The 55,324-nt window shown below is 66.8% G+C and carries 54 protein-coding genes (2 of these 54 cut by a window edge); 32 read left to right on the forward strand and 22 right to left on the reverse strand.

All coding sequences use genetic code 11. The annotated features are described in order from the left end of the window. Together ACNQPB_RS05230 and ACNQPB_RS05235 are read right to left on the reverse strand one after the other, a co-directional pair. A protein-coding gene (locus ACNQPB_RS05230; RefSeq protein WP_498749671.1) for an FAD-binding monooxygenase crosses the window boundary here: on the reverse strand, nt 1–437 show its start. 1,453 nt of this gene lie to the left of the window's left edge; only the first 437 of its 1,890 coding nucleotides appear in the window; the start codon lies at nt 435–437; its stop codon lies off the left edge, out of view. 299 nt (nt 438–736) lie between these two features. Further along, nucleotides 737–1,387 (reverse strand): DUF6226 family protein, encoded by a 651-nt coding sequence (locus ACNQPB_RS05235; protein WP_498749673.1) that lies wholly within the window; start codon nt 1,385–1,387, stop codon nt 737–739. 419 nt (nt 1,388–1,806) lie between these two features. On the opposite strand from ACNQPB_RS05235, the gene ACNQPB_RS05240 reads away from it, so the two are divergent. From ACNQPB_RS05240 to ACNQPB_RS05270, 7 genes are all read left to right on the forward strand, one after another. Further along, nucleotides 1,807–2,535 carry an IclR family transcriptional regulator gene (locus ACNQPB_RS05240; protein ID WP_498749675.1) on the forward strand — a complete coding sequence of 243 codons (729 nt, stop codon included), beginning with the start codon at nt 1,807–1,809 and terminating at the stop codon, nt 2,533–2,535. 139 nt (nt 2,536–2,674) lie between these two features. Next, nucleotides 2,675–4,159 carry a fumarylacetoacetate hydrolase family protein gene (locus ACNQPB_RS05245; protein WP_498749676.1) on the forward strand — a complete coding sequence of 495 codons (1,485 nt, stop codon included), beginning with the start codon at nt 2,675–2,677 and terminating at the stop codon, nt 4,157–4,159. Then, nucleotides 4,152–4,808 carry a GntR family transcriptional regulator gene (locus ACNQPB_RS05250; protein WP_498749678.1) on the forward strand — a complete coding sequence of 219 codons (657 nt, stop codon included), beginning with the start codon at nt 4,152–4,154 and terminating at the stop codon, nt 4,806–4,808. The genes ACNQPB_RS05245 and ACNQPB_RS05250 overlap by 8 nt, the downstream gene beginning before the upstream one ends. A gap of 14 nt (nt 4,809–4,822) precedes the next feature. Further along, nucleotides 4,823–6,337: a 5-carboxymethyl-2-hydroxymuconate semialdehyde dehydrogenase gene (gene hpaE / locus ACNQPB_RS05255; RefSeq protein WP_498749680.1), complete on the forward strand. Its 1,515-nt coding sequence runs from the start codon at nt 4,823–4,825 to the stop codon at nt 6,335–6,337. Between the two features lie 37 nt (nt 6,338–6,374). After that, nucleotides 6,375–7,466, forward strand: coding sequence for a 3,4-dihydroxyphenylacetate 2,3-dioxygenase (gene hpaD / locus ACNQPB_RS05260; RefSeq protein ID WP_498749681.1), 1,092 nt, complete (start codon nt 6,375–6,377; stop codon nt 7,464–7,466). Nucleotides 7,467–7,527: 61 nt separating this feature from the next. After that, on the forward strand, nt 7,528–8,313 hold the full coding sequence (gene hpaH, locus ACNQPB_RS05265; protein ID WP_498749683.1) for a 2-oxo-hept-4-ene-1,7-dioate hydratase: 786 nt from the start codon (nt 7,528–7,530) through the stop codon (nt 8,311–8,313). Continuing rightward, nucleotides 8,298–9,107 carry an HpcH/HpaI aldolase family protein gene (locus ACNQPB_RS05270; RefSeq protein ID WP_498749685.1) on the forward strand — a complete coding sequence of 270 codons (810 nt, stop codon included), beginning with the start codon at nt 8,298–8,300 and terminating at the stop codon, nt 9,105–9,107. Before hpaH ends, ACNQPB_RS05270 begins: the two co-directional genes overlap by 16 nt. Before the next feature lie 7 nt (nt 9,108–9,114). Here ACNQPB_RS05270 and ACNQPB_RS05275 read toward each other — a convergent pair whose 3' ends face one another. From ACNQPB_RS05275 to ACNQPB_RS05290, 4 genes are all read right to left on the reverse strand, one after another. Further along, a complete protein-coding gene (locus ACNQPB_RS05275; protein ID WP_498749687.1) occupies nt 9,115–10,545 on the reverse strand; it encodes a TrkH family potassium uptake protein in 1,431 nt (476 codons plus the stop codon). A 107-nt stretch (nt 10,546–10,652) separates the two neighbouring features. After that, nucleotides 10,653–11,012, reverse strand: a complete 360-nt coding sequence (locus ACNQPB_RS05280) for a nuclear transport factor 2 family protein (RefSeq protein ID WP_498749688.1) — start codon at nt 11,010–11,012, stop codon at nt 10,653–10,655. Between the two features lie 56 nt (nt 11,013–11,068). Continuing rightward, the gene (locus ACNQPB_RS05285; protein WP_498749690.1) at nt 11,069–11,932 is read right to left on the reverse strand and encodes a hypothetical protein; all 864 of its coding nucleotides are present in this window, start codon (nt 11,930–11,932) and stop codon (nt 11,069–11,071) included. Nucleotides 11,933–11,982: 50 nt separating this feature from the next. Then, complete coding sequence (locus ACNQPB_RS05290) at nt 11,983–12,417, reverse strand: acyl-CoA thioesterase (protein ID WP_498749692.1); 435 nt, start codon at nt 12,415–12,417, stop codon at nt 11,983–11,985. A 184-nt stretch (nt 12,418–12,601) separates the two neighbouring features. On the opposite strand from ACNQPB_RS05290, the gene ACNQPB_RS05295 reads away from it, so the two are divergent. After that, a complete protein-coding gene (locus tag ACNQPB_RS05295; RefSeq protein ID WP_498749694.1) occupies nt 12,602–13,459 on the forward strand; it encodes a cytochrome c oxidase assembly protein in 858 nt (285 codons plus the stop codon). A 67-nt stretch (nt 13,460–13,526) separates the two neighbouring features. Here the strand turns inward: ACNQPB_RS05295 and ACNQPB_RS05300 are convergent, their stop codons facing one another. From ACNQPB_RS05300 to purB, 3 genes are all read right to left on the reverse strand, one after another. Continuing rightward, nucleotides 13,527–14,030, reverse strand: coding sequence for a GNAT family N-acetyltransferase (locus ACNQPB_RS05300; RefSeq protein WP_498749695.1), 504 nt, complete (start codon nt 14,028–14,030; stop codon nt 13,527–13,529). A gap of 175 nt (nt 14,031–14,205) precedes the next feature. Then, nucleotides 14,206–14,862 (reverse strand): histidine phosphatase family protein, encoded by a 657-nt coding sequence (locus ACNQPB_RS05305; protein ID WP_498749697.1) that lies wholly within the window; start codon nt 14,860–14,862, stop codon nt 14,206–14,208. Between the two features lie 190 nt (nt 14,863–15,052). Continuing rightward, nucleotides 15,053–16,492 (reverse strand): adenylosuccinate lyase, encoded by a 1,440-nt coding sequence (gene purB, locus ACNQPB_RS05310; RefSeq protein ID WP_498749698.1) that lies wholly within the window; start codon nt 16,490–16,492, stop codon nt 15,053–15,055. Nucleotides 16,493–17,012: 520 nt separating this feature from the next. Between purB and ACNQPB_RS05315 the strand changes: the two genes are divergently transcribed. Beyond that, on the forward strand, nt 17,013–18,437 hold the full coding sequence (locus ACNQPB_RS05315) for an alpha/beta hydrolase family protein (protein ID WP_498749700.1): 1,425 nt from the start codon (nt 17,013–17,015) through the stop codon (nt 18,435–18,437). 7 nt (nt 18,438–18,444) lie between these two features. Here ACNQPB_RS05315 and ACNQPB_RS05320 read toward each other — a convergent pair whose 3' ends face one another. Next, entirely contained in the window at nt 18,445–18,873 is a 429-nt protein-coding gene (locus ACNQPB_RS05320) for a phage holin family protein (protein WP_498749702.1), read from the reverse strand. Between the two features lie 75 nt (nt 18,874–18,948). On the opposite strand from ACNQPB_RS05320, the gene ACNQPB_RS05325 reads away from it, so the two are divergent. The 4 genes from ACNQPB_RS05325 to ACNQPB_RS05340 all read left to right on the forward strand — a co-directional run bounded on the left by ACNQPB_RS05325 (nt 18,949) and on the right by ACNQPB_RS05340 (nt 23,965). After that, on the forward strand, nt 18,949–20,067 hold the full coding sequence (locus ACNQPB_RS05325; RefSeq protein WP_498749703.1) for a histidinol-phosphate transaminase: 1,119 nt from the start codon (nt 18,949–18,951) through the stop codon (nt 20,065–20,067). A 144-nt stretch (nt 20,068–20,211) separates the two neighbouring features. Next, nucleotides 20,212–21,408, forward strand: a complete 1,197-nt coding sequence (gene pdhA, locus ACNQPB_RS05330; protein WP_498749705.1) for a pyruvate dehydrogenase (acetyl-transferring) E1 component subunit alpha — start codon at nt 20,212–20,214, stop codon at nt 21,406–21,408. Continuing rightward, nucleotides 21,408–22,388, forward strand: coding sequence for an alpha-ketoacid dehydrogenase subunit beta (locus tag ACNQPB_RS05335; protein WP_498749707.1), 981 nt, complete (start codon nt 21,408–21,410; stop codon nt 22,386–22,388). The genes pdhA and ACNQPB_RS05335 overlap by 1 nt, the downstream gene beginning before the upstream one ends. 53 nt (nt 22,389–22,441) lie before the next feature. Then, nucleotides 22,442–23,965, forward strand: coding sequence for a dihydrolipoamide acetyltransferase family protein (locus ACNQPB_RS05340; RefSeq protein ID WP_498749709.1), 1,524 nt, complete (start codon nt 22,442–22,444; stop codon nt 23,963–23,965). Nucleotides 23,966–24,108: 143 nt separating this feature from the next. Here ACNQPB_RS05340 and ACNQPB_RS05345 read toward each other — a convergent pair whose 3' ends face one another. The 3 genes from ACNQPB_RS05345 to ACNQPB_RS05355 form a co-directional block, all read right to left on the reverse strand. Next, nucleotides 24,109–24,447, reverse strand: coding sequence for a hypothetical protein (locus tag ACNQPB_RS05345; RefSeq protein ID WP_498749710.1), 339 nt, complete (start codon nt 24,445–24,447; stop codon nt 24,109–24,111). Between the two features lie 245 nt (nt 24,448–24,692). Continuing rightward, on the reverse strand, nt 24,693–25,124 hold the full coding sequence (locus tag ACNQPB_RS05350) for a universal stress protein (RefSeq protein WP_498749712.1): 432 nt from the start codon (nt 25,122–25,124) through the stop codon (nt 24,693–24,695). Then, entirely contained in the window at nt 25,121–26,431 is a 1,311-nt protein-coding gene (locus ACNQPB_RS05355; protein WP_498749714.1) for an aminotransferase-like domain-containing protein, read from the reverse strand. Before ACNQPB_RS05355 ends, ACNQPB_RS05350 begins: the two co-directional genes overlap by 4 nt. A gap of 253 nt (nt 26,432–26,684) precedes the next feature. Between ACNQPB_RS05355 and ACNQPB_RS05360 the strand changes: the two genes are divergently transcribed. Both ACNQPB_RS05360 and ACNQPB_RS05365 read left to right on the forward strand, forming a co-directional pair. Next, nucleotides 26,685–27,698, forward strand: a complete 1,014-nt coding sequence (locus tag ACNQPB_RS05360) for a hypothetical protein (protein WP_498749715.1) — start codon at nt 26,685–26,687, stop codon at nt 27,696–27,698. Next, complete coding sequence (locus ACNQPB_RS05365) at nt 27,695–28,234, forward strand: hypothetical protein (protein ID WP_498749717.1); 540 nt, start codon at nt 27,695–27,697, stop codon at nt 28,232–28,234. Before ACNQPB_RS05360 ends, ACNQPB_RS05365 begins: the two co-directional genes overlap by 4 nt. Nucleotides 28,235–28,283: 49 nt before the next feature. On the opposite strand, the gene ACNQPB_RS05370 is transcribed toward ACNQPB_RS05365, so the two are convergent. The 4 genes from ACNQPB_RS05370 to ACNQPB_RS05385 form a co-directional block, all read right to left on the reverse strand. After that, a complete protein-coding gene (locus ACNQPB_RS05370) occupies nt 28,284–29,147 on the reverse strand; it encodes a GerMN domain-containing protein (protein ID WP_498749719.1) in 864 nt (287 codons plus the stop codon). Between the two features lie 363 nt (nt 29,148–29,510). Then, nucleotides 29,511–31,217, reverse strand: a complete 1,707-nt coding sequence (locus ACNQPB_RS05375) for a phospholipase C (protein ID WP_498749721.1) — start codon at nt 31,215–31,217, stop codon at nt 29,511–29,513. 100 nt (nt 31,218–31,317) lie between these two features. Then, nucleotides 31,318–34,215 (reverse strand): alkaline phosphatase family protein, encoded by a 2,898-nt coding sequence (locus ACNQPB_RS05380; RefSeq protein ID WP_498749723.1) that lies wholly within the window; start codon nt 34,213–34,215, stop codon nt 31,318–31,320. Nucleotides 34,216–34,393: 178 nt separating this feature from the next. After that, complete coding sequence (locus ACNQPB_RS05385) at nt 34,394–34,957, reverse strand: NAD(P)H-dependent oxidoreductase (RefSeq protein WP_498749725.1); 564 nt, start codon at nt 34,955–34,957, stop codon at nt 34,394–34,396. Nucleotides 34,958–35,083: 126 nt separating this feature from the next. Here ACNQPB_RS05385 and ACNQPB_RS05390 point away from each other — a divergent pair, with 126 nt between their 5' ends. The 5 genes from ACNQPB_RS05390 to ACNQPB_RS05410 all read left to right on the forward strand — a co-directional run bounded on the left by ACNQPB_RS05390 (nt 35,084) and on the right by ACNQPB_RS05410 (nt 39,265). Continuing rightward, nucleotides 35,084–35,704, forward strand: coding sequence for a TetR/AcrR family transcriptional regulator (locus tag ACNQPB_RS05390; protein WP_498749727.1), 621 nt, complete (start codon nt 35,084–35,086; stop codon nt 35,702–35,704). 305 nt (nt 35,705–36,009) lie between these two features. Further along, nucleotides 36,010–37,068 carry a Gfo/Idh/MocA family protein gene (locus ACNQPB_RS05395; protein WP_498749729.1) on the forward strand — a complete coding sequence of 353 codons (1,059 nt, stop codon included), beginning with the start codon at nt 36,010–36,012 and terminating at the stop codon, nt 37,066–37,068. A gap of 136 nt (nt 37,069–37,204) precedes the next feature. Beyond that, nucleotides 37,205–37,888, forward strand: a complete 684-nt coding sequence (locus ACNQPB_RS05400) for a hypothetical protein (RefSeq protein WP_498749730.1) — start codon at nt 37,205–37,207, stop codon at nt 37,886–37,888. Nucleotides 37,889–38,021: 133 nt separating this feature from the next. Then, nucleotides 38,022–38,573 carry an RNA polymerase sigma factor gene (locus ACNQPB_RS05405; RefSeq protein WP_498749732.1) on the forward strand — a complete coding sequence of 184 codons (552 nt, stop codon included), beginning with the start codon at nt 38,022–38,024 and terminating at the stop codon, nt 38,571–38,573. Continuing rightward, on the forward strand, nt 38,570–39,265 hold the full coding sequence (locus ACNQPB_RS05410; RefSeq protein WP_498749734.1) for a hypothetical protein: 696 nt from the start codon (nt 38,570–38,572) through the stop codon (nt 39,263–39,265). The genes ACNQPB_RS05405 and ACNQPB_RS05410 overlap by 4 nt, the downstream gene beginning before the upstream one ends. 87 nt (nt 39,266–39,352) lie before the next feature. On the opposite strand, the gene ald is transcribed toward ACNQPB_RS05410, so the two are convergent. Next, the gene (gene ald / locus ACNQPB_RS05415; RefSeq protein ID WP_498749736.1) at nt 39,353–40,471 is read right to left on the reverse strand and encodes an alanine dehydrogenase; all 1,119 of its coding nucleotides are present in this window, start codon (nt 40,469–40,471) and stop codon (nt 39,353–39,355) included. A 333-nt stretch (nt 40,472–40,804) separates the two neighbouring features. On the opposite strand from ald, the gene ACNQPB_RS05420 reads away from it, so the two are divergent. From ACNQPB_RS05420 to ACNQPB_RS05435, 4 genes are read left to right on the forward strand one after another with little or no spacing between them, the layout of a single operon-like run. Beyond that, a complete protein-coding gene (locus ACNQPB_RS05420; protein WP_498749738.1) occupies nt 40,805–42,181 on the forward strand; it encodes a cation:dicarboxylate symporter family transporter in 1,377 nt (458 codons plus the stop codon). Between the two features lie 10 nt (nt 42,182–42,191). Further along, on the forward strand, nt 42,192–42,365 hold the full coding sequence (locus ACNQPB_RS05425) for a hypothetical protein (RefSeq protein ID WP_498749739.1): 174 nt from the start codon (nt 42,192–42,194) through the stop codon (nt 42,363–42,365). 27 nt (nt 42,366–42,392) lie between these two features. After that, nucleotides 42,393–43,037: a class I SAM-dependent methyltransferase gene (locus ACNQPB_RS05430; RefSeq protein ID WP_498749740.1), complete on the forward strand. Its 645-nt coding sequence runs from the start codon at nt 42,393–42,395 to the stop codon at nt 43,035–43,037. A gap of 34 nt (nt 43,038–43,071) precedes the next feature. Beyond that, on the forward strand, nt 43,072–44,286 hold the full coding sequence (locus tag ACNQPB_RS05435) for a helix-turn-helix domain-containing protein (protein ID WP_498749742.1): 1,215 nt from the start codon (nt 43,072–43,074) through the stop codon (nt 44,284–44,286). A 37-nt stretch (nt 44,287–44,323) separates the two neighbouring features. Here the strand turns inward: ACNQPB_RS05435 and ACNQPB_RS05440 are convergent, their stop codons facing one another. The 4 genes from ACNQPB_RS05440 to ACNQPB_RS05455 all read right to left on the reverse strand — a co-directional run bounded on the left by ACNQPB_RS05440 (nt 44,324) and on the right by ACNQPB_RS05455 (nt 45,943). Beyond that, nucleotides 44,324–44,545: a hypothetical protein gene (locus tag ACNQPB_RS05440; protein WP_498749743.1), complete on the reverse strand. Its 222-nt coding sequence runs from the start codon at nt 44,543–44,545 to the stop codon at nt 44,324–44,326. A 95-nt stretch (nt 44,546–44,640) separates the two neighbouring features. Next, complete coding sequence (locus ACNQPB_RS05445; RefSeq protein ID WP_498749745.1) at nt 44,641–45,060, reverse strand: helix-turn-helix domain-containing protein; 420 nt, start codon at nt 45,058–45,060, stop codon at nt 44,641–44,643. A gap of 137 nt (nt 45,061–45,197) precedes the next feature. Next, on the reverse strand, nt 45,198–45,503 hold the full coding sequence (locus tag ACNQPB_RS05450; protein WP_498749747.1) for a winged helix-turn-helix domain-containing protein: 306 nt from the start codon (nt 45,501–45,503) through the stop codon (nt 45,198–45,200). Continuing rightward, nucleotides 45,500–45,943, reverse strand: coding sequence for a hypothetical protein (locus ACNQPB_RS05455; RefSeq protein ID WP_498749749.1), 444 nt, complete (start codon nt 45,941–45,943; stop codon nt 45,500–45,502). Before ACNQPB_RS05455 ends, ACNQPB_RS05450 begins: the two co-directional genes overlap by 4 nt. 342 nt (nt 45,944–46,285) lie before the next feature. On the opposite strand from ACNQPB_RS05455, the gene ACNQPB_RS05460 reads away from it, so the two are divergent. The 8 genes from ACNQPB_RS05460 to ACNQPB_RS05495 form a co-directional block, all read left to right on the forward strand. Then, nucleotides 46,286–47,392 (forward strand): LacI family DNA-binding transcriptional regulator, encoded by a 1,107-nt coding sequence (locus ACNQPB_RS05460; protein ID WP_498749750.1) that lies wholly within the window; start codon nt 46,286–46,288, stop codon nt 47,390–47,392. 67 nt (nt 47,393–47,459) lie between these two features. Continuing rightward, a complete protein-coding gene (locus ACNQPB_RS05465; RefSeq protein WP_498749752.1) occupies nt 47,460–49,139 on the forward strand; it encodes an ABC transporter substrate-binding protein in 1,680 nt (559 codons plus the stop codon). A 301-nt stretch (nt 49,140–49,440) separates the two neighbouring features. Continuing rightward, nucleotides 49,441–50,418, forward strand: coding sequence for an ABC transporter permease (locus tag ACNQPB_RS05470; RefSeq protein ID WP_498749754.1), 978 nt, complete (start codon nt 49,441–49,443; stop codon nt 50,416–50,418). 9 nt (nt 50,419–50,427) lie between these two features. Next, on the forward strand, nt 50,428–51,426 hold the full coding sequence (locus ACNQPB_RS05475) for an ABC transporter permease (RefSeq protein ID WP_498749756.1): 999 nt from the start codon (nt 50,428–50,430) through the stop codon (nt 51,424–51,426). Beyond that, complete coding sequence (locus ACNQPB_RS05480) at nt 51,423–52,367, forward strand: ABC transporter ATP-binding protein (RefSeq protein ID WP_498749757.1); 945 nt, start codon at nt 51,423–51,425, stop codon at nt 52,365–52,367. The genes ACNQPB_RS05475 and ACNQPB_RS05480 overlap by 4 nt, the downstream gene beginning before the upstream one ends. Beyond that, the gene (locus tag ACNQPB_RS05485; protein WP_498749759.1) at nt 52,364–53,416 is read left to right on the forward strand and encodes an ATP-binding cassette domain-containing protein; all 1,053 of its coding nucleotides are present in this window, start codon (nt 52,364–52,366) and stop codon (nt 53,414–53,416) included. The genes ACNQPB_RS05480 and ACNQPB_RS05485 overlap by 4 nt, the downstream gene beginning before the upstream one ends. Next, a complete protein-coding gene (locus ACNQPB_RS05490; protein WP_498749760.1) occupies nt 53,417–54,970 on the forward strand; it encodes a glycoside hydrolase family 32 protein in 1,554 nt (517 codons plus the stop codon). It begins immediately after the preceding gene. Between the two features lie 122 nt (nt 54,971–55,092). Continuing rightward, nucleotides 55,093–55,324, forward strand: partial view of a hypothetical protein gene (locus ACNQPB_RS05495; RefSeq protein ID WP_498749762.1) — the 5' portion only. Its footprint extends 2 nt past the window's final position; the window shows 232 of its 234 coding nt (coding positions 1–232); it begins with the start codon at nt 55,093–55,095; its stop codon straddles the right edge of the window (only 1 of its three bases is visible, at nt 55,324).

Genomic DNA, 55,324 nt, shown 5'->3' on the forward strand with positions numbered 1-55,324 from the left:
TAGTCCAGCACGCGGGCTTGGTTCACGATCAGGTGGGGGAACTCGCTGATGCCCGTGGGATCGTCGACGGCGCGGGCGGCCCGGTGGATGCGCGACGGGTCCGCGGGGTCCGGCTTCCAGAAGGCCATCTCGGTGATGTGGTACGCCTCGGCGGTGATCCGCTCGGCGAAGCCGAAGGCCTGGAAGGTTTCGACGCTGCGGGCCTGGATGCCGTCGGCCTGGCCGATTGCCAGGCGACCGGGGCGGCGTTCGATGACCCGGGTGGTGACATCGGGGAACTGGGAGAGTTGGGCCGCGGTGAGCATGCCGGCCGGGCCGGTGCCCACGATCAGCACGTCAACCTCGTCGGGGAGTTCTTCGGGGCGGTTCAGTCCGACGCCGGCGGCCGGCTGGACCCGCGGGTCGCCTGATACGTATCCGTGGTGGTGGAACTGCACGGGAGGTCCTCACTTCTTTGTGGATTGTTCTAATATAGAACACGTAGTTCTTTATTTGAACTCGAATCTTGCTGAAGACTGTACCGCGGTGTGACTTGGCTGACAAGATGCGGGGATTTTGGTGGTGCTGCCGGTGCGTTTCGCCGGCGCGCGGACATTCTGCTGGATCACCCGGGAGCATGCCCGGGGATGCGCCGGGTCCGTGCGGATTTTCAGGGCTTGGCACCTTTGCCGCCGGAGGTGATCCAGCAGAATGTCGTGCGAGCCTTCCGGCCGCTCCGTGGTTTCCGTCCGCGGCCCTAGCGGGTACGCAACGGCCAGGGTGCCCAGCCGTCGGGGAGGCGGGCAAGCCGCGCCCGGGCGTTTTCGAGGCGGTCCTTCGGTATTGCCCCAACGGCGCCGCTACCTCCCATGGAGCCGCCCCCGAACTCCAGTCGCATGCCGGCATTGCCGTTGTGCCCCAGCCATTCGCTGTAACCGCCGGAGGTGACGCCGTGGATGATGCGCTCCAGCTCATCGGCGCAGCGCTCCGCGGTTTCGTCGCAGGCGTCGCAGCCGCACGCAGGGAAGATGAAGTCATGCAGTGCTCCCGCGTGGACGGCGAGTCCTGGGAAGTCCGTGAAGACAAAGGTCAGCGGTGCAGCATCGGGAGCGCGGGGAATGACGCGGATGGCGCGCACGGTTGAGATGCCCTGCCGCACGAGGTCCCCGGCGTGTTCCAGGGCGGAATCGACGTCGGCGTCGAACGTCCGGGCGAGGTAATCGATCAGGGCATCGGCCACCATATGCAGGGCAGCGAACCTTTCCGGGTGGCTGACCCTGCTGTAAGCGTCCTGCGGTGGTCCGTCACCCTCCCAGCGCTCGCCGTAAGGGATGGGCGCGCCGTCGTCGTCAAGGAAGACCGCGGCCGGCAGCGGTGGCCGGACGAATTCCCAATGCCGTTCCCCCATGGGCCACAGCCTAGCCCCGGGCGAGCGAGGTCGCGCCGTATCCGGGGCCGGAGTTCGCGGACATTCTGCTGGATCACCGCGGACCATCCCCGTGCCTGCCCCCGCGGATTGGCGGGGTTCCGGGTCCGGCGCAGCGGAGGTGATCCAGCAGAATGTCACGCTGGGAGCGTTCAGCTCCTGGGGCCACCCAGCCACCGCGGCGCCTAGGATGGTGTGGCAAGCAGGAGCCGGAGCAGCCGGTACCGGACCGGCGCGAAGCGGGAGCATGGATGGCAGCGGGACCAAGCACAGCGGGGCCAAGTACTGCGGGGCCAAGCACTGCGGGGCCAAGCACTGCGCAACAAGGGACCGCGCCGGAAGAAGGCGTCGGCGATGAGGAGCAGGCTTCCGGGGAGCCTTTTGACCTGACCAATAAGTCGGTGGTCAAGGCTACGGTGCTGCTCAGCGAACTTGGCCGGCACCGCCAGGGAATCACTGCCACGGAAATTGCCCACGCGGTAGGCATGACGCGCCCCACGGCCTTCCGGCTGTTGCTCAGCCTTGAGCAGAACGGCTTCGTAGCGCGTGTGGACAACCGTTACATGCTTGGCTGGCAGATGGCCCGCCTCGGCCGCCTCGCCGACCCCTACACGGGAGTCGTCGCCAGGATCCAGCCGATCCTGAACGAGTACGCCGCGAAATTCAACGAGACCACCGCGTTTGCGATGGTCACCGGTGCGGCGTCCTATGACGTCATCGCCGAAGCGTCGTCGTCGCGTTTCCTCAACGCCAGCCACCTGTACGTGGGCAAGAGTTACCCCTTGCACGCCAGCGCCACCGGAAAGCTCCTCCTTGCCGAACTCAGCGATGAGGAGGCGGGCGCAGCGCTTCCGCCGCGGCTGGAATCGTTCACACCGAGCACCATCACGCGCCGGGACGCCTTCTTCAAGGAACTGCAGAAGATCCGCGAGCAGGGTTTCGCGACCCTCGACAACGAGCTCGAAGTGGGTCTCTTCGTGGTTGCGTGCCCTGTCCGGGACAGCGCCGGAAGCCTCTTGGGTGTGGTGACCATCGACGGCCCCACGGAGCGGCTCAAGCAGTTCGACCTTCAGGACACGGTGGAGAAGTTGAACCGTGCCGGGGACGCGATCGCCAAGGTGCTGTTGTAGCGCTTGTTTAGCGGACGGACCGGCGTCCGGCGCTCTGGGGAATCCGAGGGAGGGGTTGACGCAGCTCACATCCCGCGGCATAGTTTTCGTATACGATTTCGTACTTGATGGACATCAGATGACGAGGAGACCTGCGTCAATGGAGAACCTGCCGATCGAAGAACTCAGCCCGGAGCTGTTGGCCCGGACGCGCAAGGTGATCGCCGTCCACATTAACTACCCCAGCCGCGCAGCGCAGCGTGGCCGCACCCCGGAGCAGCCTTCGTACTTCCTCAAGCCGTCGTCCTCGCTCGCCCTCGGATCCACGGAAATGCCCAGCACCGTGGAGCGCCCGGCCGGCTGCGAACTCCTCGGCTATGAGGGCGAGATCGCGCTTATCATCGGCAAGAACGCCCGCCGCGTCAGCCCGGAGGAGGCCTGGGGCCACGTCGAATGGGTCACCGCCAGCAACGACCTCGGCGTCTACGACCTCCGCTACGCGGACAAGGGCTCCAACCTCCGCTCGAAGGGCGGGGACGGCTTCACCCCCGTCGGCCCGGCACTCATCCCGGCCGCCGCCGTCGACCCCGCAAAGCTGCGCATCCGCACCTGGCACAACGGCGAACCCGTGCAGGATGACACCACCGAGGACCTCCTCTTCCCCTTCGCCCGCCTCGTCGCGGACCTTTCGCAGCTGCTCACCCTCGAACCGGGCGACATCATCCTCACCGGTACCCCGGCCGGCGCGTCGGTCGCGGTGCCGGGCGACGTCGTCGAGGTCGAGGTCAGCGGCGGTGGGCTGAGCAGCGGCCGCCTGGCCACCGCCGTCGTGGAAGGCACGACGCCGTTCGCCGCCTTCGGCGCGCAGCCCAAGTCAGATGACACGCAGCGGGAGGAGGCGTATGGTTCGCGCGAAGCCGCCGGACTCGCGCCGGTTGCCAAACCCGGGCTGGATCCGGAGCTGAAGAAGAAGCTCGAGTCGGTCGCCACGGCCACCCTGTCCAGCCAGATGCGCAAGCGCGGGCTGAACAACGTCAGCATCGACGGGCTGCAGGCCACCCGCCCGGACCGCCGCGTCGTCGGCCTCGCCCGCACTCTGCGCTACGTGCCCAATCGGGAGGACCTCTTCAAGACCCACGGCGGCGGCTTCAACGCCCAGAAGCGTGCGGTCGAATCCGTCAACGAAGGCGAAATCCTGGTCATGGAGGCCCGGGGCGAAAAGGGCACCGGCACGGTGGGCGACATCCTGGCCCTGCGCGCCCAGGTCCGCGGCGCCGCGGCGATCATCACTGACGGCGGCGTGCGGGACTACTCGGCCGTCGCGGAGCTGGAGATCCCCACCTACTTCGCCAGCCGCCACCCGGCCGTGCTCGGCCGCCGCCACGTCCCCTGGGACACGGACATCACCATCGCCTGCGGCGGCACCACCGTGCAGCCGGGCGACATCATCGTGGCGGACCCGGACGGGATTCTCGTGATCCCGCCGGCGATCGCCGCGGAACTGGTGGACGAATGCATCGCCCAGGAACGCGAGGAAGCATTCATCTTCCAGATGGTGGAGCAAGGCCACAGCGTGGACGGGCTCTTCCCGATGAACGCCCAATGGCGCGCCAAGTATGAGGAATGGGTGAAGGACAATGACTGAAACCGTCACGGGCAGCAAGTCCGAGCAGGCCTACGCCGCGGTCAAGGCCCGGATCGTGGACGGCGCCTACTCGCCGGGCTACCGCCTGGTGCTGGCCAAGATCGCCGAGGACCTGGGCTTCAGCGTGGTCCCCGTCCGCGAAGCCATCCGCCGGCTCGAAGCCGAGGGCCTGGTGACCTTCGAACGCAACGTCGGCGCCACGGTATCCGGGATCGACCCCACCGAGTACCTGTACACGATGCAGACCCTGAGCATCATCGAAGGGGCGGCGACGGCGTTGTCCGCGCCGCTGATCGACGCTTCTGCGATTGCCCGGGCGCGGGCCGTGAACGCCGAGATGCGCGACTGCCTGGAGCACTTCGACCCCGTCCGCTTCACCCGGCTCAACCAGGACTTCCACAGTGTCCTGTTCGAACGCTGCCCCAATCCGCACATCCTGGACCTCGTCCACCGAGGCTGGAACCGCCTCGCGTCCCTGCGGTCCTCCACCTTCCGCTTCGTCCCCGGCCGCGCCCGCGATTCGGTGGACGAACACGAGGCCCTGCTGCAGCTGATCGAAAACAAGGCCGACGCCGAGACGATCGAGAAAGCCGCCCGCCAGCACCGCGCCGCCACCCTGGACGCGTACCTCCAACAGAGCAACCACTAGTTAGGACTTCAACGATGACGACCTCCGTAGAAACCAGCAGTACCCACTACGTTCCCGAAGACCTGCCCACCCACATCCAGCACTTCATCAACGGCAAGTTCGTTGACTCCGTCGGCGGCAAGACCTTCGACGTCCTGGACCCGGTCTCCAACAAGAACTACGCCACCGCCGCGGCGGGCCAGAAGGAAGACATCGACCTCGCCGTCGCCGCCGCCCGCGAGGCCTTCGTCAACGGCCCGTGGCCGAAGATGAAGCCGCGCGAACGTGCCCGCGTGCTGAACAAAATCGCCGACGCCGTCGAGGCACAGGAAGCCCGGCTCGCCGAACTCGAGACCTTCGACACCGGCCTGCCCATCACCCAAGCCAAAGGCCAGGCACTGCGCGCGGCGGAGAACTTCCGCTTCTTCGCGGACCTGATCGTGGCCCAGTTCGACGACGCCATGAAAGTCCCGGGCTCCCAGATCAACTACGTGAACCGCAAGCCGATCGGCGTCGCGGGGTTGATTACCCCGTGGAACACCCCGTTCATGCTCGAATCGTGGAAGCTCGCCCCGGCCCTGGCCACCGGCAACACCGTGGTCCTGAAGCCGGCCGAGTTCACGCCGCTTTCCGCGTCGCTGTGGGCCCGGATCTTCAAGGACGCCGGCCTTCCGGATGGCGTGTTCAACCTGGTCAACGGCCTCGGCGAAGAAGCCGGCGACGCCCTGGTGAAGCACCCGGACGTGCCCCTGATCTCCTTCACCGGCGAGACCACCACTGGCCAGACGATCTTCCGCAACGCCGCGGCGAACCTCAAGGGCCTGTCCATGGAGCTCGGCGGGAAGTCCCCGTGCGTGGTGTTCGCCGACGCCGACCTCGACGCCGCGATCGACTCCGCCCTGTTCGGCGTCTTCTCGCTCAACGGCGAACGCTGCACCGCCGGCTCCCGCATCCTGGTGGAGCGCGCCATCTACGACGAGTTCTGCGAAAAGTACGCCGCCCGGGCCAAGAACATCGTGGTGGGCGACCCGCACGACCCCAAGACCCAGGTGGGTGCCTTGGTCCACCCGGAGCACTACGAGAAGGTGGCCTCCTACGTGGAGATCGGCAAGTCCGAAGGCCGGCTCCTTGCCGGCGGCGGCCGCCCCGAGCACCTCCCCGAAGGCAACTACATCGCACCCACGGTGTTTGCCGACGTCGCGCCTGACGCGCGGATCTTCCAGGAGGAAATCTTCGGTCCCGTCGTGGCCATCACCCCGTTCGAGAACGACGACGAGGCCCTCGCCTTGGCGAACAACACCAAGTACGGCCTGGCGGCCTACATCTGGACCCAGAACCTGACGCGGGCGCACAACTTCTCCCAGAACGTCGAGGCCGGCATGGTGTGGCTCAACAGCCACAACGTCCGCGACCTGCGCACCCCGTTCGGCGGCGTCAAGGCCTCGGGCCTCGGCCACGAAGGCGGCTACCGCTCCATCGACTTCTACACCGACCAGCAGGCCGTGCACATCACGCTTGGCTCCGTCCACACCCCGAAGTTCGGCGCCTAAGCGCCCTTTTCACCCTCCTCAAAGAAGAGAGACAACCATGACCAACTTTGTACCCACCCCCACAGTCCCGGCCCCGGACATCGTCCGTTGCGCGTACCTGGAACTCGTGGTCACTGACCTGGCCAAGTCCCGCGCGTTTTACGTGGACCTGCTGGGCCTGCACGTCACCGAAGAGGACGAGAACACCATCTACCTGCGCTCCTTCGAGGAGTTCATCCACCACAACCTGGTGCTCCGCAAGGGCCCGGTCGCCGCTGCCGCCGCCTTCGCGTACCGGGTGAAGTCCCCGGCCGAGGTGGACGCAGCCGAGGCCTACTACCGTGAACTGGGCTGCCGGGTGGAGCGCCGCAAGGAAGGCTTCACCAAGGGCGTCGGCGACTCCGTACGCGTCGAGGACCCGCTGGGCTTCCCGTACGAGTTCTTCTACGAGGTGGAACACGTCGAGCGCCTCACCCAGCGCTACGACCTCTACTCCGCCGGCGAGCTGGTCCGCCTGGACCACTTCAACCAGGTCACCCCGGACGTGCCGCGCGGCCGTAAGTACCTGGAGGACCTCGGCTTCCGCGTCTCTGAGGACATCAAGGATTCCGACGGCGTCACGTACGCCGCGTGGATGCACCGCAAGCAGACGGTCCACGACACGGCCCTGACCGGCGGCAACGGCCCGCGCCTGCATCACATCGCCTTCTCCACGCATGAGAAGCACAACATCATCCAGATCTGCGACAAGATGGGCGCCCTGCGCATCAGTGACCGGATTGAGCGCGGCCCCGGCCGGCACGGCGTGTCCAACGCGTTCTACCTGTACATCCTGGACCCGGACGGACACCGCGTGGAGATCTACACCCAGGATTACTACACCGGCGACCCGGACAACCCCACAGTCACCTGGGATGTGCACGACAACCAGCGCCGCGACTGGTGGGGCAACCCCGTGGTCCCGTCCTGGTACACCGAGGCCTCCCTGGTCCTGGACCTCGACGGCAACCCGCAGCCGGTCATCGAGCGGGAGGACAAATCGGAAATGGCGGTCACCGTGGGTGCCGACGGCTTCTCCTACACCCGCAAGGACAACACCGGCGGGGCCGGTACCGACGTCGAAGGCTTCAAGCTGGGCGCACAGGTCTAGATTGCTTGAAAGAGGGGCTGCCTTGGAAAGGGCAGCGCGGCACGGGCACGAAGGGAACGGCATGCTGGACGCGAAAACGATCGAGGCCATAGCGGACGAACTGGTGGAGGCCGGCCGCAGCCGGACCCCGGTTCCGCGGCTGACGGCCCGCTACCCGGAGATGACGGTGGAGGATTCCTACGCCGTCCAGCAGCTCTGGCGGCGCCGCAACGAGGAGGCCGGCCGGACGCTGGTGGGCCGCAAGATCGGGCTCACGTCCAAGGCCATGCAGGCCGCCACGGGCATCACCGAACCGGACTACGGCGCCATCTTCGATGACATGGTCCTCGAAACCGGCTGCTCCGTCGAATGGGACAGGTACACGCACCCGCGGGTGGAGGTGGAGCTGGCGTTCGTGCTGAGGAAGGACCTCGCCGGCCCCGGCTGCACCATCTTCGACGTCCTGGAAGCCACCGACTACGTGGTCCCGGCCCTCGAGATCCTGGATTCGAGGATCGAAATGGAGGGCCGGACCATCGTGGACACCATCGCGGACAACGCCGCGATGGGTGCCATGGTGGTGGGCGGGCGCCCGGTGCGGCCCGACGCCGTCGACCTCCGCTGGGTTTCGGCGATCCTGTACAAGAACCAGACCGTGGAGGAGACCGGCGTCGCGGCCGGCGTGCTGGACCACCCGGCAAACGGGGTGCACTGGCTGGCCAACAAGATCGCCGCGCACGGGGACGGCATGAAAGCCGGGGACATCATCCTGGCCGGCTCCTTCACCCGCCCGCTCTGGGTGTACAAAGGGGATACCGTCCACGCCGACTACGGACCGCTGGGAGCCATCACATGCCGATTCGAGTAGAACCGGAACGCACCTTCACTGATGCCCTCGCTGAGGCGGGCCGCCCGCTTGCCGGGATGTGGATCTGCTCCGGCAGCCCGCTGATCGCCGAGATCTGCGCCGGTTCGGGCCTGGACTGGGTGCTGATCGACGCCGAACACAGCCCCAACGGGCTCGAATCGATCCTCGCGCAACTGCAGGCGGTCCACGGCTACTCCGTCGAGGCCGTGGTCCGCCCGCCCGTCAACGACACCGTCCTGCTCAAGCAGTACCTGGACCTGGGCGTGCAGAACCTGCTCATCCCCATGGTCAACTCGGCCGCCGAGGCCCGTGCCGCCGTCGCCGCCGTCCGCTACCCGCCGCACGGGGTGCGCGGAGTGGGTTCGGCCCTGGCCCGGGCCTCGCGCTGGAACAGGATCCCGGACTATCTCGCCCGGGCTTCCGGCACCATCAGCGTGACGGTCCAGATCGAGTCCGAGGCGGCCGTCGCCGCGGTGGAGGAGATCCTGGCGGTCGACGGCGTCAATGCGGTTTTCGTCGGACCCTCCGACCTGGCTGCCTCCATGGGGCTGCTCGGGGAACAGGAGCACCCGACGGTGCGGGCCGCCGTCGAACACTGCCTCGCCGCAGCACAAGCCGCCGGCAAACCCGCCGGCGTCAACGCCTTCAACGAGGCCACGGCGCGGGGCTACCTCGACGCCGGAGCGTCGTTCGTGCTGGTGGGCGCTGACGTCGCGATGCTCGCCCGCGGATCAGAGGCGCTCGCGGCGAAGTTCGTCCCGGCGCCGTCGGAGGGGGAACGCGACAGCTACTAGGGGGCCGCTACCCGATGATCGGCCGTTCCTCAGGCAGCCTGAACAAGCGGGGGTGGGAGGACAGCGGCAGGGACGAGGCCACCATCACGGAGCCGATGCGGCCGACGAACATGAGGGCCATCAGTACCCATTGCGCGCCTTCCGGCAGGTGGTACGTGATGCCGGTGCTCACCCCGACGTTGCCGAAGGCCGAAATGGCCTCGACCAGCACTTTCTCCAGGCTGTAGTCCGTCAGCATGAGCAGCAGCATGGTGCCCATGATTACTGCTGCGACGCCGAGCAGGGCGACAGTCAGCGCCTGCCTCTGCACCGTCGGGCTGATGGAACGGTGGGCGATGGTCACCTGTTCGCGGCCCCGGATTTCGTTCCAGATGGCGAAGCCGAGGACCAGGAAGGTGGTGATCTTGATGCCGCCGGCGGTTCCGGCGCTTCCACCGCCGATGAACATCAGGATGTCGGTGACCATGAGCGTGTCCGGAGACGCCGCCCCGTAGTCGATGATGTTGAAGCCGGCCGTGCGCGGGAAGACACTGCCGGCGAAGGCGCCCAGGACCTTTCCGCCGGTGTCCAGCGGTCCGAGCGTTTCCGGCCGGTTCCATTCAAAGGCCGCGAACGCCACGAAGCCCAGCACCAGGAGCAGCAGGGTGCCGAAGACCGTCAGGCGCAGGTGCACCGTCCAGTCCTTGAGCCGGATCCCCTTGAACAGCTGGATGATCACGGGGAAACCGAGTCCGCCGGCGATCACGGCCAGGCAGAGGGGGAGGATGATCCAGGGGTCTTCCGCGAAACCCATCAGGTTGTTGCTGTACAGCGCGAAGCCGGCGTTGTTGAATGCGGAAACGGCGTGGAAGACGCCGTGCCAGAGGGCGACGCCGGGGTTCTGGTCGTAGGCGAGCCAGAAGCGGACGGTCAAGACGGCGGCGGTGGCTCCCTCGAGGGTGGCCATGATCCGCGCGACGCGGAACAGCACCGAACGGACGTCGCCGAGGTTCAGCGTATGGGTTTCGGACTGCGCCACCAACTGCCCGCGCAGTCCGAGGCTTTTCCGCACGACCAGGGCCAGCAGGGTCGCCAGCGTCATGATCCCGAAGCCACCCACCTGGATGAGGCCCAGGATCACCACATGCCCGAACGGGGTCCAGTACGTGGCGGTGTCCACGGTGACCAGGCCGGTGACACAGACTGCGGAAACAGCTGTGAAGAGCGGCGCCAGGCCGGGCCCGGCGCTGGGGACCGTCCGCGAGAACGGAAGCATCAGAAGCACCGCGCCGATCACGATCACCATCAGGAACGCCACAGGGAGGGAGCGCCCGGGGTGCAGGAGGGCCCTGGCGATGGCGCTTTCCTTCTTCTCCCGGGGAACCTCGTGAGGTGTGTTCTGCTCCCGCGGCGGCTCGTCCCGCAGCCGTCCGGACGCCGGCTTCCGTGCTCTCGACATCAGCGCTTCCCTCCGTTGACCCTTAAGCGCAGGCGCATCCCCGGCCCCCGGCGCTCAGGGAGCCTAACACCGCCCCGATCGGCCGGAACGGGGTCTTAACGAAACCTTTACGCGTCTTTCCGCGCCATGTACCACTCGGTGAATTCCGAGGCCCTGCCATCCGGGGCGAAACGGATCACCCACAGGTTGTCGTAGGTGGGCTGGCCGTTGAAGTAGGTGGTGAGGCCCTGGACGAACGCCAGGTTGCCGTCCTGTCCTAGCAGGGTCCACTCGAAAGCCCAGGCGTGCGGCATGTCGCCGGCATCGGTCCAGCCATCCACGATTTCGTTGTGCCCGCGCCACGGCGAATCGGTGTCCGGCCGGGTGGCGTAGACCGCGTCCTCGGTGAACAAGGCTTTGATGTCATCCGGGTCGTTCGAGGTCCAGGCGGCGATGTATTTGTCCATCCACGCGTTGACGTCGTTCATGCTTACGTTCTACGCCCGGCCAGCCCGGCCATCAAGCCCGCCCGGCCATCAAGGGTTCAGCCGTCTGAGTACCGCTCGAGCCAGCGCCGGGCCTGCCCGGCGATGCGGCGCTTCTGCGCCGCGAGTTTGTCCGCGGCTTCGGCGGCGCGGCTTGCCCGGCGGGCATCCTGCTCGGCCGTCGCCAGCTCCTCTTCCAGGGATGACAGGCGCTCCCGGGTTTCCTTCAGGGCCGCCTGGAGTTCCCGACGCCGGAGCGTGGCCTCTCCCAGCGTCTGTTCCGCTTCCTCGAGCTCCGCTTCCGCCTGCCCGGCCGCGCGCTCGGCGTCCTCGGCCTTGGCCCGCAGGCTCTCGCGGGCCTCCTTGTCGCCGTCGCCGGCCTTCACGCGCGGGGCGGCTGGGGCGGCAGGAACTGCGGCGCCCTCAAGCGCGACCGCGCCGGACAGGTCCACCGCATCCACGCCGTCGCCCGACAAGGCCCGTACCAGCAGGCCGCTCCGGACGGCCGCGGCGGCCCCGGTGTCGCCGAGGGCTGCCCGCAGCGTTCCGGTGACATCGCTCGCGGCGGCGTCACTCAACCTGACGCCGAGCCCGGCGGCGATTTCATCGGCCTTCCCGACGGCGGCGGCCAGCAGGTGGGGGCGTTGCTGTCCGAGTTCCCGCAGCCTGGCCGGATCGAGTTCCGTCTGGGCGGCCCGCAGCGCCGTGCCTAGCCCGAGCAGTTCCCCCAGCTCGGTGGCGCCGCTGCGTGCCAGCATGTTGACGGCCCAGGCGGCCGCCGAGGGCTTCGGCAGGCGGCTGATCAGCGTAGCCAGACCGGCGTCGCCGGAAGCCTTCGCCTCCTTGGCACGCGCGCCGCGCGCGGCGACGAAGTCGGCAGGCAGCAGCGCGTACAGTTCCGCGGCCACCGTACTCAGCTCCATGCCGAGCATCTTAGCGGGACGGACTGACAGCGGGAACGACGCCGGCGGGGTCAGTCCTGCTGGAGTGTCTGGGTCAGGTGGTGGGCGGGGATGCGGTCACGGTCGTAGGTGATGTCCGTGTAGCCGTGCGGCTGCGGGCTGCCGTCCTCGCCGAGGTTCACGAAGACGAGTTCCTCGATGGTGAGGATGCTCCGGCGGGTGATCATGTTCCGCACCTCGGCCCGCATGGTCAGCGAGGTCCGGCCGAAGCGGGTAGCGGTGATGCCCAGCTCGATCAGGTCGCCCTGCACCGCCGAGCTCACGAAGTTGATCTCGGAGATGTACTTGGTGACGGCCCGGCCGTTGCCCAGCTGGATGATCGCGTAGATCGCCGCTTCCTCGTCGATCCATTTCAGCAGGCTTCCGCCGAACAGGGTGCCGTTGGCGTTCAGGTCTTCCGGGCGCACCCATTTGCGGGTCCGGAACGTGATGTCTGCTTTTTCCATAGGGGGAGATTATCCGAGCCGGCGATCGAGCCGTATGCCGTATGCCACGGTTTGCGTTGACTCCGTAACATGGGAATCCATGATAATCGACAAGTCCCACTGCAGCCCCCGGCTGACCGGCCGCCCGTCCGGTCCGGAGCGCTGACCTTTGCCGCCGCTGAGCGTTGTCCTGGGGACGTGGACCATGAACTGGCCTGCGCTGGTCATCCTTGTTGCCGCCGCAATCTCCTATTCGAAGGGGCTGGTGGCCGCAAGGCGCCGGGGGATCCGCTGGCCCTTGTGGAACTCGATTGCTTTCTTTGCCCTCGGCCTGGGTAGTTTTGCCGCGCTGAGTTTCGGGTTTCCAGGCGCGTACAGCCACGATCTGCGGTGGGCCTTCGCCCTCAAGGCGACGTCCTACCTATTTGTGGTTCCGCTGCTGCTCGGCCTCGGTAAGCCGCTGACCCTCGCGAGGCAAACCCTCGGACCTACCGGGGCGGCGCGGTTGGAAGCGTTCCTGGGAAACCGTCTGCTCCGCATGCTCAGCAACACCGTTGTGGCGGCCCTCCTGGGCCTTGCGATGTTCACAGTGTTCCTGACGCCGTTCTTCTACGTGCTCCGAACCAACTCCGCCGCCGACATCATCCTGACTTTGCTCGTGCCCGCCATGGGACTTCTTATGACCGTTCCCATCATGGAAGACGGCGCAGGACGCATCGGATCGCTCATCGTGGTCGAATTCATTTTCGTCTTCATCGAGCTCCTCGCCGACGCCGTGCCCGGAGTCTTGATGCGGCTCAGCCCGGGAATCCTCGACGGCGCCGCCGCGGTTTCAGGCGGACACGCGGGCTGGTTCCCGTCACCCCTGCGGGATCAGCAGCTCGCCGGCGACCTGATGTGGTTCCTCGCGGAGATAGTGGACCTTCCGCTCATCATCCTGATGTTCGTCCGCTTCTCCCGCAACGACAGGCATGAGGCCAGAAGTTTTGACGAACTCAGCGACGAGGAAATCGAGGCCCTGAACCGGGTCCATCTGGGGCAGGACGGCCGAGGCGTGCAATGACCGCGGAACGGATGCAGGACCCGGCCTAAGGTTAGGGTCCATGCGGGTCCTCAGGCCATGGCAGTCCTCAGGCCATGGCGGTGTGCGCGGCGCTGTGCGAATCGAGGGCCTTGGAGTAGCAGTGGGATTCGCTGAGGCCGATGTACGGTCCGAAGTTGGGAACAGCTTCGAAGCCGGAGCTTTCGTAGAAGCTGCGTCCGTCCGTCTGGGCCGAGCCCGCCTCCGCCGTGATCACCTGGAAACCCCGCGAATGCGCCAACCCTTCAAGGCTGGCCAGGATGGAGCTGGCCACCCGGGATCCCCGGGCGTACGGGACGACGTACAGGCGTTTGATCTCAACGGTGCGGTCGTCCACGATGCGCAGCCCGCCGCAGCCCAGCGGCTGCCCGGAACACTTCTCGTATGCCACCACGAAGACCGCTGTATCGGCCTCCGACGGCGCCGGGCCGGGTTCGTGATCGGACGTGCCGAAACGGGAATCCAGTTCAGACTGCTGGGCCGTGCGGAGGTCCGCGCCCACGGGGTTTGCCCAGCTGACCTGACGGATGTTGAGCCGCGGGTTGGTTTGCATCGCTTCCTCTTTCGCCGGAGGGGTTATGCAGAACAAGCCTAGGAAGCAGCGGTTACCGCCGTGTTTCCTGTGCGTAAGGGTCCGGAGAACTGCCGGTGGACCGGTTCCCTCGGGCGCAGGCCCGGTGTTTCCGGCGTTCCAGGCTTTCGCTGGTTTCCGGCGTTCGCGACGGCGGTTACAGCGCTTCGCCGGTGGGGTCCTCCGCCGTCGGATCTGCCAGGGCAAGGCCGCCCACGGGAATGCGGTCCCAGTGCAGGACGCTCCAGCCGGAGTCCGGGTCGCCCTCGAGCACCACGACTCCGGTGTTGGGCAGCTGGTGGGTTTCGGCGAAGAGGGTGTCGATGTCCTCGGCCCGGCGCGCCGCCCAGCACCGGATGGCCGCACCGTGGCTGACGATCGCCGCCGTCGAATTGCCCGCAGCAACCACCTTGTTCACGGAGGCATCGAAGCGTTCGAAGAAGTCGCGGCCGGTGAACGCCCCGGGCATGCGCACGTCCAGGTTGCCGTCGCTCCAGGCAAAGACTGTGCCCATGTACCGCATGTGCGATTCGTGGTCCGTGTTCTTCTCCAGCGCTCCGGCTTCGATCTCGTGGACACCGTCCAGCACGACCTGCTCCAGGCCCGTCGCCTTGGCCAAAGGCGCGGCAGTCAACTGGGTCCGCAGGAGCGTTGAAGTGTAGATGGCTTCGATGGCTTCATCCGCCAGGGCCTCAGGCAGCGCGGCGGCCTGGCGCACGCCGAGTTCGGTCAGCCCGGGGCCGGGAAACGCGGTGTCCAGCTGGCCTAGGACGTTGCCCGGAGTCTGGCCGTGACGGATAAGCAATAGCCTCATGCTGGCACCTTACTCGCCGGGGCCGACATCCCGGCAGGAAACGGCGCCAGGAAGCGGCGGGCGGAAACGGCGACGGCGGGGGAATGGCGACGGCGGAAATGGCGACGGCGGGCCGGGACGCCCCTGTTTGTGAGGCTGTGTCCCTGCCCGCCACCGTCGTGATGCTGTTGCAGACGGCTGCCGCTGCGTCCTACTTCAGGTGGTCCACCAGCTCGTCCGCGATGCCGGTGTAACCGCCAGGGGTGAGGGCCAGGAGGCGGGCTTCGGCGTCGGCCGACAGGCCAAGGCCGGAGACGAACTCCTGCATGCGGGCGGCGTCCACGCGCTGGCCGCGGGTGAGGTCCTTCAGGCGTTCGTACGGGTTTTCCATGCCTGCGACGCCGGCGATCGCCTCGGCGCGCATGACCATCTGGATGGCTTCGCCCAGGACTTCCCAGTTCGTGTCGAGGTCGCCGGCGAGGACGTCCGCGGCGACGTCGAGGGCCTTCAGGCCCTTGGCGACGTTCGAAATCGCCAGCAGGGAGTGGCCGAATGCCACGCCGATGTTGCGCTGCGAGGAGGAGTCCGTGAGGTCGCGCTGCCAGCGGGAGGTGACCAGGGTGGCGGCGAGGGTGTCCAGCAGGCCGTTGGAGATTTCCAGGTTCGCTTCGGCGTTTTCGAAGCGGATGGGGTTGACCTTGTGCGGCATGGTGGACGAGCCGGTGGCGCCGGCAACAGGAATCTGGCGGAAGTAGCCGATGGAGATGTAGCTCCAGATATCCGTGCAGACGTTGTGCAGGATCCGGTTGAAGCGTGCGACGTCGGAGTACAGCTCGGCCTGCCAGTCGTGGCTTTCGATCTGCGTGGTGAGCGGGTTCCACGTGAGGCCCAGGCCCTCGACGAAGGACTTGGACACGGCCTGCCAGTCGGCACCCGGAACGGAGGCGACGTGGGCGGCGTAGGTGCCGGTGGCACCGTTGATCTTGCCCAGGTATTCGGTCTTCGCGATGCGGTCCAGCTGGCGGCCGAGGCGGTGGGCGATCACGGCCAGTTCCTTGCCCAGCGTGGTGGGGGTGGCCGGCTGTCCGTGGGTGCGCGAAAGCATCGGCACGGCGCGGTTTTCCTCGGCCATGGCTTCGATCTGCTGTACCAGCGCACGGGCGGCCGGCAGCCAGACGTCTTCCACGGCGCCCTTGATGCCCAGGGCGTAGGAAAGGTTGTTGATGTCCTCGGAGGTGCAGCCGAAGTGCACCATCGCGGTCAGGTTCTCGATGCCGACGGCCGGCAGGCGGCGGCTGATGTAGTACTCGACAGCCTTGACGTCGTGTACCGTGACGGCTTCGATCTCGGCCAGTTCAGCCACGGAGGCGGCGTCGAACTCGGTGACGATGCTGCGCAGCTTCTCCTGCTGTTCGTCGGTCAGGGGGCCCGCGCCGGGCAGCACGCTGTTGCTGGTCAGGTGGATGAGCCATTCGACCTCAACGGCGACCCGGTCGCGGTTGAGTGCGGCTTCGGACAGGTAATCGACCAGCGGGGCGATGGCGGACTGGTAACGGCCGTCCAGGGGGCCGAGGGCAATCTTCTCCGGCGACGCGGCAAGGGCGAGGCGTCCGGAGGGCGTACGGGTAACAGCGGCGGCGGTTTCAGGCATGGGCCAATTCTTTCATGAACTGCAGCCGGCGCCTTAAGCGGACTCCGCTATGTGAATACCGCCACGGCCTGTCCTCCACAGCGGCCTTGCGGGCCGTTTGTCCACATAGCGTCCGACGGCGGTTCCGCGCCCGGGGTGCGCACCGTAGCTTCGGTGCATCAGGACGGGCAGCCCGGTGCCCGTGCCGCGTTAGGAGACAGGAGCTGGACATGGGCAACACGTTGTATGCGGCGGAAGCCCCGTTTGATCCGCGGCAATGGGCCCCGCAGGGAGCCGACGCGCGGCAACTTGCCGCACGGGTGGCACGGTGTGCGGATGAAGCTGACGCCGCGCTGTCCCGGCTTGGCCAGGTGCAGATGGGGCAGTGGCAGTCGCCTGCGGGCCGGGCGTATCGGAGGGCCCTTGCTGTACATGTGACTGACCTTCGGAGAGCGCGCGATGCTTTGCAGGAAGCTTCCGTCATGGTGCGGCATCAGGCAGCGGTTGCCGCAGGGCCGGGCAACTGATGGCTGGGGTGCGCATGCAGGATGACAGTGACTTCCGGCCTGTGGAACCGCCGGGGGATGGCGACCTGAAGATCCGGGGCGGGGTTGGCGGCATCAGTTTCCAGTTCGAAGAACTCCTGGCGGGAGCCAGCGCCCTTGACGGCGTCGTCCGGACCTTGGATGCCATCGTCACGGAAACCGATGCAATCCGCCGTGGGCTCGTCCTTTCGGAACTGAAGACCTTCACCAGCGGCGGACCCGCAATCGGTGCCGTAGGCGACGGCGCGCTCGGCGTCAGTCGGGTGCGTGACGCAATCCGGGCAAGCTGCGAACAGGTCCGGGCGAGCCATCGCGAATACGAGTACACCGAGTCATTGAACGCGATCGCGTTGCGCCTAGGTCTGCTCTACCCGCCGTTCTTGGAGGCGAAGATGCGGTTCGTACCCGCAATGCCCGGCACACTCGGCGGCGACCGGGACCGTGCCGAACACCTGGTGGCGCAACTTCCGCTGATTCTTGGCACTTTGCTCGGTGGAATTGCGTTGGCCGGCCCGGCTAACGCGTTGTTGGCGGGCCAGACGGACGTCCGGGCCGCTCTGCGGATCATCGTGGCCGTGCCCGCGCTGGCGCACCTGAAACCACGGCCCGTCTCGGTACAGAAAAAGGAAACCACGAAGGAAACCATCGACACCTCCCTCGCGGGGCTCCTTCGCATGGATGAAGGGTTGCACAGCGATGGGGAGGGGGAAATCGCTGTCGTTAAAGTGGAGCGTCCAGGCAAGGAGGCCGCCTGGGTGGTGCTGATTCCCGGTACGCAGGCGGGAAAACCGCCGGGCGGAAGCAACCCCATCGACGAGGGCGGCATCATTGACGCCCTCGGCTACGACTCTGCCTACCTCGCCCCTGCCATCCAGGAGGCACTGCGGGAGGCGGGAGCCGAGGCCGGGCAGAAGGTCGTGGCGGTCGGGCACAGCCAAGGCGGTGTCCACGCGATGAATCTGGCGGCCAACAAGGCTTTCCTGGCCGAGTACGACCTCAAGTACGTTTTCACGGCGGGATCCCCGGTCGGCGGAATCAAACCCGAGCCCGGGATCAGCAGCCTGCATCTGGAACACAGCCAGGACTGGGTGCCGGGAACGGACGGCGTGCCCAATGCCGATACGAAGGACCGGGTGACAGTTACCCTTGGGAACCCGGTCCAGACTCCGCCGGGCGAAGAGTATGGCCTCGGCCCAGGGCACCGGCTGGAGACCTACGCGGAAGGCGCGGAACGGGTCGCCGCGAGCCGCGACCCGTCGCTGGTAGCGTCCACTGCCGCCCTGGCGGGCGTACTCGGGACCGGCAGTGTTGCCGCGAAGGTGACCAGGTTCAAGCTCACGCGCGAGGCAATGCCCGCGCCGCAGCCACATCCCCCGGCACTCCGAAGGCCGCTCCACGGCGGGTTGGCGTTGAGGGGTTGAGGTGCGGTCAGCGCCGGTGCGCCCCGGGGATCCGGTTGGCCACGATCGAAATCACGCTGATGATGATCGCGGCGAGGACCGCCGTCCAGAAGAAGGAGTCGATGGTCAGGTGTACAGGGGTGTAGCTGCTGAGCCAGGCGGTGAGGTAGAGCATCGCCGCGTTGATGATGATCGTGAAAAGGCCCAGGGTCAGGACCGTGATAGGCAGCGACAGCAGCTTCACGAGGGGGCGGACAAAGGCGTTGACGATTCCGAAAATCAGGCCGATGAACAAGTAGGCAAGGATGATGCCAAGGGTGTCACCGCCCTGCGTGATGCCGGCATTGTTGACGGCGTTGCTGGTGGCCGTCGTGGAAATATCCAGGCCGGGAAGAATCCAGCTGGCCACCCAGAGAGCCAGCGCATTGATCAGGACACGGACAATGAATGCACCCATGCGCCCATGCTTTCATACAGCGCACCAAGGAGTGTCCACGCGGGGCCAAAAAAGCCGACCAGTAGGCTTGGAACCATGACTTCTTCTGACATGGCGCGGGAGGGCGTCCGGCCCCGCCCGGTGGTCGACAGCCTTCCTAAGTACGCCGCCGGAAAACCGCCTGCGGCAATTGAGGGTTTGACCAGCTACAAGCTGTCCTCGAACGAGAACCCGCTGCCTCCGATTCCCGCGGTGTTGGAAGCAATCGCCGACCAGAGCGACGTCAACCGCTACCCCGATCCCCTCGCCACCAAGCTGCGGACCGCGCTCGCGGAGTTCCTCGGAGTCCCCGCTGAGGACGTCGTCACAGGTGCCGGGAGCTTGGGCGCCCTGAACCAGATCCTCGCCGCCTTCGCCGGGCAGAACGCCGACGGCAAGGCCGACGAAGTGATTTACGCCTGGCGTTCCTTCGAGGCTTATCCCATCTGCGTCGGACTGGCCGGGGCGGAAAGCGTCAGGATTCCGCTGCTGCCCGATGGCCGCCACGATCTCGAAGCCATGGCCGCGGCCGTCACAGTGCGCACGAAGGTCATCCTGCTCTGCACGCCGAACAACCCCACCGGGCCCATCCTTACAGCGGAGGAAACGGAGCGTTTCATCCAGTCCGTCCCGGCCGGCGTCGTCGTTGTCATTGACGAGGCCTACCAGGAGTTCGTCCGCGACGGCGACGCGGTGGACGGCATCAGGCTGTACCGGGATTACCCCAACGTTGCTGTTCTCCGTACCTTCTCCAAAGCGCACGGCCTCGCCGGGCTCCGTGTGGGCTACAGCGTCGCCGGCCCGGAAATCACACAGCACCTGCGTGTGGCCGCCACGCCGTTCGCGGTGTCGCAGATCGCCGAACGGGCTGCCGTCACGTCCCTGGCACACTTCGACGAGGTGGTGGAACGGGTGCAGGGCCTCGTTGACGAACGCGACCGCGTTGTCGCCGGCCTGCGACACCTTGGCTGGTTTGTTCCGGAAGCCCAGGGGAACTTCGTCTGGCTCAACTTGGGGGAGCATAGCGCGGGGTTCGCCGAGTTGGCCGGAGAGCGCGGGCTGTCGGTCCGGGCCTTCGCCAACGAGGGCGTGCGGGTCAGCATCGGCGAGGTTGAGGCGAACACCCGCTTGTTGGAACTCTGTACCGGTTATACAAATCCGCCCCGGCCTTTGTAGGGGTTAACAAATGTCCTTGCGTCCCTTACTGAGGATAAAGTTAGGGACGCAAGCCAAATATTCCATTTGAGGAATACATTCCCCAAATGGAATATATCAGCGAAAAAATGCTCAGCGTCGGCTGCGGCAGGCAAAGGAGACGGAATGGGCTCAACCCAATTGCCCACCCCCCGGATCAACGGGACCGGACAGCAGTTCCTTGAGGGGACAGAGTCCGGCGACCCCGCAATGGGGATGGTCCAATTGCTCGGGCCGGATGGAAAGCTCGGCACGGATCCGGTGTTTTCGGATTACGCCAAGCGCCTGGAACCGGAACAGCTGCGCGGTTTCTACGCGGACATGGCCAAGATCCGCCGCTTCGACCAGGAAGCCACCGCCCTGCAGCGCCAGGGCGAGCTGGCTCTTTGGGTTCCCCTCACCGGCCAAGAAGCCGCTCAGATCGGCTCCGGCAGGGCCAGCCAGCCGCAGGACTACATCTTCCCCACCTACCGGGAGCACGGCGTCGCCCTGACCCGGAACGTTGACCTCGCAGAGCTGCTGAAACTCTTCCGCGGCATCTCCAACGGCGGCTGGGACCCGAACGAGAACAACTTCCACCTGTATACCCTCGTCCTCGCTGCACAGACCCCGCATTCAGTGGGCTATGCCATGGGCATCCAACGCGACCAGAAGCTTGCCGAAGCCGCCGGATCAAACAGCCCCAAGGCCGCTGTGATTGCCTACTTCGGCGACGGCGCCAGCTCCGAAGGCGACGTCCACGAATCCATGGTGTTCGCGGCCTCGTACGACGCCCCCGTGGTCTTCTTCTGCCAGAACAACCACTGGGCCATCTCGGTTCCCACCGAGGTTCAGACCAAGATTCCGCTCTTCAACCGGGCCAAGGGCTACGGCTTCCCGGGCATCCGGGTGGACGGCAACGACGTCATCGCCGTCCACGCCGTCACCGAATGGGCCCTTGAGCACGCACGCGAGGGCCGGGGCCCGGTACTGATTGAAGCCCACACCTACCGCGTCGGCGCGCACACCACGGCCGACGATCCCACCAAGTACCGCGAGTCGGCCGAAGAAGCCGAGTGGCGCGGCAAGGATCCCTTGGATCGCTTGGAGAAGTACCTCCGCGCCGAGGGCTTGGCCGACGATGCCTTCTTCGAGCAGGTCAAGCAGGACGGGAACGAATTGGCCGCGCACGTCCGCAGCACCGCCGTGGCCTTGCAGGCGCCAGATATCCACGACGCTTTCGCCGGAGTCTATGCCGAGCCGCACCCCCTGGTCGCTGAAGAACAGGCATGGTTCAGGGAATACGAGGCAGGTTTCGAAGGCGAAAAGGAGGCCGGTCACTGATGACCACCATGACCGTTGCCAAGGCCATCAACGAAGGCCTCCGCGCAACCCTCAGCAACAATGCCAAGTCCCTGCTCATGGGCGAGGACATCGGCGCCCTGGGCGGCGTCTACCGCGTCACCGAGGGGCTCCTCAAGGACTTCGGCCCGGACCGCGTGGTGGACAGTCCGCTCGCCGAATCCGGCATCGTCGGTACCGCGATCGGCCTGGCCTTGCGCGGCTACCGTCCCATCTGCGAAATCCAGTTCGACGGCTTCGTGTTCCCGGCCTTCAACCAGATCACCACGCAGCTGGCCAAGATGCATTTCCGCAGCAGCGGCAAACTCAATGTGCCTGTTGTCATCCGTATTCCCTACGGCGGCGGCATCGGCTCGATCGAGCATCACTCCGAATCCCCGGAAGCGCTTTTCGCGCACACGGCCGGCTTGCGGATCATCACCCCCTCCAACGCCCACGACGCCTACTGGATGATCCAGCAGGCCGTGGAGTGCATGGACCCCGTGATCTTCTTCGAGCCCAAGCGCCGCTACTGGCTCAAAGGCGAGGTCGACACCGAAAACCCGGGCCTGGCAGCGGACCCCTTCAAGGCGCACGTCCTGCGCGAGGGCAGCGACGCCACGATCGTGGCTTACGGCCCCTTGGTGCCGGTGGCCCTCGCGGCCGCCGCCGCGGCGGCCGAGGACGGGCACAGCGTCGAGGTCATCGACCTGCGCTCGATTTCACCGATCGACTTCGACACCGTCGAGGCTTCGGTGAAGAAGACCGGCCGCCTGATCGTGGCCCACGAGGCTCCGACGTTCGGCGGCATTGGCGGCGAAATCGCGGCCCGGATCAGCGAACGCGCGTTCCTGCACCTCGAAGCCCCCGTCATCCGGGTGGGCGGCTTCCACATGCCCTACCCCGTGGCCAAGGTCGAGGAGGACTACTTGCCGGACATCGACAAGATCCTCGAAGCCCTGGACCGTTCGCTGGCCTACTAGCCGCTCCTGCTGCGCGCGGCCTGCAGGCCGCCTGCTGAAACGTAAGGACCGAAGTGACTGTTAAGAAATTCAACCTCCCGGATGTCGGCGAGGGCCTGACCGAGGCCGAAATCGTCTCCTGGAAGGTCAAGCCGGGCGACGCCGTGGCCATCAACGATGTCATCTGCGAGATCGAGACGGCCAAGTCCCTCGTCGAACTCCCGTCCCCGTACGCCGGGACGGTGTCCGAACTCCTCGTGGCCGAGGGCATCACCGTGGAGGTCGGGACACCCATCATCGGCATTTCCGACGGCGCCGCCACGGCGGCCGGTGAGGCGCCCACCCCGGCGGCTCCCGCCGCCGTCGAGCCTTCAGCAACTGAGGCGCCGATGTACGGCAAGCTGAAGGAAGACGCGCCCGACGCCGGCACCTCCGATTCGGGCCCGGCGGGCGGTCCGCTGGTCGGCTCGGGTCCGAAGGCCGACGCCGTCAAGCGGCGCCCGCGCCGCGGCACCGTTTCTGCGGTGGCCCCGTCAGCTCCGGAGGCTCCCGCCACCGCGGTCGAGACCCCCGCGCCCGCGCGGCCTGCTCCTGCGCAGCCCGCCGCGCCGACGGCAGCACCCGCCGCTACGGCGGAAACAACCCAGGCAGCCGGCGGCCTCGGCGGGGCCCTGGGCGCGACGGTCAGCGGCATCGTCAGCCGCGCGCTGGCCAAACCGCCGGTGCGGAAGATCGCCCGGGACCTCGGTATCAACCTTGCCGACGTCGTTGCCACCGGCGCCCGCGGAGAGGTGACCCGCGAGGACCTGGTCAGCTACCAGGCCCAGCGCGACGCCGAACTGGACCAGGCCGACTCCTTCTGGGGCGCTTCCCGTAAGCCCCAGGACCAGCGCGTGGAGCGGATTCCCGTCAAGGGCGTCCGCAAGGCAACGGCCAAGGCCATGGTGGAATCCGCCTTCACCGCACCGCACGTGAGCATCTTCGTGGATGTGGACGCCAGCCGCACCATGGAATTCGTAAAGCGCCTGAAGGCTTCCCGCGACTTCGAGGGCATCAAGGTGTCGCCGCTGCTGATCCTCGCCAAGGCCGTCATCTGGGCCGCCGCCCGCAACCCCAGCGTCAACGCCAGCTGGGTGGAGGACGCGGACGGCAAGGGTGGCGCCGAAATCCAGGTCAAGCACTTCATGAACCTTGGCATCGCCGCCGCCACCCCGCGGGGCCTGATGGTGCCGAACATCAAGGACGCCCAGGACCTCTCCCTCAAGGAACTTGCCCTGGCCCTGAACGAGTTGGCCACCACCGCCCGGGCCGGCAAGACCCAGCCCGCGCAGATGCAGGGCGGCACTCTGACCATCACCAACATCGGCGCCCTGGGCATCGACACGGGAACGCCCATCATCAACCCGGGCGAGGTGGCGATCGTCGCCTTCGGCACCATCAAGCAGAAGCCCTGGGTGCTCGACGGCGAGGTCATCCCGCGCTGGATCACCACCCTGGGCGGGTCCTTCGACCACCGCGTGGTCGACGGCGACCTGTCCGCCCGCTTCATGGCCGACGTCGCCGCCATCCTCGAAGAGCCGGCGCTGCTGCTGGACTAACTGGATTAACAAGAAGAGCCCGACGGCGCCGTGTGGCGCGGTCGGGCTCTTTGCGTTTGTGGTTCTGCGGTGGGGCCAGTGGTGGGCCCACGCTGGCAGGGTTCCCTGGCCGAAGCGAAGCGAGGCTAGGGGGCGAGTGGGGATCAGTACACCGAGCTGGAGTAGGCGATCTGCGCCAGCTGCTCTTCGCTCATGTTGCCGATCAGTCCGATGGATGCGGCGGCGGCGAGGAGGCCGATTGCCAGCATCATCGCGGACCCCATCACCAGGGCGCGCCAATCCGAGCGCAGCACGCTGCCCAAGGTTTCCGGCATCTGAAGCAGCGGCGAAATAAGGTTCGGGGCGCTGTCCGTGGTTCCGTCGTCCAGGAGGGCAACGATGCGGTCGTTGCTCCGGTCGAAACGCATGGAGCTGATGTGGTTTCCGTGGCGGGCGAGGAGGATGTCGTGCCCGACGCGCTGGCGCGGCTGCAGAGTAAGCAAGTGAGGGTCCTGGAGGTCGTTGTGATGGGCGGCTCGCGCCTTCGGGTGCCTTCCTCAATTTTATCGGCGGGGTCCTTGCGCACCGGCCGAAAACGGGGTGAGACCGCCCACCACGCGGCGTGATTCCCGTCAAGGGCGGCAGTGCGGCAGGTCATACCCGGGGTCGCGGACAGGGGTCCGCCCAACAATAAAGCCGGTTGGTTCCCGGCTTTCACCAGGGAACCAACCGGCTCAGTGAACCGGCTTTAGGCGGGTTCGTCCGTCTTGGCGATGTAGACATCGCAGGGTGCGTTGTGGGCCACGGTGTTTGCCACGCTGCCCAGGATCCGGCCGAGGCCCTGCATGCGCCGGTTCCCCACCACGATCAGCGCGGCTTCCACGCGCTCGGCTTCCTTGACGAGGGCTTCGCCGGCCTTGCCGCGGACGGCGCCGAAGCTGGTCTGCAGCTGCTCCGAGGCGAGTTCACCGGCGATGGTGCGCGCAACCTTTTCCGCGGCGTCTGCGTCGGAGAGGACCCATTTGTCGGCGCCGCTCTCGACGATTTCAACGCGGTCGCTTTCAAATGCCGTGACGACCCGCAGTTCGGCTTCCAGGGCCGTGGCCAGACGCTTGGCCGATTCGGCCGCCCGACGCGCCGTTTCGCTTCCGTCGACACCGACGATGACTACACCGCTCATAGACCTGCTCCTTTGCTGGATCTGTTTCCAATTGCTTCCGTGAGTACTTTGGCGAGTCTCCGGACGCCTTCGGCAATAGTATCCGGGGGCACGGCGCTGAACGCCAACCGCAGCTTATTTGACCGGCCGTCCGACGGTGTGAAAGCGGCTCCCGGGATGAATACGACGCCGGCGTCGATCGCTTTCTGGAGCAGCGGGTAGGTGTCCACGCCGTCAGGAAGCGTCACCCAGACGAAGAACCCGCCGTCGGGCCGCGTCCAGCTCAGGCCGTCGGGCATGTGCTCGTCCAACGCTGAGAGCAGGGCCTCGCAGCGCTCCCGGTACAGCGCCCGGTACGTTGCGATCTGGCCGCGCCAGTCGTAGTCGCGCAGGTAGGCCGAGACGAGCATCTGGTTGAGCGTGGGCGGGCACAGCGTCACTGCCTCCGACGCCAGGTAGAAGCGCCGCTGCAGGTGCTCCGGAACCAGCGCCCAGCCGATGCGCAGGCCCGGCGCGAAGATCTTGGAGAAGGAGCCAAAGTAAATGACGTCCTGGGCGTTGCCGGCGCGCATCGGCGCCCATGGGGTGCCGTCGAAGCGCAGCAGGCCGTACGGGTTGTCTTCGAGGACCAGAATATTCGCCTTGCGGCATATATCCACGATGCGTTGCCGGCGCTCCTGCGCAAGGGTGATGCCGGACGGGTTGTTGAAGTTGGGGATCGTGTACAGGAACTTGATGTTCTTGCCCTGCGCCTGGAGGTCCGCGATCCGCGCTTCCAGGATCTCCGGCACCAGGCCGTCGCCGTCCATGTCCACGGTTTCAACCTGGACCTGGTAGGCCTCGAACGTGTTCAGGGCGCCAACGTAGGTGGGATTCTCGACGAGGACCACGTCGCCGGGATCGCAGAACACCTTGGTGGCGACGTCCTGCGCGGACTGGGAACCTGCCGTGATGACGACGTTCTCCGGCCGTGCATCGGTGATGCCTTCGGCCGCCATGATTTCGCAGATCTGGGTGCGCAATTCCTCGGTGCCCTGGCCGCCGCCATATTGCAGGGCGGTCATGCCTTCTTCGGCGATGATCCGCGCCGCGGTCTGGCCCAGCTTTTCCAGGGGCAGGGACTGCAGGTAGGGGTTTCCGCCGGCAAGGGACACGAGGCCCGGGCGCATGGAGATGTCGAAGACATCCCGCACGGCTGACTGCTTGATGTTGGCGGCGCGCTCCGAGAAGAGTTCCTCGTGGCGGTGGGCGGCGGTTGCAGCCCTTTCGATGGCATCGATCGCTTCGGCGGGCAGCTCCGGCCCGGCGTCCAGTGTTTCGTGGGTCACAGGGAAAGGATACTCCCCGGAGTTGCCAATTGAGCAACAGTTGTTTCTCTCGGGCCTCTTATTGATTTTTCCTTCGAGGCACGAACCGGCAGCACGTGACCTCTGCGGGCCTCTGAAGGGGGCATTTGCTACCAGTTCGCGCAGGGGTGCGGACGGCGGGGCGACGGCGGCATGAATGTCCGTGCCCCGGCGTAGCTTTGGCACAAGGCAGGTTTGGGGACGGGACCTGGGATGGACACGGGATGGAGGGCTGATGAAACGGAGCGTGCAGTTCTGGCGGATCGACCAGTTGAACGGGGATGAACTGTTCCGGCCGTTTCCCGCGCGCCGGTTGGCCGAGGTGCTCCGGAACGCGGAAGCCGACGGCGTGGACCGTCACTACAGCTGCGCTGACGGCACGGTCCTGCTCGCCCAGGCGGCCGCCGTCGTGCCCCTCCCGGTGCTGCTGCTGGACCGCGTGCGGGGCGGGAACCTGCCGAGCGTCGGGGACAGCGCGGGCCGCCGGAAGGCCCTGCCGCTCGACGCGGGCGACCACCTTCTGGAGACCACGTACTTCGCCTTCCTGAGGCGGAACGTTCTCGCTGTGCTGAGCAGCGGGAACGGCCCGCGGGCCTCGCGGCTGGGGGAGTACCTTGGCGGTGTCCTCGGCCTGGAGCCCGTGCTTGTTCCGGTGGTGCGGGAGGACGTCGGGGACATCCTGGACCGGCTGGATGTGAGCCGTTTCGAGTTCTCCCTGCCGGCCAGCCGCCTTACCGGGAAGTTCATGGAGGGCGAATGGGCGGACGTCCTGGACAGCGCCTCGCGCCTCATGAGCGAAGGCACGTTCCGGATTTCATTGAGCGTGGGCCGCAGCGGCAGCGCGCAGGACAAGCAGCGGATCAGGGAGCGCATCCAGCAGTTGATCGAGCTGTTCCGGCGCTCAGGGTCCATGGAGCAGTTCGACCACGTGGTGGCCGAAGGCCGGAATTCCGTCAGCGGGGACCGGGAAGTGGTGGACCTGCTTAAGGAACGGTTCATTTCCTATGTGGACGTCGACGCCGGAGCCTTCAACGATCCAGCCCGTGCCGCCGCTGAGGCGGTGGAAATCCTGCGGAAGCAGTCGCAGAACCACGAGGATTTCTTCGCCAGGACCCTGCCCGATGTGAAGGGAACGCCGGACAACTCCGTGGTTCCGGCCCTTGCCGCGGCTATGTCGGTGAAACAAGCATTCGCCGGGGAACCGGCAGGCGAAGGGGAACGGGCCCTGGCACGAGGTATCGCACGATGAGCAGCCTGTACGACGTCGGGATCGGCCGCCCCCGCAGCCACGCCATGTGGCGCTGGTTCCTCCTGCATCCGCGCGCGGACCTGCTCTGGGCGGCCTTGGCGGTGGCCGCCTGGTTGTTGGTCTCCGGCGCGTTGAGGCAGCCGTTCATGGTCGAGGGGGTCGCCGAGGACTCCCGGCGGACTTTGTTCCAGACGCTGGCAACCCTGTCCGGTGCGGTGGCCGGCCTGATCCTTAGCAGTGTCTCCATGCTGGTGAACGTGCTCGGCAAGAAGGCGCCGCCGGGGCAACGTGCCCTCCCGTTGGAAAGGCTCACCCCGGACCACCGGCGGCAGATCGGGGAGGCGTTTCTTGCCGTCATTCCGGTGCTGGCGGCCCTGCTCGTGGCGGCGCTGTCTGCGATCGTCATCGAAGGCAACGGCGTCACCGGGTTCTGGCCCCTTGAGGCGGTGGTGTTCGGGCTCGCCATTGCTGCGGGCCTCCGGCTGGTGCGGATGGCCTGGGCGCTCCGCCGCCTGATTGCGATCGCCACATCATGAGCCCGCAACCCTTGTCGGCCGGGGCAGCGTCGCCCGGTCGCACGCCCGGTCAGCGCAGACTCAGGAACTCCGACAGCGGCCGACCATCGATCCGGATTTCCGCCCGGACGGCACCGGTGGCTGCTATGGCGGTCTGCGTGAGCTGGGCCTCGATCCTGGGGCTGTCGCACACCCCGCCCTGACGCAGTTCCCCGCTCAGCTCGACCACGGCGATGGTGCCATCCAGCTGGCCGGAAACGTAGTTCAGGCTCGAAGCGGAGAGGGCGTTGTACAGAACGGAGCCGGCAGGAACGCTGTCCGGGCCAAGCAGCCACGTCATTGCGGTTGCCAGGGGATCCTGCCGGGATCCCGCCGTCGGGCCGACCGAGGCCTGGCCGCCCTGGGCTTGGCTGTCCTGGCCGGTGGCTGAACTCCCCGATGATCCGGATGACCCGGATGCCCCCGGTAGCCGCACGGCGACCAGGCTGTCGTTGCAGCCGAACCGGGCACCGCGGTTGCCGCCGTCGTCGATTGCCACAAGGTAGATGGCGGGGCCCGAAAGCAGTGCGCCGCCAGCAGCCGCGCCCGGCAGGATGCCCGAGTTCTCGCCGGGAGCCGGGGCAGGTGCGCCGGTGGACAGGGGCGGAGGCGAAGGAGGCGTGGCGATCGAAGGAGGCGTGGCCACCGGAGGTGGCGTGTCCGGGAGGACGTAGCCGCCCGCGCCGGGGGAGGTGGTTCCCGGCGCGGCGGGCTTCGGCGGGGCGGCAGGGGATGCCGCCGGAACGGGACTGGCCTCCGGAAATACAGGGGAGGCGGTGGCAGGAGCGGAATTGCCCGGCGGGGCGGCTGCGGGAAGAGTCGACCCCGGTTCCACGCCCGAGGGGTAGGCGCAGCCCGCCAGCCACAGGGCCGAAGAGCAGAGGATCAGGCTCATCAGGGGCAGGGCGGGCGGCGTGGCGACTCGCAAAGCGAGCGGCAAAACGCGCGGCGGGGCGACCGCCGTCGGGCGTCTGAATCCGCGCCTGCCCACCATGACAGCCCCCGTGCTACCGGACAGCGCCACCGGGCGCCACCCATCCTTGCCAACTCCTGCTTCAACCGTAAATCCGGCAAATCCCGCGCGGAATGCCGCCCGCGGTGACGGTTCTGCATCAGCTCCGTCACGGATTGGTAGCGTGCCTGCGGAGACGCAAATGGCGGTGTGAATGGCGCTGCAAGAAATGCCGCCAGACGTTGGTCTGGCGGCATTTCTTGCAGGTGGTTCCTGGAGTTGTTCCATGGAGGACCGCTGTGGGCGTTACTTTCCGGAGTTGCCGCCGTCGGCCGTGTGGCTGATGGACGCTACGGCGCCGGTCTGCTCGTTCAGCAGGACCTTGTCGTTGCGCTGGTGGTGGAAGTTGAACATCGCATTGACGGAGCCGGCCGTGGCGTCGGCGGAGGAGTCGCCGATCCGGCCGGTGCCCCAGTTGTCCTCGATGAACCGCAGGATGGAGGCCTGGTCGGTCTCAGTGTGGTCTACGAAGTTCTTCTTCGCGTAGGGGGAGATGACCACGAGCGGCTGGCGTGGGCCGGGGCCGCAACGGTCAGCGTAGCCGCCGGCCATGGGGACACCGCTGGCTGCGGCGCTCTGGCACCACGCGGCGTCGTCGGCGGAGTTGGAGGAGTTCTTCACCTTCGCGGCGACGTGGTCGTACCAGCCGTCGGAGTCGTCGTAGGCCAGCACGACGGCGGTGTTGGCCCAGTTCCTGGAGTTCTGGATCCGGTTCACGGTGTTGGTGACGAAGTTCTGCTCATCCACCGGGTCGGAGTAGGCGGCGTGACCGTCCTGGAATTCGCCGGCCTTCAGGAAGGACACTGCGGGCATGTTGTCGGTGTCCACCACCTTGTTGAACGCCGTGAGGTCGTACTGGTGGTTCGCCTGGCCGTTGTGGCCGATTTCCGCGTCGGAGGCCGGTGCCAGGTGATGCGGGTTGGCGGTGGAGGCGTAGTACTGGAACGGCTGGTGGTGCGGGGAGTAGTCCACCACGCTGGCGCCGGCGGCGTTCGTGTGGGTGGACAGGCACGATGCCGGGCCGGCGGCCGTGGCGGCGGTGGTCGGCGTGAAGCCGCCCTGGAACCAGCCCCAGGACACACCCTTGCTGTTGAGCAGGTCGCCGATGTTCTTGCCCGTCATGCCGGCCAGGTTGCCGGTCTTGGTGTGGCTGCTGTTGGAGCAGTCGTCGTAGACCGGGTCGGGGTCGTTGATGACGGTGCCCACACCCTGCGCGTCGGGCTGGCGGACCGCGCTGCTTCCGGCGGCCGGGGTGGCGACGGGCTGTCCGGCGGCGTTGTACTCGGTGGCGCCGTGGGTCTGGCCGGAGATGAGGTTCAGGGCGCCCGGGGTGGAGGGGCCGAAGACCGTGCTGAAGTGGTTATCACTCATGGCGTAGTTCTGGGCGTAATTCCAGATGCCGGTGACGGTGTTGCCGTCGTAGTAGTCCATGGTCAGGCCGGGGCGTCCGTACTGGTTGGTGCCGCAGGCGTCGCGGCTGGTGAACTGGACGAACTTGTCCATGGCACCGCCGTTGTAGGCCTTCTGCTCGGCGCCGTACCCGTGGTCCTGGTCGCAGGTGACGGCCTGCATGGGCGAGAGCCGGTCGGGCTGGACCGAGTTGGGGTTGTTCGGGGCCAGAAGCCCTGCGTGGGCGAGGGTGTTGATGTCCTTGGGCGTGTCATCCGCGGCGGTGAACGAAGCCGCGCGGGTGCCGCTGCCCTGCTGGGTTTCGCCGGCGGTGTTGGCGGCCTTGGGGTAGGTGGCGAAGTAGTGGTCGAAGGAGACGTTCTCCTGGAAAATCACCACCACGTGCTTGATCGGCGTCGCTGTCCCAGGCTGGGGTTCGACGGCGCTGGCCGGGCCGGAGCCGAAGCCCGCCAGTCCGGCGGTCAGGGCCGAGACGGCAAGGGCTGCCGCGCCGGAGGCCGCGGCAACTCTTTTCCGTGTGGATCGTGGTGCTGGATAAGACATTGGGGTATCCAATCGTTCCTGGTGAAGAGGGGGAGAGGTGGGGGCCGCCGCCGTCGTAATCGACGCGCAATGACCCCCAGGTGGGGGTGTTACAGGACGGTCAGTCGTCCTCGTGGTTGGTGGAGCCGGCTGGGATGCCCGGAACGTTGTTCGGGCCGTAGATCTTGGCGTCGCCAGGGTACGGGGTGGACCAGTCGTGGGTCTGGTACCAGGTCCAGCGGTTGAACAGGTGCGGGTTGGCGTAGTCTTCCTTCGCGCCGTTGCCGGTCAGGTGCTGCTGCTCAGACCAGTCGTCCCACTGCTCGGCGGTTTCCTGCATGGAGGCCGGGACAGCCGCGGCCTTGGCTGCTGCTGCGTTCACCGCGGCGGCGGAGGCTCCCGTCCGGCCGAGAGTGTCGAGGCCGCAGGCAGGGGCGGTCTTGACGCCTTCAGTGAGCGGGACCTGGTTCGGGACCGCCTTGTATGGTGTCAGGTCGGCCTTGGCGGAGAAGGCGTCGAACATCGGAGTGGCCGCGGCGACCTTCTGGTTCAGCGGCTGGGCGCCGAGGATCTGCTGGATGGTGCGGACCATGTTGATCTGCGAGTAGAAGGTGCTGACGGTCTTGCCGTGCACCGCATAGGGGCTGATGACCTGGACCGGAGCGCGGTGGCCGTCGACGTGGTCGGCGCCGTTCTGGCTGTCGTCCTCGGCGATGAAGATCGCCGAGTCCTTCCAGTATGGCGAGTGTGAGATCTCGTCCACGATCTTGCCCACGGCGAGGTCGTTGTCGGCCACCTGGGCCTCGGGGTCGGCGGTGCCGCCGGTGTGGTCGCTGGAGAGCCACATCATCTGGAAGTTCTTCGGCCCGTTCTTCTCGAAGTCCTGCTTCCAGGTCGCGTAGCGGTAGATGTCCGGCACGGCAGTGTCGAACGGAGCCGCGTTCGGGTCGGTTATCTCATTGAGCGACGGGATGGCGGAGCTGGCGTGCATCTGCAGGGCCGGAGTAAAGAGCTGGGCCGAGTCGCCGCCGGACATGGTGCCCGTGGCGGCGCAGTAGTAATCCTGCCAGGTCGCGCCGGCCGACTTGCCCTCTTCGGAGTCGAATTCTCCGTAGTTCCTGGCGGTCTTGCCCGCGTCCTTGACCGAGGTCCAGAGGAAGCCGGAGCGCTGGTGGCCCAGGACGTCATCTTCGGTGTCGTATGAGCGGGTGTACTCACCGGCGCTGGTCTCGGTGTAAGCGGGGTCGTCGCCCTGCATCATCCAGTTGTGGCCCTCGGCCGAGTTGGTGCCGATGTCGTAGGTGTTGTCGTACAGGCCGAACTGGCTGGCCAGTGCGTGCTGGTTGGGGGTGACTTTGGCGCCGAATTGGGCGAGTGAGGCGTCGCCGTTGCCCTGTTTCATATCGCCGTAGACCTGGTCGTAGGTGCGGTTTTCCTTGACGAGCAGGAAGACGTGCTTGATGGTGGACGGGTCCCCGATCCGCTTCGGGACGGCTACAGCCGGGATGTTGGCCGCGGTTGCGGCGGTCGCTTGCTTGACTGAGGCGCCGTCCCAACCGTTCTGCTCGAACACCGTCCCGGTGTGCTGCCGGATCTGCTCGTCGCCGGGCAGGGTGAACCTGGTGAGCGAAGCCGTGGTGGAGTGCGTTCCGTGGCCGGTCGCAACGTTGGTGCCCTGCCCCTTATCGAAGCTCAGCTCCGGGCCCCGGGCGTCGATGCCGCGGATGTTGGTGACCACGATCTGGCCGTTCACCGCGGTGACGTTGCCCGGGTAGTAGTCCGTCGGCAGGAGGCCGATGTAGCTGGCCGGGTCTTTCGGGTCCTCCTTGTTGACCTTGTAGACCGCGATCGCGTTCGCACGGCCGAGCGAGACCAGGAGGTGGTCGCCCTGCATGGTGATGGCGGTCGGTTCGTAGCCGACCTGGGAGGAGGCCCACGGCTGGGTGGCGATGGTCTGCAGGACCTTGTTGCTTGCCGTGTCCACCACTGACACGGTGTCGCTGTTGGTGTTCGCCACGTACAGCGTGGAGCCGTCGAGGTGCATCGCGGTCGGGTGCAGCTGAACGTTGATGGAGGAGGCCGGCGCGGAGGCGTTGGCCGTATCGATGACGCTGAGCGTACCGGTCGTGGAGGTGCCGAGCTTGGTGTCTGCGGGAACTTCCGTGCCGTAGGAGTTCATGGTCGCCTCGCCCGCGACGGCCTGGCGGCCTCCCTCGTTGGAGATGTACAACTTGGTGCCGACGAACTTCAGCTGGCGCGGGGCGATGCCGGTATTAAAGGTCCCCTTGATAGTTCCGGCGGCCGGGTCGATCGCGACGACCGTGTTCTGCCCGTTCACAGCGGCGTACAGTGTGGAGCCGTCGGGGGAAAAGGCCATGCCGGCCGTCAGCGCCTGCTTGCCGCCCGCCGTCGGAATGCTGATCTTGGTTCCGGTCCCGAGCGAGCCGTCCGCGTTGAAGGGGTAGCGGATGACGCCGGTGGCGACGGGCTCGTAGAGGAACTTGCCGTCGGGCGAGAAGACCGGGCCTTCCTGGCCGACGGAGCCGTCGGTGATGCGCTGGTACGCCATGTTGGCGTAGCCGGCATTGCCCGCCGCCGTTGCAAACGAGGTGGCTGCGAGGGTGCCCGCCGCGGCGACGGGCTTGTAGGTCTTGAGGTCGAAGACCTGCAGGTCGACCGAGCGGTCAGTGCTGGTCCCTACGAGGTAACGGCCGTCGGGGCTGACCGTCGAGCCCATGAGCTTGCCGAACGGAGTCATCAGGCGGTCGCCCAGGGGCTTGATCACCTGATTCGAGGAGACCTGCTCCCCGCTGTCAGTCTGCGAGCCGACTTGGTGCTGGCCGAACGGGATCGTGGAGGCGGCGGCAATGCCGGCACCGCCCAGAACGGCGAGCGTGCAGCCCGCAGCCACAATCGTGAGCGGTTTGCGGCTACGCACAGACTTGGACAGTTGACGCAGGAAAGGACGGCCCTGCTGAGGGGTGGCGGAACTGGGGACTGGCTTTGGAGGCTTCGTCATGCAAGCGAAGCTACGGGGCCGGGCTTAAGCCCAGATGACATTTTTGGTGCACCTAGGCAACCATTTGCCACACAACTCGTGCCCGATGGCTCAGGGACCCGGGGGACAAAAAGGCCCCGTCCCGCCCGGAAATCTTCGGACGGAACGGGGCCTTGTCGAGCTATCTGGCCGGCAGGATTCAGGCGGCTACTTCTTCCTCAACGGCGGTCAGCGGCTCGAAGATGCCCTTGATCTGCTCGACGACCTCGGCGTCGTCCTTCGGGTGCAGTTCAGCGAAACGGATCATGGAACCCGGAACGGCCAGCTTGACGTCTTCGAGCACCTTGGCGCCGGCGATGCCGACGGCCTTGCGGGCCTCGTCCTGTGCCCAGACACCGCCGTACTGACCGAAAGCAGTTCCGACGACGGCGGTCGGCTTCCCTGCCAGGGCGCCGGCGCCGTAGGGGCGGGACAGCCAGTCGATGGCGTTCTTCAGGGATGCGGGCAGGGTGCCGTTGTGCTCCGGGGTGACCAGCAGCAGGGTGTCGGCCTCCGCGGCGGCGGCGCGCAGGGCTGCGGCCTCGGCCGGAACCTGGCCCTCGACGTCGATGTCTTCGTTGTAGAACGGGATGTTGCCCAGGGAGCCGTAGACCCGGACGTCAACGCCCTCGGGCGCGTTCAGGGCGATGGCCTCGGCGAGCTTGCGGTTGTGGGAGTCGGCGCGAAGGCTGCCGACCAGGGCGAGGACGGTGTTCGTGGTCATGGGAAACTCCTTGCTTCGGTCCGCGGCCTGGGCCGCTGGGCTCTTGGTTTGAGGCGGATTTGCTGCCTTTCACCAAGATAAACGGACTACAGTCCGCTTTGTATTCCCACGACTAGAATGTTTTTTGTGAGCCTCATCCCAATCCGCCCGGAGGGTACTTCGGGGCCGCAGTCCGAGCGCAGTGACGCCGCCCGCAACCGGGAGCGTCTCCTGCAGGCTGCCAGGGAACTTATTGCCGAACATGGCGCCGACGCCGTCACCATGGACATGCTTGCCTGCAGGGCGGAAGTGGGCAAGGGGACAGTCTTCCGCCGTTTCGGCAACCGCGCCGGATTGATGATGACCCTGCTTAGCGACGCCGAGGCCGAGTTCCAGCAGCAATTCATCTTCGGCCCTCCGCCGCTCGGCCCCGGCGCCCCGCCGATGGAACGCCTTATCGCCTTTGGCGAGGCGCGGATCAGGTACATCGATAAGTACGGCGAACTCGCCAGGGCCGCGGAGCATTCGCCCCATAACCGCCATGCTGCTCCGCCCGCCCTGCTCTGGCATCGCCATGTCGAAATGCTGTTGCGCGCAGCCGGCATCGACGGCGATCCCTGGCTCATGGCCTCATTCCTGCTTGCCACCCTCGACCCCGAAAGGGTGCTCTACGCGTTGCGCAGCCAGGGCATCGAGTGCGCCCGGATCGAGGCGGGTTGGCACGAATTTGCCGGCCGCCTGCTGGGCTGCCCGCCTGACGCAAAGTGACTCTTTCCGGCCGCTGAAGAGTGCGAACAACCGTGATCCGCTGATAACGATCCGGACACCAGCTTCGCCTTGACTTGGCGCCTTGGCCATTCCTGTGCATTTCCATGTGATAGCTTCCTCTGGGATGTGATTCGAAGCACATCCTTCGAAGTTAATCTTTCAACGTTCCGGACTGGACCACCATCGGCTGGGAAAAGAAGTAACCCCTGCCGCAGGTAGGGAAAGGGCCTGTGCCCGCGGAAGATCCCGCGGGCACCGGCCCTTTCCCTGTCAGCCGCCGGTGCGCCGGGGGTAGCCTTGGCCGCATGACGCCAGCTTCCCGCACACCCATCCGCGCCGCCGTCGCCGGCTACGGCCTGTCCGGCAGCGTCTTCCACGCGCCCTTCCTCGCGGCGGACCCCGCTTATTCGCTGGACGTGATCGCCACCTCCGACGCCGGACGCCGCCAGACGGCAACGGAGCGCTATCCGGGGGTACGGCTCGTGGACCGGCCGGAAGACATCCTCGAGCTCGCCCCGGACCTGGACCTCGTGGTCCTCGGGACGCCCCCGGCAAGCCACTACCCGCTGGCGAAAGCAGCGCTGGAAGCCGGGCTCGACGTCGTCGTGGACAAACCGTTCGCCGTGCACAGCGCACAGGCGCGGGAACTGATCGTGCTGGCGGGGCGGCTGGGCCGGGTGCTCACGGTCTACCAGAACCGCCGTTGGGACGGCGACGCGCTCACCGTGAGGAAACTGCTCGACGCCGGCGTGCTGGGTGAGGTGCTGCGTTTCGAAAGTTCCATGGAGCGCTGGGCGCCGGAGATCAGCAAGGCGTGGAAAGCCGGCGCGGGCGTGGACGACGGCGGCGGGGTCCTCTTCGATCTCGGCACCCACGTGCTGGACCTCGCGCTGCAGCTGCTGGGCCCTGCGACGGTCAGTTACGCCGAAATCACCGCCCGCCGTGCCCAGGAACTTGCCGACGACGACGTCTTCCTGGCCCTCCGGCACGACTCCGGCGTCGTCAGCCACCACGCGCTGAACCTGAGCAGCCGCCTGCACGGCCCGCGTTTCCGGATCCTGGGCAGTGATGCCGGCTTTGTGAAGTACGGCGTCGACCCGCAGGAGCCCTTCATCCTCGCCGGCGGCCTGCCCACGGACCCGGCCTACGGCCTGGACCGGCAAGAAAACTACGGCATCCTGGAGCGCGACGGCGTGCGCACGCCGGTACCCACCGAGCGCGGCGCCTACCAGGAGTTCTACCGGATCCTCGCGGAAAAGATCGCCGACGGCGGAGCCTCCTCCGCTTTGCCCCTGCCGGTGGATCCGGCGGACTCGGCGGCGGTGCTGGAACTGATCGAGCAGGCCCGCGAACTCGCCGCCTGAAAATTTTTCCCGTGAAGGTGTAACTTTTCCGCGACCCCCGGCGATGTAAGGGTCGTGCGGGCAACGCCCGCGCCACTGACCACCGGCAGCCGACCGTTGCTGCCGTGCCAAAGCCAGACATTTGTCGGAGGTTTTCATGTCCATGTTCACTGTCCTTGCCACCAGCAAAGTCGCAGCCGGGCTCCTCGCCGCCGGAGCCGTCACGGTAGCCGGTTCCGGGGCCGCCGCGTTCGCCGGCGTGCTTCCCGCCGACCTCCAGCAGAAGGCCCACGAACTGGTCGGCGCACCCGCACCTGCTGCCCAGGAACTTGCCGGAAAGGCCGATGCCGAGAAGGCGAAGGCCACCGACGCTGCTGATGCCGCTGCTGCCGATGCCCAGGAAAAGGCCGCCGATTCTGCCGACGAGGCGAAGACGAAGGCTGCCGACGCTCTCGAAGCCGCGAAGGCAAAGATCGCGGACGCTGTCGAGGCTGCGAAGGCCAAGGCCGCCGATGTCGTGCTGCCCGAATCCTTCGGCCTGTGCAAGGCGCTGCTCAGCGGTGGCCTGAACGCGGACGCCAAGGTTCCGGGCTATGAGTCCCTGGTTGTTGCCGCAGGTGGCGAGTCCAACGTTGACGCCCACTGCAAGGAAGTTGTGGCAGGCGTCGACGCGGACCTCCAGGCCCGCGGTGCCGCTTCGGCCGAGGCCAACACCGGTGCAAACGCGAGCCTGCCGGCTCTGCCCGCCGTCCCGGCCGCTCCCTCCGTGCCTGCCGTTCCGGGCGCCCCGGCCGAGCTCCCCGGCAAGGTTGGCGGAGTAGCCGATTCCGTCCGTCGCTAGGGCCGCGGCTAGGCTTTAACGACACGGGGCTCCCTGTTTTCGGGCGGGGAGCCCCGAAACGCAACAGACGACAGCGCCGTTTCCCGGACCACCGGTAGAGGCAACGGCGCTGCGTGGGATGGAGGGGCCGCGGGTGCTGGACCCTTTGGCTGATGAATACACTCAGACGGTCGGGGAGGACCCTGCACTGTTCTTCACGGCTGCCTACAACAGCTTCTCCGGCCAGGTCCTCGGGTACCTGCAGGCCCGCGGCGTCCACGACCCCGAAGCGGTCACCCAGGACGTCTTCCTCGCCTTGTACCCGAAAATCCCGTCCCTTCACGGGGGACTCCAGGGAGCGAAGTCCCTGCTCTTTTCGATCGCGCACGCACGCCTGGTGGACCACTACCGCAAACGGGAGCGCGAACCTGCGTTCAGTTCCTTCGAACCGGAACTGGATGACCGCCAAGCACCGTCGGCCGAGGCGCAGGCGTTCGCCCACGGCGAGGGGCTCGGCGTGACCGGACTCCTCGACGGGCTCAGGGACGACTACCGCGAAGTGTTGGCCTTGCGGGTTGTGGCCGACCTTTCAGTGGAAGAAACAGCGGCCATCATGGGCAAGACCCAAGGGGCCGTGAAGCAGTTGCAGCGCAGGGCCTTGCACGCACTCAGGGAGTGCGCGCTACAAAGAAATGGCAGATCATGAGCGAAAAACCCGCTAACGGCAGTGCTGCAGGCATCGACCGCCTGTTGTCAGAGGCCGGCCTCGGCGACGCCGAAGACCTCCGCGGCGAACTGCTGGAACTCCGTGCCCTGGCCGATGTCCGCCCGGAGCCTTCGGACCGGCTCCGCGCCCTCATGGTGCCCGGCGCCGCCCTTCATACTGTGCCCGGCCCCGCCCTTCAGGCTGTGGCGGACTCCGTGCCCGACAGCCCCGCCGCAGGCCCGGTAGACGAGCTGGCCGCGCGCCGGCGCAGACGCCGCTTGGCCGTCACCGCCGTCGCCGTCGTGGCATCCCTCGCGGCCGGTGCCACCGCTGCGGCCGCGTCCGACGGCGGCATCCCGGCCGCCTTGGGTCATTTGGGCGAGGTGGTGGGCACCGTCGTCGCGAAGGTTCTCCCGGCGCCGGCCAAGTCTCCCGACCTCCCGGCGGCACCATCCGTCAGCCCGCAGCCCACCGGGGCGGCACACGCCCCTGGCGCAACCCCGGCGCCGTCCAGCACCGCCACGCCGGGCACCGGGAGCCCGACCGCGGTTCCGGACCGGCCCGGCGCTTCCCGCGAACCGGGCATTCCCGGCATTCCCGGCGACCGGACCATCAAGCTGCCCGTCCCTGTCCCGACTGTGCCTGTGCCGCTTCCGGCGCCCACGCTTCCGCGGGTCCCCGGCGAACCCTGACGGGCGCTTGCTCAAATGCAAACGACGGCGGGTTCCCGGCTTCTTCAAGCCGGGAACCCGCCGTCGTGCTTAATGTTGCTCCGGAGCCTATGCGGAGACGAGTTCGTGCCAGTCGGACACCAGGGGCAGGCCGTGGGCCTCGGACACCGAGTGGTGTGCCACGTGGCCGGCGGCGATGTTGAGGCCTGCAGCCAGGGCCGGGTCGCGGTCGAAGGCGGCCTTGACGCCCAGGTTGGCCAGGGCCACGGCGTAGCGCAGGGTGACGTTGGTCAGCGCGTAGGTGGAGGTGTTCGGCACCGCACCGGGCATGTTGGCAACGCAGTAGAAGATCGAATTGTGCACGCGGTAGGTGGGTTCCTGGTGCGTGGTGGGGTGGGTGTCAGCGAAGCAGCCGCCCTGGTCCACGGCGATATCCACCAGCACGGAGCCGGGCTTCATGCGGGAGACGAGTTCGTTGGAGACCAGCTTGGGTGCCTTGGCGCCGGGGATCAGCACGGATCCGATCACGAGGTCGGCGTCCACCACGGCTTTTTCGATCTCGTAGGCGTTGGAGGCGACGGTCTTCAGCCGGCCCTGGTACTGGGCGTCCAGTTCGCGCAGGCGGTTGATGTTGATGTCCATGATCGTGACGTCGGCGCCGAGGCCCAGGGCCATCGCGGCGGCGTTGGTGCCGGCCACACCGGCGCCCAGCACCACGACCTTGGCCGGGCGGACACCCGGGACGCCGCCCAGCAGCACGCCCTTGCCGCCGGCCGGAGCCATGAGGGAGTTGGCGCCCACCTGCACGGACAGGCGGCCGGCAACCTCGGACATCGGGGCCAGCAGCGGCAGTGCGCGGCCCTCCTGCACGGTCTCGTAGGCGATGGCGGTAACGCCGGAGTTGATGAGCTCCCGGGTCAGCTCAGGCTCGGCTGCCAGGTGCAGGTAGGTGAAGAGGATCAGGCCCTTGCGGAAGCGGTGGTATTCGGCGGCAATGGGTTCCTTGACCTTCATGACCATGTCCGCGCGGGCCCACACGTCATCGGCGTCGGCAACGATCTCGGCGCCCGCGATCGAGTATTCCTCGTCGGTGATACCGGAGCCCAGGCCTGCGCCGCGCTCTACGAGGACGGTGTGGCCGTGCGTGCGGAACTCGTGAACTCCGGCCGCAGTGATGGCTACACGGAATTCGTTGTTCTTGATCTCTTTAGGGACACCGATGATCATCTTTGGGCTCCATTGTCGTAAGGCTTGCTAGGCCTTCATGCGGTGGGGACTGTGATTCCAGAATAAATCCGCTGTGAGCCACCAGACAGGAAAGTGTCCGACGCCGGGAAGCGGAATCCGCATGATTCCGGGGTTCTTGGGATTTCCGACTCGACATCTGTCGAGTCACGGGGCGTCAGGTGTCGCCTGATGTTGGGCGCCCGCGGAAGAGTGTGGTCCGTCGCCCCGGGGCGTCCCGGGCCGCCCCCCTTTGGAACGAATGTTTCAATCATGATTCGTCATGTGATCTTTGTGCCACACGGTTGAAACCAAGCATCCCTATCGTGGACTCCCATGAATCCCAACGCCTCTTCCCTGGCCGGACAAGCTGCCGGACAAGCCGCCGGAAAAGCCGCCGGAAAAGCCGCCGGCCGAATTGGCGGGCCGGTCCGCGGACCCAAGGCACCGCCGTCGTCGAAGCCGTTCTACAAGTCCCTTTTCCTGCAGATCCTGCTTGCCGTGGTGGCCGGCGTGCTGATCGGCCATTTCTGGCCGGAGCTCGGCTCGGCGCTGCGGCCCCTGGGCGACGGCTTCATCCAGCTCATCAAAATGATCATCGCCCCGCTCATCTTCCTCGTGATCGTCACCGGAATCGCCGCGGTGGGCGACGTCAAGGCTGTAGGCCGGGTGGGTATCAAGGCGCTCATCTACTTCACCGCGGCGACGCTCTTTGCCCTGGCCTTCGGACTGCTGGTTGGCAACCTTGTACAGCCGGGTGCCGGGCTGAACATCGATCCGAACTCGCTCAGCCAGGACGCACTGAACGCGAAGACCAGCACCGCCCCGCCCAAGGACGCGGGCCAGTTCCTGCTGGGCATCATCCCCACCAGCGTGGTAGGTGCCTTCGCCAACAACAGCCTGCTCCAGGTGCTCTGCTTCGCGATTTTCTTCGGCTCGGCCGTGGTGGTGATCGGCAAGGAACGCTGCGCCCCGGTGCTCACCCTGATGGAGACCGTGCTCGACATCTTCTTCAAGATCATGGCGTGGGTCATGAGAGTGGCACCCATCGGGGCGTTCGGCGCCATGGCCTTCATCATCGGTCAGTACGGGCTTGATTCCCTGGGCACCTACGCGGTGCTGATCGCCGCCTGCTACGGCGCCGCCGTCGTCTTCATCTGCCTGCTGTTCCTGGTCGCGTGGGGTGTGGCACGCGTTCCGCTCTGGCCGTTCCTGAAGTACACCCGCGAAGAGTTCCTGTTAGCGTTGGGCACCGCCTCCACGGAATCGGTCATGCCGCGCATCATGACCAAACTGGCCAACGCAGGCTGCCCGCGCAGCACCACGGGCCTGGTCATTCCCACCGGCTACTCGTTCAACCTGGACGGCGCCGCGATCTACCTGTCCATTTCCCTGCTGTTCCTCGCCCAGGCCTTCGGCCACCACCTGGACCTCGGCCAGCAACTCGTCGCCCTCGGCATCCTCATGCTCACCTCCAAGGGCATGGCCGGCGTCCCCGGCTCGGCCTTCCTCGCCCTGTCCGCAACAGCAGGTGCGCTGGGCATCTTCCCGGTTGCCGGCGTCGCCCTGCTGCTCGGGGCCGACCGCCTGATGGATTCGATGCGCGTGGTGGTCAACCTGCTGGGCAACTGCGTGGCGACGTTCGTGGTTGCCAAGTGGGAAGGCCGCTTCGACCGCGAGGCGATGCTGCGGGCCTTCGCCGGCGCCGCATAGACTCCCACACATGAATGAGCGTCTGGTTGAGATCGACTGGGAGTCTGCGCGGGAGAGCAACCGGGAGAACTGGGAGGACCGCGTTCCGCTGCACAAAGAGGCCTACGCGCTGGATGCCTTTGATGACCCCGGCTACCTGACGGAAATCGTCCGGGCCGACCTTGCCGCGCTCGCTGGATTCTAGCCGAACGGGTCGGTTGCCGGCCTGGCCGTGTGCCACCTTCAATGCCATATCGGCACCGACACCCTCTCGTTCGCGAGGGCCGGAGCCTTGGTGACCGGTGTGGACTTTTCGCCCGCGGCACTCGCCTCGGCCCGGCAACTGGCAGACCGCCTCGGCTTGCATGCCACATGGGTGGAATCGGATGTTCTGAACGCCCGGGCCGCGGTGGAGGGGTCCTTCGATCTGGTGTACACGAGCATCGGGACCATTACCTGGTTCCCTGACCTCGACGGCTGGGCGCGGCAGGTGGCTGCGCTGCTGCGTCCGGGCGGGACGTTCTTCATCCGGGACGGCCACCCCGCGCTGTACTCCCTGGACGAGGAATCCGACGATCTGCGTATCCGCTACAGCTACTTTTGCAATGGAGCCGCCCAGCAATGGGACGACGATTCAACGTATGTCGGTGACGGCACCGTCTCCCATACGCGCACCTACGAATGGCCGCACCCGATTTCTGAAATCCTCAACGCACTCATCGGAGCGGGCCTGCGCATTCTCCGCATGGACGAGGGCCGGACCCTGCCGTGGAAGTACAGCCCCCGCATGGTGGAGGCCGAGGGTGGATTTGCCTGGCCGGACGGCGAGCAGGATCGTGTCCCCTGCACGTACACGATCATTGCCCAGCGTGACTGACTGGGGACTCTGCCCAGCCGCGTAGTCTTGCAGCATGCAGCAGGACGTGGAACAGCTTGTCGAGGAAGTGGCGCTCAAGCTCGGACGCGGCCTGTCCCTGGAGGACCTCGACGGCGTGCTGCTTGCCTACAGCTCCAACCAGTCCCACGCCGACCGCGTCCGCGTGAACTTCCTGCTTAGCAAGAAGGTGCCGGCCGACGTCAGCGCCTGGCAGCTGTCCCACGGCATCGCGACGGCGGTGCGCCCGGTGGTGGTCCCGGCCAACGATGAACTGGGCATGTTGGGCCGGGTGTGCGTTCCCCTGCTGGTGCGCGGATTCCGGGTGGGGTACCTCTGGGTGCAGCAGGACCTTGAGGAGCAAAGCGCGACGGCGATCCTCGCCCAGCTGCCCGGCGTGCGGAACGAACTGGACCTGCTGGCCGGGCTGCTGCTGGAATCCAACACCGCCGAATCCGAGTTCCGGCGCCGCCGCGAACGGGAGTTCCTCTCCGCCTGCGAGGGCGAATCGAACGCGCTCGCCACGGTGGCCGGCTGGAAGGAAATCCAAGGCAAAGCCCCATGGCAGCTCGTGGTGGTGCTCGACGCCGGAGGGGGCGACGGCGTCGGCGATCCCCTCGCGGCGACCCTCATCCACCGCTCGGCGGCGCTGCAGTCCACCATCGGCGTCGACTCCGTACTGTTCAGTGCCGGAACAGAAACCCATGCCGTGATGCTGTTCCGGGAAACCGCCGGCCGGGCCGTGCACGCCCAGGTGCTGGTGCACTACCAGCTGGAACTGGCCAAGCGCGCAGGCCGCGGCGTGGAGCGGCTGATCCTGGGCATCAGTGAACCGCTGCCCGTGATCCGCGGACTCGGCCCCGCCTACCGGCAGGCCAAGCTCGCAGCCCAGGCCGCCGCCGTCGACCCCCGCCTCGGCGAGCTGGTGGACAGCCGCTCCACCGGCGTCTACCAGCTTTTCGACCGACTGACGGCGCCGGGCGGCTGGGACGACCAGGGCTCGGTGCACTTCGGCACGCTGGAGGCCGCGGACCGCAACGGGGAACTCCTGCCGGTGCTGGAGCTGCTGTACGACAGCGACGGCTCGGTCCAGGAGGTGGCGAAGGAACTGCACCTGCACCGCAGCAGCATCTACAACCGGCTGGCGCGGATCCGGCAGCTGATCGGCGTCGATCCCCTCAACGGCGGAGTCCGGCTGGAGCTGCACGCGGCGCTTAAGGCCAGGAGATGGGCGGCCCGGCCGCGGATCTGAGGATCACTGGATCTGAGTACGGGAGCGGATCCGGGGCTCAGCTGTCGGCGGGGTCGCGGAGGGGGATTTCGCCCGCTTCCGGCCGCCGGGTGCGGCGCCGGGCGAGCCTGTTGTCCACCCAGAAGGCGACCGCAACAAAGGCCACGCCGGCGAACATGAATGTGGCGACGAAATTCAGTCCCATGAGGGATCCCAAGGGGGCGGCAACGGCCATCGCGGCCAATCCCGCCAAGATATGCCAGCCCTTGAAATTTCGCACGGATTAAGGGTATCGCCGGGGGTGCAATCCAACGGCCGCTTCGGTGCGATTGTTGCTTGATCCTTATCACGCCGTCATGTGCGTCGGGAACGGCGTCACTCTTGCCCGGCGGGCTCCCCTTCCACAGAGGCCTGATCCGCGTTCTTTTTCTGGGCTTTCTGGGTTTCGAGCCAGGCCATGATGTCGCCGAGCCGGATGCGCCGGTGGGTGCCCCGGTACTCCACCGGGATTTCGCCCCGGTCGGTCATATTCCGCAGATAGGTGTGCGAGATGCCCGCAAGCTCCGCGGCCTGGGACGTGGTGAGCATTTCCTCGACACTGCTGACGCTCACCGCTTCGCCGCGGCCGAGCCTTTGGAGCAGGTCGACGACGGCGTCCCGAGCCGTGGCGGGGAGTCGGTGGACGGTGCCGTCCACGAACACCGTGATGTCGTTGCTGTCCTGGAGGGAGCGCGCCAGGCTTTGGGCGTCGCCGGCGGGCAGGCCGGGGGTTACGCGGGGGGCTCTCAATGCCATGGCAGAAGCCTAGCGCCCCGGGAACCGAGGAGGCGCGGTGCCCCGATTAGACGGTTCCCGCACGGCTAGACGGTGGCCAACGTCTTGTGGTGCGGGAACCGTCTAATCGGAGGTCGCATGCCCCGGAGTGTTCTGAATCAGCCGCCTGCGATATCCCGGAGGACCCGCAGGTGGTCTGCCCAGGCCTCGCGTCCGCTGGGGGTCAAACTTGCCGATGTCCGGGGCATTTTCCCGGCGAAGCTCTTCTTGATCTTCACGTAGCCGGCCTTTTCCAAGAGGGCCAATTGCTTGCTGAGCACGGAATCGCTCACCTGGATGGCATCCCGGATGTCCTTGAAGTCCAGCAATTCAGCATGTGCAAGGGCTGCCATGATCGAAAAGCGGACTGGTGAGTGGATGAGCTCATTGAGCCCGTGGCGCGGATGCTCCGGGGGAGTGCTCATGCCCGCAGCTCGCGGAATGCGGCTGCCAATCCGAGCAATGCCAGGAAGAGCGCGGCGGGGATGTAGAACCACGGGTTTCCGGTGGGGAAGAGTGTGGCTCCCAGAATCAGGGAGGCTGTGTAGAGAGCGAAGTAGGCGAAGAGGGAAGTCAGGAACCGCCGGGTGTACCCGGCCTTGGTGGATTTCTGGAACATCGGCCAGATGCTTGCGGTGACGGCCCCCCAGATGCCTGTGGATACTGCCAGCAAGGGCGCGCCGTATCCGGTGTGGGTGACGATCTGCATGCCAATCATCAGCAAAGAACCGATGATGGCCAGGCTGGTGAAGACCATGGCCGAAGGCCAAGCCGCTGAACCGGTGGAGATGGCTCCGATCGAGTCGGCCTTCGCCAATAGTTCCCGTGCCTGCTCCGGCGACACGCTGCCTGTTGTTTCTTCCACGATGCTCCCCCTGTAGCTGTGTTGATGCCCTGTGTACCAATGTGGCGATTTTAGGAAAGTACTTTCCAAGCTGTCAAGTACTTTCCTTGGTCGTCCGATTAGACGGTTCCCGCATGGTTAGATGGCGGCCAACGTCTTGTGGTGCGGGAACCGTCTAATCGGAGGTTGCGGGGAGTGGCGGACCGCCCTCTGAAATGCGGTGGAAACTCTTCGTTGACACCTCCGACTAACGCGCGTAACCTGAATCACACCTTCTTAGTAACGCGCGTTACCAACGAAGGTCCGGAACGACAGCAAGGCAAGCGGCACGCTTGCATCGACGAAGAGCAAGTGGAGCATTCAATGGCGAGAAGCACCGCCGAGGGCAGAGCCGCGAAGGCCGCGGGCAAAGCCGCGACCGCCTCGGGCAAGCCGCGTCAGCGCGGCGTCACCATGACCGACGTCGCCCGGCACGCCGGCGTTTCCCGCACCACCGTCTCCTTCGTCCTGAGCAACCGTGAAAACGCCGGCATCTCCGAGGACACCCGCAACCGCATCGCCGAAGCCGTGCAGGAGCTCGGTTACCGGCCCAACGCCGGCGCCCGCGCCCTGGCCTCCCAGCGCAGCGACTGGTACGGGATCGTCACCGAGATCGTCACGGCCCCGTTCGCCGTCGACATCATCAAGGGCGCCCAGGACCAGGCGTGGCTGGACCGGCGCTTCCTGCTCATCGCGCCCTCCGACCAGGCCGATGCGCAGGGCCCCAACCAGGGGCTGGAAGACGCCGCGATCGAAAAGCTCCTGGAACAGCGCGTCGAAGGACTGCTCTACGCGGCCACGTACCACCGCGGTGTGCATGTTCCGGAAAGTGCCAACGAGGTTCCCACGGTGCTGATCAACTGTTTCGACGCCGACGGCAAACTGCCGTCCATCGTCCCGGACGAACGCGCCGGGGGCAGGGTCGCCGTCGAACGTTTGCTCCAGGCCGGCCACACCCGGATCGGCGTGATCAACCTTGACCCTGACATCCCCGCCGCCGTCGGGCGCCTGGAAGGCTGCCGGGAAGCTCTCGCTGCGGCCGGGCTGGAACTGGACCCGGAGCTCGTTATCTCCGGAAACGCGACGGCGGACGGCGGCTATGCGGCCGCCTGCACGATTCTTGACCGGTATCCGGAAGGGGAGGGCCGGCCGACGGCCCTGTTCTGCCTCAACGACCGGATGGCGATGGGCGCCTACGACGCCATCAAGGAACGGGGACTGACCATCCCCGGGGACATCGCCGTGATCGGCTTCGACAACCAGGAATTGATTGCGGCCTACCTCAGGCCCAAGCTCACCACGGTTGCGTTGCCCTTCGAGGAAATGGGCGCTCTGGGAGTCCGGACGCTCGCAGCCCTCACAGCAGGACAGCCGATCGCTGCCGACCAGCAGCTGGTCGACTGTCCGCTGCTTGAACGTTCTTCAGTCTGACCGCGAAATCACCACTGAAGATCTGCCCCAACCCACCTTTCAGCAAGATAGGAATGAGATAACCATCATGACACAATCCCGGTTTCTGAGGTCTGCGCGCATTACCGCGGCCGGCCTGGCAGTGGGGGCGTTGCTCCTCACGGGTTGTTCGGCAACGGCAAACAAGCCTGCCGGGGCTTCCGCCGCGGCAGCAAACCAGAACGCCCTGCTCACCATCCCACGCGAAGACATGAGCACCTTCGACCGCAATTTCAACCCCTTCGCCCCCACCGTGAATCCGATGGTCAACCAGGCGATCTACGAGACGCTGCTGGTCTTCAACCCCGCCAAGGGAGACACCACCCCTTGGCTCGCCACTGAATGGAAGGTCGCCAAGGACGGCAAGTCCATTACCTACACCCTTCGGGACGGCGTGAAGTGGTCCGACGGCAAGCCGTTCGTGGCCGAGGACGTCGCCTACACCTTCCAGCTCCAGAAGAAGATCAAGGGCGGCTTCGAATACCTCAAGGCAGTCACAGCCGAAGGCACCAACAAGGTCACCTTCACCTTCAGCAAGCCGTGGTCTCCGGCCCTCTATGAGCTCGGACAGCTCCCGATTCTGCCCAAGCACATCTGGTCCGCGATCGCCGACCCGGCGAAAGACCCCAACGCCACGCCTGTTGGCACAGGTCCGTACACCCAGGTGGATGGTTTCCAGGCCCAGTCCTTCGTGCTCAAGAAGAACCCCAACTACTGGCAGCCGGAGAAGCAGAAGATCGCCGGTATCAAGATGCTCGCCATGTCCGGCAATGACGCGGCCAACCTCGCCAGCGTCAACGGGGACGTCGACTGGTCCACCCAGTTCATCCCGAACATCGAGAAGACCTTCGTCGCCAAGGACAAGGAACACCGCCACTACTGGTTCCCGCCCACGGGTGCCATGATCAACTGGCAGCTGAACACCACCAAGGCCCCGTTCAACGAGCCGAAGGTCCGCAAAGCCCTCAGCATGGCCGTTGACCGCGACCAGGTGGCCAAGATCGGCATGAGCGGCTACGCCCAGGCTGCCGACTGCACCGGCCTCTCCGGCAATTACGAGAAGTGGAAGAACCCCGCCGTCAAGGACAACTGCAGCTGGACCAAGCTCAACGTCGAGGAAGCCAACAAGCTCCTGGACGAGGCCGGTTACGCAAAGGGCGCCGACGGCAAGCGCACCCTGAAGGACGGCAAGCCCTTCGAATTCAAGATCTCCGTGGGCGCTTCCTCCTCCGACTGGCTGTCCGTGGCCAACGTGATTTCCCAGAACCTGCAGGCCGTGGGCGTCACTGCCAAGGTGGATTCGCCCGACTGGGCCTCTGTGGTGGCAGGCTACGAGCAGGGCACGTTCGACTCCGGCATCGTCTGGAGTGCCAATGACCCCAGCCCGTTCAAGTACTTCAACACCTCCATGGGCACCGCCTCAGTCAAGCCCGTGGGCACCAAGACCTTCGACAACTACCACCGCTTCGGCGACCCGAAGGCTGACAAACTGCTGGCGGAGTTCGTGGCGGCCGGCGATGAAACCAAGCAGAAGGACATCGCCTACAAGCTCCAGGAGGAGTACAACGACGCCGCACCGCTGGTGCCGTTGTTCTCCGGCCCGGAATGGGGCGACTACACGGACGTCCACTTCACCGGCTGGCCCACCCAGGACAACCCGTACGCGACCCTTTCGGACCGTTCGCCGACCACTGTCCTGGTTCTGACCACCCTGGAACCGCGCAAGTAATCCCCACTGCCTCCCTGGCCTCGCTTCGCTTCGGCCAGGGAACCCGGGCAGCGTGGGCCCACCACTGCCTCCCTGGCCTCGCTTCGCTTCGGCCAGGGAACCCGGGCAGCGTGGGCCCACCACCGCCTCCCTGGCCTCGCTTCGCTTCGGCCAGGGAACCCGGGCAGCGTGGGCCCACCACTGTCCGGCGGCGTGCTGCTTGCCAAAGCAAGCCCTGCCGCCGCCGGGCGGACACCATATCTTTTTCCGGCCGTGACCCTCCACGGTTCCGGCCACCGCAATTCCCGAACGGAGGGAAACCGTGCGCTTCATCCTGCGCCGCCTTGGTTTTTACCTGATCGCCTTCTGGGCCTCCATCACCCTGAACTTCCTGCTCCCGCGCTTCATGCCCGGCGACCCCGTCTCCCGCATGTTCGCCCGCACTCAGGGCAAGATGCAGCCCGAACAGATCGAGGCCCTGCGCAAGCTCCTCGGGGTGGACAGCCGCCCGATCTGGGAGCAGTACGCCGACTACCTGCACAACATCGTCACGGGCAACATGGGCGTTTCCATCACCCGCTTCCCGACCCCCGTCACCGAGGTCGTCGCCGCCCAGATCGGGTGGACCCTCCTGCTGGGCGGGACCGCCCTGGTGATTGCCGCCGTCGTGGGCAACCTGCTGGGCATCCTCGCCGCCTGGCGGCGCGGCGGCGCGATCGACTCGGCGCTGCCGCCGCTGCTGATCTTCATCGGCTCCTTCCCGTACTTCTGGCTGGCGATGGGTGCGCTGTACCTGTTCGGCATGATCCTGGGCTGGTCCCCGCTGCGCCACGCGTTCACCGACGGCCTGGAACCGGCCTTCAGCTGGGAATTCATTTCCGACGCCGGCGCCCACCTGGTGCTGCCCGCGCTGACTATCGTGCTGGTCTCGATCGGCGGCTGGATGCTCGGCATGCGCAACACGATAATCGCCACCAACGCCGAGGACTACATCACCATGGCCGAAGCGAAAGGACTCAGGCCGGGCCGGATCATGTTCCGCTACGCCGCCCGCAACGCCATGCTTCCCTCGGCCACCGCGTTCGGCATGAGCCTGGGCTTCGTGGTGGGCGGTGCGCTGCTGACCGAGGTGGTGTTTGCCTACCCGGGCGTGGGGTACCAGCTGCTCAACGCGGTGCAGGGCCTGGACTACCCGCTCATGCAGGGCCTCTTCCTGACCATCACGGCCGCAGTGCTGCTGGCCAACTTCCTGGTGGACATCCTGTACGTCCGCCTCGACCCGCGCGTGCGCAGCAACTAGGAGCCTGCGATGACGACTTTCATTGATCCCGTACTTTCCGCCGTGGAGAACGCAACGGAGAGCCCGACGGCGGCACCCGGCGCTGCTGCTCCGGCGCCTGCCGCGGGGGGTCCGTCTGCCGGTAAGGCGCCCCGCAAACCGAAGCAGGGCCTCATCCACGGTCTCCTGACCAACCCGAAAGCCATGGTTGGCGCCACGATCCTGCTGGTGTTCATCGCCCTGGCGCTGCTGGCGCCGGTGCTCTTCCCGGGGGACCCCTCGCGGATCACGGACATGGCCAGCTTGGAACCGTCCGCCGAACACTGGCTCGGCACCACCGCCAAGGGCCAGGACGTCCTGGCCCTGACCGTCCACGGCTCCCGAAGCTCCCTGCTGGTCGGCCTCACCGTGGGCCTCGCATCCACCTTCGTGGGGATCCTGGTGGGCCTGGCCGCGGCCTACTTCGGCAAGTTCATTGACGAAGCATTGTCCCTGGTCACCAACGTGTTCCTGCTCCTGCCGGGCCTGCCGCTGCTGGTCATCCTCGCCGCGTTCCTGCCCCCGGGCCTGGGCACGGTGATCCTGGTGCTGATCGTCACCGGCTGGGCAGGCTCTGCCCGGGTGCTGCGCTCGCAGGCGCTGTCCATCCGCTCCAAGGACTTCGTGGCCGCGGCCGTGGTGTCCGGCGAGCGGGCGGGCCGGATCATGTTCCGCGAGATCCTGCCGAACATGGCCTCGATTGTGATGGGCACCCTGCTGGCCTGCGTCATCTACGGCATCGGCGCGCAGGCGGGCCTTGAGTTCCTGGGCCTGGGCGACGTCAGCACCGTCTCCTGGGGCAACAACCTCTTCTGGGCCGGCAACGAGGGCGCCCTGCTCACGGGCAGCTGGTGGGTGTTCGTGCCGTCGGGCCTGTGCATCGCCCTCGTGGCCTTCGCCCTGGCCCTCATCAACTACGCCGTGGACGAGGTCACCAACCCCCGCCTGCGGAAGATCAAGCCCGTTTCAGAAAGGAGCACAGCGAAATGACCGTCTCCCAAGTCTCCTTCGGATCGCACGAGCCGGTCCTGGAAGTCAAGGACCTCACCGTGAAGTACGTAGGCGATACCCGCTCCACCACCGCCGTCGACCGTGTTTCCTTCAGCATCGGCACCGGCGAGATCTTCGGCCTGGCCGGCGAGTCCGGCTGCGGCAAGTCCACCATCGCCAACTCGATCATGCGCCTGCTCAAAGACCCGGCGAAGATCGCCGGCGGCAGCATCCGCTTCGGCGGCAAGGACGTGCTGGCGATGAGCCCGGAGGAACTGCGCCGCTTCCGCTGGCAGGACGTGGCCATGGTGTTCCAGTCGGCCATGAACTCGCTCAATCCGGTGCTGACCATCGGCGAGCAGATCACCGACATCTACACCACCCACGCCGGCTACTCCCGCAAGGAATCCCTGCGCCGGGCCGCGGAACTGCTGGAACTGGTCCGGATCGATCCCGTCCGGCTCAGGTCCTACCCGCACCAGCTCTCCGGCGGCATGCGCCAGCGCGCCGTGATCGCCATGGCCGTGGCCCTCAAGCCCTCGCTGCTGATCCTGGACGAACCCACCACCGCGCTGGATGTGGTGGTGCAGCAGGAAATCATGGCCCAGATCAAGGAACTGCAGCACGAACTGGGCTTCTCCGTCCTGTTCATCACGCACGACATGTCCCTCATGGTGGAACTCTCCCACCGCATGGCCGTCATGTACGGCGGCCGGATCGTGGAAACCGCCAAAGCCGCGGACATCCACAGGGCCCCCCAGCACCCCTACACCCAGGCCCTCATGGGCGCCTTCCCGCCGCTCACCGGTCCGCGCGTTCCGCTGACCGGACTGGCCGACGGCGTGAAGTTCCGCAACATCCCCGACCTCGCCGAGTTCTCGCCCGGCCATTTCGTGGCACCCGTGGGTGCCGCCGCCACCCTGGAAGGAGCTTCCCGATGAGCAGCACCAGTCTGGCCGCCTCCGCGACCCTTGCGGGGGCCGGGCAAACGGCCCTGGAAATCCGGGGCCTCAGCAAGACCTTCCCCATCGGCGGGCTGTTCTCCCGCAAGGCCGTCCGGGCCCTGCACCAGGTGGATCTGACCCTGGGCCGCGGCGAAATCGTCGCCCTCGTGGGGGAGTCCGGTTCCGGCAAGAGCACCCTGGCCCGCTGCGTGGCGCGCCTCGAAAAGCCGAGCTCCGGGGAGATCCTGCTGGACGGCGTCGACGTCCTCAAGCGCGACCGCTTCCAGGCCTCGCGGGAGTACCGCTCTCAGCTGCAGATGGTGTTCCAGGACCCCTTCGGCTCGCTCAACCCGGCACACCGGATCGAGCATTTCCTGCGCCGCTCCCTCGCGATCCACGGCAAGGCCGGCTCCGCCGCCGAAACGCAGCAGCGGCTCGAGGAGCTCATGGCCACCGTGGGCCTGCAGCCGGACATGCTCAATTCCTACCCGCACGAACTCTCCGGCGGGCAGCGCCAGCGCGTGGCCATCGCCCGGGCGCTGGCCGTGGAACCCCAGGTGATCCTCGCCGACGAGCCGACCTCCATGCTGGACGTCTCGGTGCGGATCGGGATCCTGAACCTGATGCGCAAGCTCCGCGACGAGCAGGGCATCTCGATGCTCTACATCACCCACGACCTCGCCTCCGCCCGCTACCTCGCGGACCGCACGGCAGTGATGTTCGCCGGGGAACTCGTGGAGGAAGGCGAATCGCTGGACCTCCTGGCCAATCCGGCCCACCCGTACACGCAGCTGCTGGTTTCCGCGGTGCCGGACCCGGCCCGTTCGGGCTCCTACGATCCCGTCCGCAGGGCCGAGCTGCGCGCCGCGGTGATGAGTCCGGCGTCGTGCGCGTTCGACGGCGACCCCGAGCAGCCGTGCTCCGCCGAGCAGCCCGTCCGGCACCGCGTGGGCGATCCCGAAAACCGCCACTGGGTGCGCTGCCACCTGTACCGTCCCGCCGCCGGCTCCGCCGGCCACGCCCTCGTAGAAGCCAAGGTCTCCTGAATGACTGAACTGACCCACCCGCTCGCCACCGTTCCCCGCGGGGAACTCGTGGCCCGCGCCGAAGCCGACCCGCACCGCCCCCGCTTCCACTTCGTGTCCCCGGCCGGCTGGCTCAACGACCCCAACGGCGTCAGCCAGTGGAACGGCACCTACCACTTGTTCTACCAGTACAACCCGGAGGGCGCCTTTCACCACCGCATCCTCTGGGGCCACGCCGTTTCCACGGACCTCGTGCACTGGGAGGACGTGCCCGTGGCGCTGGAGCCGGGCGCGGGCCCGGATTCGCCGGACCGGGACGGCTGCTGGTCCGGTGTCCTGGTGAACGACGGCGGCACGCCCACCCTGGTGTACTCCGGCCGGCACGGCGAGCACGAACTGCCCTGCGTAGCAGTGGGCTCGCCCGACCTGCTGAGCTGGGCGAAGGCCCCGGAGAACCCGGTGATCGCGGCCCCGCCGGCCGGCGTCGACATCACCGCCTACCGCGACCACTGCGTCTGGCGGGAAGGGGAGAAATGGCGGCAGCTGGTGGGCTCGGGCATCCGCGGCCGCGGCGGCACGGCGTTCCTGTACGAGTCCGCGGATCTGCGCTCCTGGGACTACGTGGGCCTGCTGTTCATCGGCGACGCCTCGGGCGACCCGGAGGCCACGGACTGGACCGGCACCATGTGGGAATGCGTGGACTTGTTCCGTGCGGGCGCCGGAACCCTCGGTTCCGCTTCGGCCGAGGCGGCGCCGGACGCGCTGGTCTTCTCCGCATGGAACGACGGCGACACCCGCCACCCGCTGTACTGGAGCGGCCGCTACTCCGGCGACACCTTCGAGCCCGCCGCCCTGCACCGGCTCGACTACGGCGGCCGCTACTTCTACGCCCCGCAATCGTTCCTCGACGGGTCCGGCCGGCGGATCATGTTCGGCTGGCTGCAGGAGGGCCGCCCCGAGGAAACCTCCGTGGAGGCCGGCTGGTCCGGCGTCATGAGCCTGCCCCGCGTCACCACCCTGGCCGCGGACGGCACGCTGCACTTCGCGCCGGTCCCGGAACTGGAACGACTGCGCACCGGACATGTCCAGTTGCCCGGGCGGGTGCTGGTGGGAGAGGGAACCCCCGTGGTTCCCGGAATTTCCGGTGATCAACTGGACCTGGAAATCGAACTGCAGCTGTCCGCCGGTTCCGTGGCGCGGCTCGGGCTGCTGGGTTCGGACGACGGACGCGAGGAAACCGTCGTCGAGCTGGTCCTGGACGCGGACGGCACGTCCGGAACGCTGCGGCTTGACCGCAGCCGCAGCAGCGTGGCCGCCGAAGAGGAAGGCCTGGACACCGAGCCCAAGGAGGGCCCGGTCGCCATGCCCGACGGCCGCGTCTCGCTGCGCGTCCTGGTGGACCGCTCCGCCGTCGAGGTCTTCGCGAACGGCAAGCCGCTCACCGCGCGCGCCTACCCGGCGCTCGGCGGCGGCCGCGTCAGCCTGGCGGCCGCCGCGGGATCCGCACGGCTGTTGTCCTTCGACGCCTGGACCATGGGGGAGATCTTCGGAGGCGGGCGCGTCCTTTTCCCGTAAACCCGCTAAGTGCTCAGTTGTGGCGGCTTTTCGTGCGAAAAACCCGCCACAACTGAGCACTCAACTCTGGTGCAACCCATTCATCTGTTGATCAAAGGCGATCTGAATGCACAAAAGAATAGTTGCAGGCCTCACGGCCGCAGTCCTTGGCGTGGGATTCGCGGGAACGGGGGTCACCGTTCCTGGCCGTGTACTGGCAGACCGACTTCCTGGACCCGAACGGCGCCATGCCTTCCATCACGGCCACCGACTCCTCCGTTGCCATCACGGACGCACAGTTCAGCTCGGGGAAGGTGGGCGTGAACGTCTTCGACGGCCGCGCCGCCTACCAGGACCTGGTGGTGACTCCGCTAT

This window comes from Curtobacterium sp. LFS079, from assembly GCF_047977865.1.
GTDB lineage: Bacteria > Actinomycetota > Actinomycetes > Actinomycetales > Micrococcaceae > Arthrobacter.

Coding starts and splice junctions, on each gene's coding strand:
- ACNQPB_RS05235 (WP_498749673.1), bottom strand. CDS start 1,387: ATGGGGGAACGGCATTGGGAATTCGTCCGGCCACCGCTGCCGGCCGCG.
- ACNQPB_RS05245 (WP_498749676.1), top strand. CDS start 2,675: ATGGAGAACCTGCCGATCGAAGAACTCAGCCCGGAGCTGTTGGCCCGG.
- ACNQPB_RS05250 (WP_498749678.1), top strand. CDS start 4,152: ATGACTGAAACCGTCACGGGCAGCAAGTCCGAGCAGGCCTACGCCGCG.
- hpaE (WP_498749680.1), top strand. CDS start 4,823: ATGACGACCTCCGTAGAAACCAGCAGTACCCACTACGTTCCCGAAGAC.
- hpaD (WP_498749681.1), top strand. CDS start 6,375: ATGACCAACTTTGTACCCACCCCCACAGTCCCGGCCCCGGACATCGTC.
- hpaH (WP_498749683.1), top strand. CDS start 7,528: ATGCTGGACGCGAAAACGATCGAGGCCATAGCGGACGAACTGGTGGAG.
- ACNQPB_RS05270 (WP_498749685.1), top strand. CDS start 8,298: ATGCCGATTCGAGTAGAACCGGAACGCACCTTCACTGATGCCCTCGCT.
- ACNQPB_RS05275 (WP_498749687.1), bottom strand. CDS start 10,545: ATGTCGAGAGCACGGAAGCCGGCGTCCGGACGGCTGCGGGACGAGCCG.
- ACNQPB_RS05280 (WP_498749688.1), bottom strand. CDS start 11,012: ATGAACGACGTCAACGCGTGGATGGACAAATACATCGCCGCCTGGACC.
- ACNQPB_RS05285 (WP_498749690.1), bottom strand. CDS start 11,932: ATGGAGCTGAGTACGGTGGCCGCGGAACTGTACGCGCTGCTGCCTGCC.
- ACNQPB_RS05290 (WP_498749692.1), bottom strand. CDS start 12,417: ATGGAAAAAGCAGACATCACGTTCCGGACCCGCAAATGGGTGCGCCCG.
- ACNQPB_RS05295 (WP_498749694.1), top strand. CDS start 12,602: ATGAACTGGCCTGCGCTGGTCATCCTTGTTGCCGCCGCAATCTCCTAT.
- ACNQPB_RS05300 (WP_498749695.1), bottom strand. CDS start 14,030: ATGCAAACCAACCCGCGGCTCAACATCCGTCAGGTCAGCTGGGCAAAC.
- ACNQPB_RS05305 (WP_498749697.1), bottom strand. CDS start 14,862: ATGAGGCTATTGCTTATCCGTCACGGCCAGACTCCGGGCAACGTCCTA.
- purB (WP_498749698.1), bottom strand. CDS start 16,492: ATGCCTGAAACCGCCGCCGCTGTTACCCGTACGCCCTCCGGACGCCTC.
- ACNQPB_RS05315 (WP_498749700.1), top strand. CDS start 17,013: ATGCAGGATGACAGTGACTTCCGGCCTGTGGAACCGCCGGGGGATGGC.
- ACNQPB_RS05320 (WP_498749702.1), bottom strand. CDS start 18,873: ATGGGTGCATTCATTGTCCGTGTCCTGATCAATGCGCTGGCTCTCTGG.
- ACNQPB_RS05325 (WP_498749703.1), top strand. CDS start 18,949: ATGACTTCTTCTGACATGGCGCGGGAGGGCGTCCGGCCCCGCCCGGTG.
- pdhA (WP_498749705.1), top strand. CDS start 20,212: ATGGGCTCAACCCAATTGCCCACCCCCCGGATCAACGGGACCGGACAG.
- ACNQPB_RS05335 (WP_498749707.1), top strand. CDS start 21,408: ATGACCACCATGACCGTTGCCAAGGCCATCAACGAAGGCCTCCGCGCA.
- ACNQPB_RS05350 (WP_498749712.1), bottom strand. CDS start 25,124: ATGAGCGGTGTAGTCATCGTCGGTGTCGACGGAAGCGAAACGGCGCGT.
- ACNQPB_RS05360 (WP_498749715.1), top strand. CDS start 26,685: ATGAAACGGAGCGTGCAGTTCTGGCGGATCGACCAGTTGAACGGGGAT.
- ACNQPB_RS05365 (WP_498749717.1), top strand. CDS start 27,695: ATGAGCAGCCTGTACGACGTCGGGATCGGCCGCCCCCGCAGCCACGCC.
- ACNQPB_RS05370 (WP_498749719.1), bottom strand. CDS start 29,147: ATGAGCCTGATCCTCTGCTCTTCGGCCCTGTGGCTGGCGGGCTGCGCC.
- ACNQPB_RS05375 (WP_498749721.1), bottom strand. CDS start 31,217: ATGTCTTATCCAGCACCACGATCCACACGGAAAAGAGTTGCCGCGGCC.
- ACNQPB_RS05380 (WP_498749723.1), bottom strand. CDS start 34,215: ATGACGAAGCCTCCAAAGCCAGTCCCCAGTTCCGCCACCCCTCAGCAG.
- ACNQPB_RS05385 (WP_498749725.1), bottom strand. CDS start 34,957: ATGACCACGAACACCGTCCTCGCCCTGGTCGGCAGCCTTCGCGCCGAC.
- ACNQPB_RS05395 (WP_498749729.1), top strand. CDS start 36,010: ATGACGCCAGCTTCCCGCACACCCATCCGCGCCGCCGTCGCCGGCTAC.
- ACNQPB_RS05400 (WP_498749730.1), top strand. CDS start 37,205: ATGTCCATGTTCACTGTCCTTGCCACCAGCAAAGTCGCAGCCGGGCTC.
- ACNQPB_RS05410 (WP_498749734.1), top strand. CDS start 38,570: ATGAGCGAAAAACCCGCTAACGGCAGTGCTGCAGGCATCGACCGCCTG.
- ald (WP_498749736.1), bottom strand. CDS start 40,471: ATGATCATCGGTGTCCCTAAAGAGATCAAGAACAACGAATTCCGTGTA.
- ACNQPB_RS05420 (WP_498749738.1), top strand. CDS start 40,805: ATGAATCCCAACGCCTCTTCCCTGGCCGGACAAGCTGCCGGACAAGCC.
- ACNQPB_RS05425 (WP_498749739.1), top strand. CDS start 42,192: ATGAATGAGCGTCTGGTTGAGATCGACTGGGAGTCTGCGCGGGAGAGC.
- ACNQPB_RS05435 (WP_498749742.1), top strand. CDS start 43,072: ATGCAGCAGGACGTGGAACAGCTTGTCGAGGAAGTGGCGCTCAAGCTC.
- ACNQPB_RS05445 (WP_498749745.1), bottom strand. CDS start 45,060: ATGGCATTGAGAGCCCCCCGCGTAACCCCCGGCCTGCCCGCCGGCGAC.
- ACNQPB_RS05450 (WP_498749747.1), bottom strand. CDS start 45,503: ATGAGCACTCCCCCGGAGCATCCGCGCCACGGGCTCAATGAGCTCATC.
- ACNQPB_RS05460 (WP_498749750.1), top strand. CDS start 46,286: ATGGCGAGAAGCACCGCCGAGGGCAGAGCCGCGAAGGCCGCGGGCAAA.
- ACNQPB_RS05465 (WP_498749752.1), top strand. CDS start 47,460: ATGACACAATCCCGGTTTCTGAGGTCTGCGCGCATTACCGCGGCCGGC.
- ACNQPB_RS05475 (WP_498749756.1), top strand. CDS start 50,428: ATGACGACTTTCATTGATCCCGTACTTTCCGCCGTGGAGAACGCAACG.
- ACNQPB_RS05480 (WP_498749757.1), top strand. CDS start 51,423: ATGACCGTCTCCCAAGTCTCCTTCGGATCGCACGAGCCGGTCCTGGAA.
- ACNQPB_RS05485 (WP_498749759.1), top strand. CDS start 52,364: ATGAGCAGCACCAGTCTGGCCGCCTCCGCGACCCTTGCGGGGGCCGGG.
- ACNQPB_RS05490 (WP_498749760.1), top strand. CDS start 53,417: ATGACTGAACTGACCCACCCGCTCGCCACCGTTCCCCGCGGGGAACTC.